Annotated in this window: 54 protein-coding genes and 1 pseudogene (1 of these 55 only partly in view); 38 read left to right on the top strand and 17 right to left on the bottom strand. The window is 65.6% G+C overall.

Features of this window, described 5'->3' with window-relative positions:
- Both CR157_RS17830 and CR157_RS17825 read left to right on the top strand, forming a co-directional pair.
- Positions 1-603, top strand: partial view of a CoA transferase subunit A gene (locus CR157_RS17830; RefSeq protein ID WP_110284894.1) — the 3' portion only. The gene continues 99 nt to the left of window position 1, outside the view; the window shows 603 of its 702 coding nt (coding positions 100-702); its start codon lies beyond the left edge, outside the window; its stop codon occupies positions 601-603.
- A gap of 69 nt (positions 604-672) precedes the next feature.
- On the top strand, positions 673-1,335 hold the full coding sequence (locus CR157_RS17825; RefSeq protein WP_110284893.1) for a CoA transferase subunit B: 663 nt from the start codon (positions 673-675) through the stop codon (positions 1,333-1,335).
- A gap of 194 nt (positions 1,336-1,529) precedes the next feature.
- Here CR157_RS17825 and CR157_RS17820 read toward each other — a convergent pair whose 3' ends face one another.
- The 3 genes from CR157_RS17820 to CR157_RS17810 form a co-directional block, all read right to left on the bottom strand.
- Positions 1,530-2,297, bottom strand: a complete 768-nt coding sequence (locus CR157_RS17820) for a DUF1338 domain-containing protein (protein WP_110284892.1) — start codon at positions 2,295-2,297, stop codon at positions 1,530-1,532.
- A gap of 199 nt (positions 2,298-2,496) precedes the next feature.
- Positions 2,497-2,766, bottom strand: coding sequence for a GrxA family glutaredoxin (locus CR157_RS17815; protein ID WP_110284891.1), 270 nt, complete (start codon positions 2,764-2,766; stop codon positions 2,497-2,499).
- A 160-nt stretch (positions 2,767-2,926) separates the two neighbouring features.
- Positions 2,927-3,748, bottom strand: coding sequence for an inositol monophosphatase family protein (locus tag CR157_RS17810; RefSeq protein ID WP_110284890.1), 822 nt, complete (start codon positions 3,746-3,748; stop codon positions 2,927-2,929).
- 116 nt (positions 3,749-3,864) lie between these two features.
- Here CR157_RS17810 and hybE point away from each other — a divergent pair, with 116 nt between their 5' ends.
- The gene (gene hybE / locus CR157_RS17805) at positions 3,865-4,287 is read left to right on the top strand and encodes a [NiFe]-hydrogenase assembly chaperone HybE (protein ID WP_110284889.1); all 423 of its coding nucleotides are present in this window, start codon (positions 3,865-3,867) and stop codon (positions 4,285-4,287) included.
- 82 nt (positions 4,288-4,369) lie between these two features.
- Positions 4,370-5,143 (top strand): 3-hydroxybutyrate dehydrogenase, encoded by a 774-nt coding sequence (locus CR157_RS17800; protein ID WP_110284888.1) that lies wholly within the window; start codon positions 4,370-4,372, stop codon positions 5,141-5,143.
- Positions 5,144-5,395: 252 nt separating this feature from the next.
- Here CR157_RS17800 and CR157_RS17795 read toward each other — a convergent pair whose 3' ends face one another.
- Complete coding sequence (locus tag CR157_RS17795) at positions 5,396-5,935, bottom strand: response regulator transcription factor (protein ID WP_110284887.1); 540 nt, start codon at positions 5,933-5,935, stop codon at positions 5,396-5,398.
- 39 nt (positions 5,936-5,974) lie between these two features.
- A complete protein-coding gene (locus tag CR157_RS17790) occupies positions 5,975-7,246 on the bottom strand; it encodes an ATP-binding protein (protein ID WP_110284886.1) in 1,272 nt (423 codons plus the stop codon).
- Positions 7,247-7,715: 469 nt separating this feature from the next.
- Between CR157_RS17790 and CR157_RS17785 the strand changes: the two genes are divergently transcribed.
- Both CR157_RS17785 and CR157_RS17780 read left to right on the top strand, forming a co-directional pair.
- A complete protein-coding gene (locus CR157_RS17785) occupies positions 7,716-9,305 on the top strand; it encodes a peptide chain release factor 3 (protein ID WP_110284885.1) in 1,590 nt (529 codons plus the stop codon).
- Positions 9,306-9,523: 218 nt separating this feature from the next.
- Entirely contained in the window at positions 9,524-10,303 is a 780-nt protein-coding gene (locus CR157_RS17780) for a TatD family hydrolase (protein ID WP_258364224.1), read from the top strand.
- Positions 10,304-10,469: 166 nt separating this feature from the next.
- Here CR157_RS17780 and ygfZ read toward each other — a convergent pair whose 3' ends face one another.
- Positions 10,470-11,519: a CAF17-like 4Fe-4S cluster assembly/insertion protein YgfZ gene (gene ygfZ / locus CR157_RS17775; RefSeq protein ID WP_110284883.1), complete on the bottom strand. Its 1,050-nt coding sequence runs from the start codon at positions 11,517-11,519 to the stop codon at positions 10,470-10,472.
- Between the two features lie 332 nt (positions 11,520-11,851).
- On the opposite strand from ygfZ, the gene CR157_RS17770 reads away from it, so the two are divergent.
- From CR157_RS17770 to CR157_RS17745, 6 genes are all read left to right on the top strand, one after another.
- Positions 11,852-12,049 (top strand): hypothetical protein, encoded by a 198-nt coding sequence (locus CR157_RS17770; RefSeq protein WP_110284882.1) that lies wholly within the window; start codon positions 11,852-11,854, stop codon positions 12,047-12,049.
- Positions 12,050-12,067: 18 nt separating this feature from the next.
- A complete protein-coding gene (locus tag CR157_RS17765) occupies positions 12,068-12,490 on the top strand; it encodes an OsmC family protein (RefSeq protein WP_110284881.1) in 423 nt (140 codons plus the stop codon).
- Between the two features lie 73 nt (positions 12,491-12,563).
- Complete coding sequence (uvrB, locus tag CR157_RS17760) at positions 12,564-14,591, top strand: excinuclease ABC subunit UvrB (RefSeq protein WP_110284880.1); 2,028 nt, start codon at positions 12,564-12,566, stop codon at positions 14,589-14,591.
- 197 nt (positions 14,592-14,788) lie between these two features.
- Positions 14,789-16,294, top strand: coding sequence for a fumarate hydratase (locus tag CR157_RS17755; protein ID WP_110284879.1), 1,506 nt, complete (start codon positions 14,789-14,791; stop codon positions 16,292-16,294).
- Positions 16,295-16,432: 138 nt separating this feature from the next.
- Entirely contained in the window at positions 16,433-17,848 is a 1,416-nt protein-coding gene (gene cls / locus CR157_RS17750) for a cardiolipin synthase (RefSeq protein WP_110284878.1), read from the top strand.
- Positions 17,849-17,912: 64 nt separating this feature from the next.
- On the top strand, positions 17,913-18,830 hold the full coding sequence (locus tag CR157_RS17745; protein WP_110284877.1) for a LysR substrate-binding domain-containing protein: 918 nt from the start codon (positions 17,913-17,915) through the stop codon (positions 18,828-18,830).
- Positions 18,831-18,881: 51 nt separating this feature from the next.
- Here the strand turns inward: CR157_RS17745 and CR157_RS17740 are convergent, their stop codons facing one another.
- Together CR157_RS17740 and CR157_RS17735 are read right to left on the bottom strand one after the other, a co-directional pair.
- Positions 18,882-19,976, bottom strand: a complete 1,095-nt coding sequence (locus CR157_RS17740) for a bifunctional nicotinamide-nucleotide adenylyltransferase/Nudix hydroxylase (protein ID WP_110284876.1) — start codon at positions 19,974-19,976, stop codon at positions 18,882-18,884.
- Positions 19,977-20,175: 199 nt separating this feature from the next.
- Positions 20,176-21,219, bottom strand: a complete 1,044-nt coding sequence (locus tag CR157_RS17735; RefSeq protein ID WP_110284875.1) for a Glu/Leu/Phe/Val family dehydrogenase — start codon at positions 21,217-21,219, stop codon at positions 20,176-20,178.
- Between the two features lie 220 nt (positions 21,220-21,439).
- Here CR157_RS17735 and CR157_RS17730 point away from each other — a divergent pair, with 220 nt between their 5' ends.
- Entirely contained in the window at positions 21,440-21,712 is a 273-nt protein-coding gene (locus CR157_RS17730) for an acylphosphatase (RefSeq protein ID WP_110284874.1), read from the top strand.
- 11 nt (positions 21,713-21,723) lie between these two features.
- Here the strand turns inward: CR157_RS17730 and CR157_RS17725 are convergent, their stop codons facing one another.
- From CR157_RS17725 to CR157_RS17715, 3 genes are read right to left on the bottom strand one after another with little or no spacing between them, the layout of a single operon-like run.
- The gene (locus CR157_RS17725) at positions 21,724-22,665 is read right to left on the bottom strand and encodes a nucleoside hydrolase (protein WP_110284873.1); all 942 of its coding nucleotides are present in this window, start codon (positions 22,663-22,665) and stop codon (positions 21,724-21,726) included.
- A 33-nt stretch (positions 22,666-22,698) separates the two neighbouring features.
- Positions 22,699-23,622 (bottom strand): ribokinase, encoded by a 924-nt coding sequence (locus CR157_RS17720; RefSeq protein ID WP_110284872.1) that lies wholly within the window; start codon positions 23,620-23,622, stop codon positions 22,699-22,701.
- A gap of 15 nt (positions 23,623-23,637) precedes the next feature.
- Entirely contained in the window at positions 23,638-24,573 is a 936-nt protein-coding gene (locus tag CR157_RS17715; protein WP_110284871.1) for a D-2-hydroxyacid dehydrogenase, read from the bottom strand.
- A gap of 184 nt (positions 24,574-24,757) precedes the next feature.
- On the opposite strand from CR157_RS17715, the gene CR157_RS17710 reads away from it, so the two are divergent.
- From CR157_RS17710 to CR157_RS17645, 14 genes are all read left to right on the top strand, one after another.
- Entirely contained in the window at positions 24,758-25,021 is a 264-nt protein-coding gene (locus tag CR157_RS17710) for an FmdB family zinc ribbon protein (RefSeq protein WP_110284870.1), read from the top strand.
- A 49-nt stretch (positions 25,022-25,070) separates the two neighbouring features.
- Positions 25,071-26,852 carry an aspartate--tRNA ligase gene (gene aspS, locus CR157_RS17705; RefSeq protein WP_110284869.1) on the top strand — a complete coding sequence of 594 codons (1,782 nt, stop codon included), beginning with the start codon at positions 25,071-25,073 and terminating at the stop codon, positions 26,850-26,852.
- A gap of 217 nt (positions 26,853-27,069) precedes the next feature.
- A complete protein-coding gene (locus tag CR157_RS17700; RefSeq protein WP_110284868.1) occupies positions 27,070-27,819 on the top strand; it encodes a YebC/PmpR family DNA-binding transcriptional regulator in 750 nt (249 codons plus the stop codon).
- Between the two features lie 9 nt (positions 27,820-27,828).
- Positions 27,829-28,368: a crossover junction endodeoxyribonuclease RuvC gene (ruvC, locus tag CR157_RS17695; RefSeq protein WP_110284867.1), complete on the top strand. Its 540-nt coding sequence runs from the start codon at positions 27,829-27,831 to the stop codon at positions 28,366-28,368.
- Positions 28,369-28,477: 109 nt separating this feature from the next.
- Positions 28,478-29,089, top strand: coding sequence for a Holliday junction branch migration protein RuvA (ruvA, locus tag CR157_RS17690; RefSeq protein WP_110284866.1), 612 nt, complete (start codon positions 28,478-28,480; stop codon positions 29,087-29,089).
- A gap of 48 nt (positions 29,090-29,137) precedes the next feature.
- On the top strand, positions 29,138-30,175 hold the full coding sequence (gene ruvB / locus CR157_RS17685; RefSeq protein WP_110284865.1) for a Holliday junction branch migration DNA helicase RuvB: 1,038 nt from the start codon (positions 29,138-29,140) through the stop codon (positions 30,173-30,175).
- Positions 30,172-30,606, top strand: coding sequence for a tol-pal system-associated acyl-CoA thioesterase (gene ybgC, locus CR157_RS17680; RefSeq protein WP_181422109.1), 435 nt, complete (start codon positions 30,172-30,174; stop codon positions 30,604-30,606). The genes ruvB and ybgC overlap by 4 nt, the downstream gene beginning before the upstream one ends.
- A gap of 11 nt (positions 30,607-30,617) precedes the next feature.
- Positions 30,618-31,307, top strand: a complete 690-nt coding sequence (tolQ, locus tag CR157_RS17675; protein WP_110284864.1) for a protein TolQ — start codon at positions 30,618-30,620, stop codon at positions 31,305-31,307.
- Positions 31,308-31,319: 12 nt separating this feature from the next.
- A complete protein-coding gene (tolR, locus tag CR157_RS17670; protein WP_110284863.1) occupies positions 31,320-31,760 on the top strand; it encodes a protein TolR in 441 nt (146 codons plus the stop codon).
- A 9-nt stretch (positions 31,761-31,769) separates the two neighbouring features.
- The gene (gene tolA, locus CR157_RS17665; protein WP_110284862.1) at positions 31,770-32,957 is read left to right on the top strand and encodes a cell envelope integrity protein TolA; all 1,188 of its coding nucleotides are present in this window, start codon (positions 31,770-31,772) and stop codon (positions 32,955-32,957) included.
- The gene (gene tolB, locus CR157_RS17660) at positions 32,957-34,249 is read left to right on the top strand and encodes a Tol-Pal system beta propeller repeat protein TolB (protein ID WP_110284861.1); all 1,293 of its coding nucleotides are present in this window, start codon (positions 32,957-32,959) and stop codon (positions 34,247-34,249) included. Before tolA ends, tolB begins: the two co-directional genes overlap by 1 nt.
- Before the next feature lie 46 nt (positions 34,250-34,295).
- Positions 34,296-34,826, top strand: coding sequence for a peptidoglycan-associated lipoprotein Pal (gene pal, locus CR157_RS17655; protein WP_110284860.1), 531 nt, complete (start codon positions 34,296-34,298; stop codon positions 34,824-34,826).
- A gap of 16 nt (positions 34,827-34,842) precedes the next feature.
- The gene (gene ybgF / locus CR157_RS17650) at positions 34,843-35,619 is read left to right on the top strand and encodes a tol-pal system protein YbgF (RefSeq protein WP_110284859.1); all 777 of its coding nucleotides are present in this window, start codon (positions 34,843-34,845) and stop codon (positions 35,617-35,619) included.
- A 16-nt stretch (positions 35,620-35,635) separates the two neighbouring features.
- Positions 35,636-36,397: a YciK family oxidoreductase gene (locus CR157_RS17645; protein ID WP_110284858.1), complete on the top strand. Its 762-nt coding sequence runs from the start codon at positions 35,636-35,638 to the stop codon at positions 36,395-36,397.
- Positions 36,398-36,460: 63 nt separating this feature from the next.
- Here CR157_RS17645 and CR157_RS17640 read toward each other — a convergent pair whose 3' ends face one another.
- From CR157_RS17640 to ubiG, 3 genes are all read right to left on the bottom strand, one after another.
- On the bottom strand, positions 36,461-37,336 hold the full coding sequence (locus CR157_RS17640; protein ID WP_110284857.1) for a hypothetical protein: 876 nt from the start codon (positions 37,334-37,336) through the stop codon (positions 36,461-36,463).
- A 175-nt stretch (positions 37,337-37,511) separates the two neighbouring features.
- Positions 37,512-38,180: an HAD-IA family hydrolase gene (locus CR157_RS17635; protein ID WP_110284856.1), complete on the bottom strand. Its 669-nt coding sequence runs from the start codon at positions 38,178-38,180 to the stop codon at positions 37,512-37,514.
- Positions 38,177-38,902 carry a bifunctional 2-polyprenyl-6-hydroxyphenol methylase/3-demethylubiquinol 3-O-methyltransferase UbiG gene (ubiG, locus tag CR157_RS17630; RefSeq protein WP_110284855.1) on the bottom strand — a complete coding sequence of 242 codons (726 nt, stop codon included), beginning with the start codon at positions 38,900-38,902 and terminating at the stop codon, positions 38,177-38,179. The genes CR157_RS17635 and ubiG overlap by 4 nt, the downstream gene beginning before the upstream one ends.
- 220 nt (positions 38,903-39,122) lie before the next feature.
- On the opposite strand from ubiG, the gene galU reads away from it, so the two are divergent.
- Together galU and CR157_RS17620 are read left to right on the top strand one after the other, a co-directional pair.
- Complete coding sequence (gene galU, locus CR157_RS17625; RefSeq protein WP_110284854.1) at positions 39,123-40,013, top strand: UTP--glucose-1-phosphate uridylyltransferase GalU; 891 nt, start codon at positions 39,123-39,125, stop codon at positions 40,011-40,013.
- A gap of 5 nt (positions 40,014-40,018) precedes the next feature.
- Positions 40,019-41,326 (top strand): nucleotide sugar dehydrogenase, encoded by a 1,308-nt coding sequence (locus CR157_RS17620; RefSeq protein WP_110284853.1) that lies wholly within the window; start codon positions 40,019-40,021, stop codon positions 41,324-41,326.
- Between the two features lie 83 nt (positions 41,327-41,409).
- Here the strand turns inward: CR157_RS17620 and CR157_RS17615 are convergent, their stop codons facing one another.
- On the bottom strand, positions 41,410-41,988 hold the full coding sequence (locus CR157_RS17615) for a superoxide dismutase (protein WP_110284852.1): 579 nt from the start codon (positions 41,986-41,988) through the stop codon (positions 41,410-41,412).
- 282 nt (positions 41,989-42,270) lie between these two features.
- Between CR157_RS17615 and CR157_RS17610 the strand changes: the two genes are divergently transcribed.
- From CR157_RS17610 to CR157_RS23370, 9 genes and pseudogenes are all read left to right on the top strand, one after another.
- A complete protein-coding gene (locus CR157_RS17610) occupies positions 42,271-43,182 on the top strand; it encodes a hypothetical protein (protein WP_146218732.1) in 912 nt (303 codons plus the stop codon).
- 89 nt (positions 43,183-43,271) lie between these two features.
- On the top strand, positions 43,272-45,089 hold the full coding sequence (tamA, locus tag CR157_RS17605; protein ID WP_258364223.1) for an autotransporter assembly complex protein TamA: 1,818 nt from the start codon (positions 43,272-43,274) through the stop codon (positions 45,087-45,089).
- A gap of 20 nt (positions 45,090-45,109) precedes the next feature.
- Positions 45,110-49,108, top strand: coding sequence for an autotransporter assembly complex protein TamB (gene tamB / locus CR157_RS17600; RefSeq protein ID WP_110284850.1), 3,999 nt, complete (start codon positions 45,110-45,112; stop codon positions 49,106-49,108).
- Positions 49,109-49,143: 35 nt separating this feature from the next.
- A pseudogene (msrA, locus tag CR157_RS17595) lies at positions 49,144-49,497 on the top strand (peptide-methionine (S)-S-oxide reductase MsrA); the annotation flags it as partial.
- A 133-nt stretch (positions 49,498-49,630) separates the two neighbouring features.
- The gene (gene msrA / locus CR157_RS17590) at positions 49,631-50,167 is read left to right on the top strand and encodes a peptide-methionine (S)-S-oxide reductase MsrA (RefSeq protein ID WP_110284849.1); all 537 of its coding nucleotides are present in this window, start codon (positions 49,631-49,633) and stop codon (positions 50,165-50,167) included.
- Between the two features lie 346 nt (positions 50,168-50,513).
- Complete coding sequence (locus CR157_RS17585) at positions 50,514-52,028, top strand: SAVED domain-containing protein (RefSeq protein WP_110284848.1); 1,515 nt, start codon at positions 50,514-50,516, stop codon at positions 52,026-52,028.
- 15 nt (positions 52,029-52,043) lie between these two features.
- A complete protein-coding gene (locus CR157_RS17580) occupies positions 52,044-53,153 on the top strand; it encodes an SMODS domain-containing nucleotidyltransferase (protein ID WP_110284847.1) in 1,110 nt (369 codons plus the stop codon).
- Positions 53,154-53,568: 415 nt separating this feature from the next.
- Complete coding sequence (locus CR157_RS17575; protein ID WP_181422108.1) at positions 53,569-54,981, top strand: ThiF family adenylyltransferase; 1,413 nt, start codon at positions 53,569-53,571, stop codon at positions 54,979-54,981.
- Positions 54,978-55,463: a Mov34/MPN/PAD-1 family protein gene (locus tag CR157_RS23370; protein WP_110284845.1), complete on the top strand. Its 486-nt coding sequence runs from the start codon at positions 54,978-54,980 to the stop codon at positions 55,461-55,463. The genes CR157_RS17575 and CR157_RS23370 overlap by 4 nt, the downstream gene beginning before the upstream one ends.
- Before the next feature lie 54 nt (positions 55,464-55,517).
- Here the strand turns inward: CR157_RS23370 and CR157_RS22405 are convergent, their stop codons facing one another.
- Positions 55,518-55,958 (bottom strand): hypothetical protein, encoded by a 441-nt coding sequence (locus tag CR157_RS22405; protein WP_146218730.1) that lies wholly within the window; start codon positions 55,956-55,958, stop codon positions 55,518-55,520.
- Between the two features lie 10 nt (positions 55,959-55,968).
- A partial coding sequence (locus CR157_RS22850) for a tyrosine-type recombinase/integrase (protein WP_146218729.1) occupies positions 55,969-56,781 on the bottom strand: 813 nt, incomplete at its 5' end.

Below are 56,781 nucleotides of genomic sequence, written 5' to 3'. Positions count from 1 at the left end.
ATTCCCGAGAACCTGATCGCCGAGATCAAGCGTCGCGCCGTCAAGGACCTCACGGTCTACTCCAACAACTGCGGGGTGGATGGCTTCGGCCTCGGCCTGCTGCTGGAGGATCGCCAGATCAGCCGGATCTACGCCTCCTACGTCGGCGAGAACGCCCTGTTCGAACGCCAGATGCTGGAGGGCGAGATCGAGGTGGTGCTCACCCCCCAGGGCACCCTGGCCGAGAAGATGCGTGCCGGCGGCGCCGGGATTCCCGCCTTCTACACCGCGACCGGCTATGGCACGCCGATCGGCGAGGGCAAGGAGGTCCGCGAGTTCGACGGGCGCCACTACATCCTCGAGGAGTCGGTCGTCGGCGACTTTGCCATCGTCAAGGGCTGGAAGGCCGATCGCTACGGCAACGTCATCTATCGCGACACCGCCCAGAACTTCAACCCGATGGCCGCCACCGCCGGCAGGATCACCGTGGTCGAGGTCGAGGAGATCGTCGAGCCCGGGGAACTCAGGCCCGACCAGATCCACACCCCGGGCATCTATGTCGACCGCATCATCCAGGGCACCTTCGAGAAGCGCATCGAGAAGCGCACCGTGCGCGAAGGCTGAGCACGGCCTGCGCCGCCGACGGCCGGCCCCGGGGCCGGCGCTTCTCCACCGAACACAAGAGGCAACAAGATGGCACTCACTCGCGAACAGATGGCACAGCGCGTGGCGCGCGAACTCCAAGACGGCTTCTACGTCAACCTGGGCATCGGCATCCCGACCCTGGTGGCCAACTACATCCCCGAGGGGATCGACGTCATGCTGCAGTCCGAGAACGGCCTGCTCGGCATGGGGCGTTATCCAACTGAAGCCGAAGTCGACCCGGACATGATCAACGCCGGCAAGGAGACCGTCACCGCCCGCCCGGGCGCGGCGATCTTCTCATCGGCCGAGTCCTTCGCGATGATCCGCGGCGGTCATGTGGACCTCACCGTACTGGGCGCCTTCGAGGTCGACCAGAACGGCAACATCGCCTCCTGGATGATCCCCGGCAAGCTGATCAAGGGCATGGGCGGCGCCATGGACCTGGTGGCCGGTGCCGAGAACATCATCTGCACCATGACGCATGCTTCCAAGCATGGCGAGTCCAAGCTGCTCGAGAAGTGCAGCCTGCCGCTGACCGGCGCCGGCTGCATCAACCGGGTGCTGACCGACCTGGCCTACCTGGAGATCAAGGATGGCGCCTTCATCCTCAAGGAGCGCGCTCCCGGCGTCTCGGTCGAGGAGATCGTCGAGAAGACCGCCGGCAAGCTGATCGTCCCCGATCACGTGCCGGAGATGACCTTCGAGGCCTGATCCGCCTGCATGGCATCACCCCACGGCCCGGACGCCCGACGTCCGGGCCGTGTGCGTTCCAGGGCCGGCGTCGACGGCTGTCGAAAAACTGACCATTCCGTGGTCGAGGCGGCCGGCATGGCGCCTGTCGGGGCTTTCTCCGGGCTCTTGCACAGCGTTATCCACAGATTCTGTGGATGAATGTGGCGGCCGGCTCAGGACATCTCGCAGCGGGTATGGTGCGGTAGCAGCAGCTCGGCGGCGCGCTCCTGGTTGGCGCTGACCTGCTTCTGTACCAGCGCCACGCCGCCCAGCTCGATGCGGTGTTCGTCGCCCTCGGCGAAGGCCAGGCGCTGCGACGCGGTGGGATAGAAGCGATAGTCGAGCAGCGGCGAGATGGGAAAGATGCCGTGGTGGCGATCGGGGTTGCCGGTCAGCCCCACCTGGCGCATCTGCAGGTCGAGGTCGATGAGGTCATGGCCCAGACGCTGGCAGTCGAAGCCGGCATGGTGCATGCGTGGCCCCATCACCGCGAGCCAGCCGGCGAGCGGGTGGGCCCGGCGCAGGGCCTGGTAGGTCGGCCAGTCGGGCATCGGCCAGGGGCGACCGCGACAGAGCAGGTTCTGGCCGCGGCGGTCCTCCGGCGGTGCCTGGGCGACCAGCGCCTCGAGACACTGGCGAGGGCCGCGTGACAACGTGCCCAGCTGCAACTCGGCCAGGACCAGCCAGGCGGCGTCGCCGGGCGGGGCGAGCAGCGACACCAGCAGGCCGCGGTCGGCCATGGCATGACGGTGCTGGCGGCGGTAGCCGAAGTGGGCCAGGGTCGGCAGCAGGGCATCGATGCCGTAGGGGCCGTGATTCAGGGTGAGGATCGCGAGGTACTCCGCCGGTGCCTCCATCGGCCAGAGTCGCAGCCCGCCGATGTCCGGGTGCTGATGAACATAGTCCAGCCACAGTTGCTGAACGAATTCTTCCCGCTGCATCTTGCATGTCCCTCTGTCCGTGATGCCCTCCGGCCCCGAACTGGCCGTGTCAGGCGAAAGTATAGGCAGAGGGCCTCGTGGGCCATTCAACGAGGGAAAGACGTTTCCGGACCGGCGCGCGTTACCACGCGGCGGAAAAAGGCAGAACGCCGCCACCCGGCGGGGTGGCGGCGTCGCGAGGCGGGTTCCGGCTGTCGGATCAGCCGACGACGGGCATCAGGCTGTGGTCGCGCACATAGCGGTCGAACTCGGTGAAGCCGCCGACATGGGTCTGGTCGACGAAGATCTGCGGCACGGTGTGGACGGGCTTGCCGATGGTCTTCTCCATGTCGGCCTTGGTGATGCCTTCCTGGTGGATGTCGACGTAACGAAAGCCGTCGATGGCCTTGGCGGCCTCGAGCCTTTCGGCGAGCTGTACGGCGCGCACGCAAAAGGGGCAGCCGGGGCGACCGAAGATGACGACGAACATGAGCGATCTCCTGGTGCTCGTCACGAGCACGGGCTAGGGGTCAAGGGGGAAGAGGGAAAGACAAATCGGGCCGCCATTGTGACCGATGGCGGCTGTCCTGGCCAATAGGGCGGGGCTAGGCCACCGATTGCGGGGGACTATCGGCGGGCGGCCCCTGGCGTCAGGGGATGTCCAGCTCGCCACCGTCGGCGCGACGCAGCAGCTCGCCGAGCTCTCGGTGGATGCCCGGGCTCGTCACCAGCAGGTTCTCGCCGTAGAGGTCCTCGGGGATACCCTCGGGGCACGGGTAGAGGTGTCCGGCGCGGGCGCCGGCCTCGCGGGCGATGAGCCAGCCGGCGGCGAAGTCCCAGGGCGAGACGCTCTCGTAGTAGGCATCGAGCCGGCCGCAGGCCACGTCGCACAGGTCCAGCGCTGCCGAGCCGTTGCGGCGCACGTCCTGGCAGTGGTCGAGCACCGCGGCGAGGCGTCGCATCAGCGGCGGGCGGCTGTCGCGGCGGTAGGGGAAGCCGGTGCCCACCAGGCAGCGTTGCAGGTTGCCGGTCTTGCTGGCCTGGATCGGCGCGTCATTGCACCAGGCGCCCTGGCCGGCGATGGCGGTGAAGGTCTCGTCGAGGAAGGGGGCGTGGACCACCCCGACCCGGATGCGGCCCTCGTGTACCCAGGCGATGGAGACGGCCACATGGCGAAGCCCGTGGGCGAAATTGACGGTACCGTCGATGGGGTCGACCACCCAGAGTGGCTCGGGCCGGTTCAGGTTGCTGCGGTCCGGGGCCAGCTCCTCGCTCAGTCGCGCTTCGCCAGCGAAGTGCTGCTGGAGGCGCTCGCTGATCCGGGTGTCGACCGCCACGTCGACGTCGGTGACCAGTTCGTGGCCCTGCTTGTAGCGGTGGCCGAAGGTCTGGCGGCTGCGGGCGTCGACGATCAATCGGCCCGCCTCCCGGGCGATGTCGACGGCGATCTTCAGGCGCTCGGCGGGCGTCATGGGCACTTCCTCATGGGGATGTCGCGGGTGATTGGGCCTGTTCATGCTAGCAGGTCGATGCGGCACTGCCGAACCTCGCCCCGGTCGGTATACTGGAGGTCGCGAAGGAGGACACGATGCAGGCCCTGAGTCCCGAACAGTATGCCCGGCTGCGTGAGCTGGCCGGCACCTGGACCCGCTGCCATCTCAAGGCGGCCAAGCACGATGCTCGCTTCAACCCCAGGCTGACGGCCGACGCCCTCTGCTTCCGGTGCCAGGGCGAGTACTTGCTGGGGGCTCTGATCACGCCACTGTCGCTGTCGCTGGTGCTGTTGCCGGACGAGGAGTCGCCTCCGCCGCCGCCAGAGCAGGGCACCCGTCGCGTCTCGCTGCCCTCGGGCACCTACGGCTTTCGCGCCGAGTGTCTCGACGAGACCCTCTGGCTATGGCGCTGTGAGCTCCTCGACGACCTCTCCGATGTCGCCTCGAGGCAGGAGGCCAGCCGACTGGCCCAGCAACTGATGGAGCGGGTCATGGCGCCGGCGGCGCCCGGCGGCTGAGCTGGCGCCGGCCGGGCGCGCGCCTTATGCTGATGATCGGTCCCCCTCTCCGAGATGATCCGAACACAGCAAGGAGCCATGCATGACATCGTCTGCGACTTTCACTCCCCGCGTCGCCCTGGTCACCGGGACCAGCAGCGGCATCGGCGAGGCCGTGGTGCGTCACTTCTGCGAGCAGGGCCACCAGGTGCTGGCCGTGGACTTCAACCCGGCCGGCAAGGAGGTCGCTGAGAAGGCCGGAGCGGCCTTCTTCCAGGCCGACCTGACCGACGGCGAGGCCTGCAAGGCTGCCGTCGCCGAGGCGATCAAGCGCTTCGGCCGCGTCGATATCCTGGTCAACAACGCCGGTATCCAGCATGTGTCGCCCATCGAGGAGTTCCCCGAGGCGAAGTGGCGCCAGATCCTCGACCTGATGCTGACGGCGCCCTTCCTGCTCAGCCAGGCGGTATGGCCCTCCATGCGCGAGCACGGCTGGGGGCGCATCATCAACATCGCCTCGGTGCATGCCCAGGTGGCCTCGCCCGGCAAGTCGGCCTACATCAGCGCCAAGCACGGCATGATCGGCCTGACCAAGACCGCGGCGCTGGAGGGGGGCTCCCAGGGCATCACCGCCAACGCCGTCTGCCCGGCCTACGTGAAGACCCCGCTGGTGGACAACCAGATCGCCGACCAGGCGAAACTGCACGGCATGGACGAACAGGAGGTGATCGAGAAGGTCATGCTCAAGAACGCCGCCGTGAAGCGCTTGATCGCCCCGGCCGAGGTGGCCGAACTGGTGGCCTATCTCGCCTCGGACGCCGCCGGCGCCGTCACCGGCTCAAGCTACAACATCGACCTGGGCTGGACGGCGCAATGACCCGGCTTCGCCGGGAGCTGTAAGCTGGAAGCTGGAAGAAAAACCGTTGCCCCCGGCTCCTTCGGGAGTACTGCCCTGGCTTACGGCTTACGCGAGCGGCGCCGGGGACAGGTCGAAGTGGAGGTCTTTTTCCAGGGAAGGAAAAAGTAGTGCCCAGGGAGGGGTTCACAGCGCCTCCACGTAGACCTGTCGCCGGGATAGCCGCGACTTCAACCTCCAACCTACCAGCCGAAACCTCGCCATGCTCGAAGGTCAGCGCCTGACCGGCCGCTTCTGCAGCTTGCGCTGCAGGGTGCGGCGGTGCATGCCCAGGGCGCGGGCGGTGGCGGAGATGTTGCCGTCGTGCTCCTGGAGCACCTTCTGAATGTGCTCCCAGGTGATGCGGTTGATCGACGGCGGATGCTCCGCCACCTCGGCATCCGGGTCGCCCTCCTGCTTGAACAGGGCGGCGATCACCTCGTCGGCGTCGGCCGGCTTGCACAGGTAGTTCACCGCGCCGAGCTTGATCGCCTCCACCGCGGTGGCGATGCTCGAGTAGCCGGTCAGCACCACCACGCGGCAGCCCGGTACCACCTCGAGCAGCTCGGGCAGCAGCTTGAGCCCCGACTCGTGCTCGAGCTTCAGGTCCAGGGTGGCCAGTTCCGGCGCGAGTCGCCGAGCCAGCGACAGGGCCTGCTCGGCGTCGTGGGCCACCGCGACCTCGTAGCCGCGGCGGGTCATGGCACGGTCCAGCACATGGCAGAACATCTCGTCGTCATCGATGATCAGCAGGCGTTGTGCGGTCTCTTGCATGGGGGCCTCGCAGGGGAGTCGTCGAGCGCGGGTGGCGGTTCACTCCGTGGGTGCTCTTTGCGGCAGGGTCACCTCGGTGAGGGTCCCGCCTTCGGGATGATTGTACAGGCTGACGCCGCCGCCGAAGCGGTTGATGGTGGCGTGGGTCAGGAACAGGCCGATGCCCATGCCCTTGCTCTTGGTGGAGACGAAGGTCTCGCCGAGCTGGTCGGCGATCGACAAGGCTACCCCGGGCCCGTGGTCGCGGATGTCGATGACCACGTCGTCGGCGCTCCAGTCCAGGCGGATGGCGATATCGTCGGGATTGGCATCGGCGGCGTTGTTGAGCAGGTTGGTCAGCGCCTGGTCCAGGGTGGGGTCCACGGCAAGCCAGGGGCGGCCGCGGTGCTCGGCGACCTCGAGCCGATAGCCGACGTCGGGGCGCAGCACCAGCCAGCGCTGTATCACCTCGGCGAGCCACCGTTCGGCGTCGAGAATCTGCGGTTCGGCCAGGCGTCGCCGGTCGGCGCTGGCCACCAGGTGACGCAGCCGCGACTTGCAGATGTCGACCTGCTGGCGCAGCAGCTCCAGGTCCTTCTCCAGCGGCGGGTTGCCGCGTGCCTCCTCACGCATCTCGCTGAGCAGTACCGCCATGGTGGAGAGCGGCGTGCCGAGCTCGTGGGCGGTGCCCGCGGCCTGGGTCGCCACGGCCAGCACCTGCTCGTTGCGCAGCGCCGACTCCCGGGTATGCGACAGTGCCTGGTCCCGGCTGCGCAGGGCATGGGCCATCTTGTAGATGAAGAAGGTCACCAGGCCCGCCGAGAGGCCGAAGTTGAGCCACATGCCCAGCACGTGGAGGTTCAAGGGGCCGGTGGCATGCCCCTGGCCGAGCTGGGGCACCGGCTGGTAGAAGGCCATCAGGAACGTATAGGCCCCCATGGCCGTTCCGGCGATCGCCCAGGCATGACGCCAGGGCAGGGTGGCCGCGGCGATGGTCACCGGCACCAGGTAATAGGTGATGAAGGGGTTGGTGGAGCCGCCGGTAAAGTAGAACAGCAGGGTCAGGCCGGCCACGTCGGCCAGCAGGTGGACCAGGTATTCGTTGTGGGTGACGGCCCGGGGACGGCCCAGGCGCCACCAGGTCGCCACGTTGATCAGCGCCATGCAGGTGATCACCGCGATCACCGCCGGCACCTCGAGCTTGAAGCCGAGCAGCTCGATGCCGATGAGGATGGCAGCGAGGAAGCCGGTCCAGGTGATCCCTCGCACGAAGGTCAGGCGTACCAGGTTGCGGCTGGGGGTGGACAGCGGCAGGGGCAGGGCGGCGGGCATGGTCTCTCCACGGTTCATTGCCCGACGATGATAACCGATCACGCCCGGGGGCCGACACGCTCCCGAGGTCGGCCGCCAGAGTATGCCCGCCCGGCCGGTCGCGTACACAGGGCTATGTAGCGAGTGGCGCCGGGGGCAGGCCGAAGAGGAGGTCCTACGCCAGGGGTGAGGAGCACTGCTCCGAACGGGCTGGCCATGGATGGCCAGCACCGGTCCTGCAAGCGAAGCGGGACGCGAGAGCGAAGCAGGGCGTCGGTAGCGCCCATGGAGGGGTTTACAGCGCCTCCTCGCAGGCCTGCCGGCGGATCAGCCCCGAGCAATGCTGCTACTGCGATAGCCCTGGACGCGTACCGCGGCAGGGTGCAGGCCGCGGGCCCGACGCGTTATCATGGGCACTTCGGCTCCCGACACTGGGGCCCTTCCCTTCGAATCCTCAAGATCACATTCGAGTTCTGATCAGGCGGCATTGATGTCAAACCCCACCCTGGCCCGTGAAGTCGGGCTTCGACGCACCTTCGCGATCATCTCGCACCCCGACGCGGGCAAGACCACCATCACCGAGAAGATGCTGCTGTTCGGAAACGCCATCCAGCTGGCCGGCTCGGTGAAGAGCAAGCGCGCCGAGCGCCACGCGACCTCCGACTGGATGAAGATGGAGCAGGAGCGTGGCATCTCGGTGACCACCTCGGTGATGCAGTTCCCCTATGGCGGGCGCGTCGTCAACCTGCTCGACACCCCCGGCCACGAGGACTTCTCCGAGGATACCTACCGCACCCTGACCGCAGTGGACTCGGCGCTGATGGTAATCGACGGGGCCAAGGGCGTCGAGGCGCGGACCATCAAGCTGATGGAGGTGTGTCGCCTGCGCACCACGCCGATCCTCACCTTCGTCAACAAGATGGACCGCGACATCCGCGACCCCATCGAGGTGATGGACGAGGTCGAGACGGTGCTCGACATCCAGTGCGCGCCGATGACCTGGCCGATCGGCATGGGGCGCGGCTTCAAGGGCGTTTACCACCTCTACAACGACGTCATCCACCTCTACACCCAGGGGCAGGGGAGCCGCATTCCCGAGGACAGGCGGATCGAGGGGCTCGACAACCCCGAGGTGGACGCAGTGCTCGGCGAGGACCTGGCCGAGGAGCTGCGCATGGAGGTGGAACTGGTGCGCGGGGCCTCCCACTCCTTCGACCACGCGGCCTACCTGCGCGGCGAGCTGACCCCGGTCTACTTCGGCACGGCCATGGGCAACTTCGGCGTGCGCGAGATGCTCGATGGCTTCGTCGAGTATGCCCCGCCGCCCCAGCCCCGCGAGACCGATACCCGCACCGTCGAGGCCGAGGATGGTCGCTTCACCGGCTTCGTGTTCAAGATCCAGGCCAACATGGACCCGAACCACCGCGACCGTATCGCCTTCCTGCGCGTCTGCTCGGGGAAGTACGAGAAGAACATGAAGATGCGCCATGTGCGCATCGGCAAGGACGTCAAGATTGCGGATGCGTTGACCTTCATGGCCTCGGACCGCTCCCAGGTGGAGGAGGCCTGGCCCGGCGACATCATCGGCCTGCACAACCATGGCACCATCCAGATCGGCGACACCTTCACCCAGGGCGAGGACATGCGCTTCACCGGCATCCCGCACTTCGCGCCGGAGCTGTTCAAGCGCGTGCGGCTCAAGGATCCGCTGAAGATGAAGGCGCTGCAGAAGGGCCTGCAGCAGCTCTCCGAGGAGGGGGCGACCCAGGTGTTCATGCCGCTGGACAACAACGATCTGATCCTCGGCGCCGTGGGGACCCTGCAGTTCGACGTGGTGGCCCATCGCCTCAAGGAAGAATACAAGGTCGACTGTGTCTACGAGGGGGTGAACGTCAATACCGCCCGCTGGATCTACAGCGACGACGCCAAGAAACTCGACGAGTTCAAGCGCAAGGCGAGTACCCATTTGGCGATGGATGGCGGTGGCTACCTGACCTATATCGCCCCAACCCGGGTCAACCTGCAGATGACCCAGGAGCGCTGGCCGGAGATCCGTTTCCAGCCGACCAGGGAGCATTAAAGCCTTCTGCAGCGCCGAGTGACATTCATGTGCTTGGCCCTGTTTCGGGTCGACTGCAGCATATGCTGGCCGGCGCTTGGCACGTGCACAAGCGAACCTCATTCTTCAGGGATGAAGAATGGAGCGCCCAGGGAGGGGTTCACAGCGTGTGAGCGTTGCACGTGGCAAGGTCAGCCGGCCTTACTCGAAGGCTGTCTGGCCTGATGCCGAGGTATACCGTGAGCGATCTCGACCTGATCGACGCCCACTGCCACCTGGACTTCCCCGATTTCGACGCCGACCGCGAGGCGGTGTTGGAGCGGGCCAGGGCGGGGGGCGTGCGTCGTTTCGTGGTGCCGGCCACCACCCGGGCGCGCTGGGCGGAGGTGCTGGCGCTGGGCAGCCGCGATGACGTCGATATCTGCCTGGGGCTGCATCCCTGTTTCATGAATGAGCACGCCGAGGGGGCTATCGAGGCGTTGGCGCAGGCTCTCGACCAATATCCCGAAGTGGTCGCCGTGGGCGAGTGCGGCATCGATGCCCGCTTCGCGGAGACCCTCGACGCCCAGTGGCGGCTCTTCGATGCCCAACTGCGCCTGGCCAAGGCGCGCCGGTTGCCCGTGGTGATCCACTGCGTGCGGGCCAACGACCAGGTCGCCAAGCGGCTGCGCCAGCTCGACCTGCCCGCGGGCGGGCTGATCCACGCCTTCGCCGGCTCACCGCAACAGGCGCGCAAGTTCCTCGACCTCGGCTTCAAGGTGGGGCTGGGCGGCGCGGTCACTCATGAGCGTGCCCAGCGGCTGCGCCGCGCCGTGGCCTCGCTGCCGAATGATGGCTATGTGCTGGAGACCGACAGCCCCGACATGCTGCTCGCCGGCCACCGGGGGGAGCGCAACGAGCCGTCGCGGGTGGCCGAGGTGTGCCGGCTGGTGGCGGAATTGCGCGGGCAGAGCGAAGAGGGGGTGGCGGCGGACAGCACCGCCACGGCCAGAGCGCTGTTCGGGTTGGATAGCGGCTGAGACCATGGGCGCACCCGCCATGTAGGAGCTCAGCTCCGCTGGGCGATTGCGGCGCGAAGCGTCGCCAGGCGGTCATCCGAACCGTCAGCGAAACCCGCCCGGGCGCCTGCGGCGCCAATCGCTCGGCAGAGCCGGGCTCCTACAGAGCCCAGTCCACCATGGTGCCTTACTTCGTCGCCAGGCTCTCCGGGTCCAGCCGCTCCAGCGGGTAGGGCAGCTTCAGCAGCTTGAGCTTCTGGCCGGCAACGCGCAGCGGCGGGGTCGGCTCCTTGATGCTCATCACCGCCAGCACCTCGGCCTCGCCGTAGGCGTCCAGCTCGGCGGCCAGCACCTCGCCGAACGACTTGTCCTCGGCGTCGTGAATGGTGCTGCCGAGTTCGGGCAGCAGGCTACCGTCGAGCTGGGCGCGCACCAGACGCTTCTTCACCTGGCCGCGGAAATGGGCCCGGGCCACCACCTCCTGCCCCGTGTAGCAGCCCTTCTTGAAGCTGATGCCGCCGAGTGCCTCCCAGTTGATCATCTGGGGCAGGTAGGCGTCGCGCTGGCTGGCGTCGAGCCAGGCCAGGCCGGCCTGGATGTCGTGCAGCCGCCATACCGCATTGCCCACCGGCGTGGCATGCTCGGCCAGGCGCTGCCAGGCCTCAGTGGCCTTCTCGGCGGGCAGGCAGACCAGCAGCCGGGGCCGCGGCCCCGGGTGGGCCAGCACCTGGATCTCGCCGTTGCCGGCCTGGTGCCAGGGTTTCGGCGGGATGACATCGAAGCGCACCTCGGCGAGGGCCGATGCCTCGCGGCCGATCAGCCCGAGCAGCACCAGGTCGTCACGCGCCTCGAGCTCCACCTTGTAGAAGGCGGCGAACTTCTTCAGGTGATCGGTCAACGGGCCCACCAGGCTGCGATGCATCACCAGCCGGTAGCGTTCCGGCGCTACCCGCCACAGCTGGGCATTGGCCAGCATGCGCCCCTTGGGGGTACAGAAGCAGGTGAGGGGCGCGAACTCGCTGTCGGCCAGGGTCACCTGGGCGCTGGTCTGGCCCTGCAGGAATTTCTCGGCATCGTGACCCGTCACGTCCAGTACGCCGAGATGGGCCAGGGGCGTCATCACCGTGGCTTCCAGCGCCTGCCGAGCCGGCGCCGGCGACTCCTGCGATGCCGGATCGAACTCGACCCGGTCCTCGGCCTCCTGCCGGCCACCCAGGGTGGCGATCCACTCGTTCATTCCGGAGCTCCTGTCGTCGGTCTCGCTCGGTCGATGTCTAAGAGCCTGTCGGACTTAACGCTGATCTACTGCGACACCCGGGCTTTCGGCCAATTTCATTCGATCTGCTTCGTTAAATAGCCCGCTATTCGCTTCATCAGATCGATAAACTTGTCTCGAAATCCGTGTCTCTCGCGACGATCGGTCAAATCCGACAGGCTCCTGGGAGTGTAATGCGGGCGCTGTGGCGTCATTGCAACCGCTGCCGGAACGCCGTGGCCATGCTAGACTCGGGGTCTGTTCTCATGCATTCACGACAGCTTATGCATGTCGGGCCACGTGGAGAGGCCGCCATGGCGCACCAGTCGCTGAGCTTCAAGGGCGTCGACAACGCCGATCAGATCAACCGCATCACCACGGCATTGATGATGCTCGACGGCGTCGACAGTGTCGAGGTCGGTCGCCACGGCGCCGAGGTCGACGGGCGTGTGAGGCGCGAGGCGCTGATCCAGGCAGTGGAAGCCCTCAAGCTGCCCATCGAAGTCAAGTGACCAATACGAGGTCGATCCATGAAGAAGACCATCGAGGTCATCAGCGAACGCAACAGCATCCATCGCCAGCGGGTCGAGCTCGACGGCTTCGAGGATCTCTTCGTGGATGTGCCCCGGGGCTTGGGCGGCGAGGGAAGCGCGCCGGATCCCCATGACTACTTCGACCTGTCGCTGGCCGCCTGCAAGGCGATCACCGCCCAGATGTACGCCCGGCGCAAGCAGTGGCCGCTCGAGGGGGTGAGCGTCAGGATCAACCGCGACGACAGCGAGGAACGCAAGGGCACCTATCGACTCGAAGTGGTGATGAGCTTCCACGGCATCGTCGCCCCTGAGCGGTTGGCCCGGCTGGAGGAGATCAGCAACCGCTGCCCGATCCATCGGCTGATGACCAGTGCCACCGTGGAAGTCACCACCCGAACGGCCAGTACCGCCGAGGCCTGAGTCTGCCCGTCGGGATTCACCCTTGTGTCATCCCGGGCGTCGCAGCGGCGCCCGTCGCCTTCCCGGAGTCACCATGAGCAAGTCCTTTCGTCTGCAGTCCAGGTTCCAGCCCGCCGGCGACCAGCCCACGGCCATCGACGACCTGGTCAAGGGGCTGGAGGCGGGACTTGCCCACCAGACGCTGCTCGGCGTCACCGGTTCCGGCAAGACCTTCACCATGGCCAACGTGGTGCAACGGTTGCAGCGCCCGACCATCGTCATGGCGCCCAACAAGACGCTGGCCGCCCAGCTCTACGGCGAGTTCAAGGGGTTCTTCCCCGACAACGCCGTGGAGTACTTCGTCTCCTACTACGACTACTACCAGCCCGAGGCCTACGTGCCCTCGTCGGACACCTTCATCGAGAAGGACGCCTCGATCAACGACCATATCGAGCAGATGCGCCTCTCGGCGACCAAGGCGCTGCTCGAGCGCCGTGATGCGCTGATCGTGGTCTCGGTCTCGGCGATCTACGGCCTCGGTGACCCGGACCAGTACCTGAAGATGCGGCTGCACTTCACCCGGGGCGAGCTGATCGATCAGCGCTCCTTCCTGCGCCGCCTCGCCGAGCTGCAGTACACCCGCAACGACATGGACTTCAAGCGCGGTACCTATCGGGTGCGCGGCGACGTCATCGATATCTATCCCGCCGACTCCGACGAGGAGGCGGTGCGTGTCGAGCTGTTCGACGACGAGATCGATAGCATCAGCCTGTTCGATCCGCTGACCGGCGAGGTGCGCGGCAAGGTGCCGCGCATGACGATCTACCCCAAGAGCCACTATGTGACGCCCCGGGAGACGATCCTGGGAGCGGCGGAGCTGATCAAGGGCGAACTGGCCGAGCGCCTGGAGTGGCTGCGCCGGCACGACAAGCTGGTGGAGGCCCAGCGCCTCGAGCAGCGCACCCTCTACGACATCGAGATGATGCACGAGCTGGGCTACTGCAACGGCATCGAGAACTACTCGCGCTATCTCTCCGGCCGCAATCCGGGCGAGCCGCCCCCCACCTTCTTCGATTACCTGCCGCCGGATGCGCTGCTGTTCATCGACGAGTCCCATGTCAGCGTTCCCCAGGTAGGCGGCATGTACAAGGGCGACCGCTCGCGCAAGGAGACCCTGGTGGAGTACGGCTTTCGCCTGCCCTCGGCGCTGGACAACCGCCCCATGACCTTCCAGGAGTGGGAGTCGATCAGCCCGCAGACCATCTTCGTCTCGGCCACCCCCGGCCCCTACGAGGCCGAGCACGCCGGGCAGGTGGTGGAGCAGGTGGTGCGGCCCACCGGCCTGGTCGACCCGGAGATCGAGGTGCGTCCGGCGTCCACCCAGGTCGACGACCTGCTCTCGGAGATTCGCCTGCGTGCCGGTGTGGGCGAGCGGGTGCTGGTCACCACCCTGACCAAGCGCATGGCCGAGGACCTCACCGAGTACCTCGACGAACACGACGTGCGGGTGCGCTACCTGCACTCGGACATCGACACCGTGGAGCGGGTGGAGATCATCCGCGACCTGCGCCTCGGCAAGTTCGACGTGCTGGTGGGCATCAACCTGCTGCGCGAGGGCCTCGACATTCCCGAGGTGTCGCTGGTGGCGATCCTCGACGCCGACAAGGAGGGCTTCCTGCGCAACGAGCGCTCGCTGATCCAGACCATCGGCCGGGCCGCCCGCAACGCCCATGGCAAGGCGATCCTCTACGGTGACCGGACCACCGACTCGATGCGCCGGGCCATGGACGAGACCGAGCGGCGGCGCCACAAGCAGATCGCCCACAACGAGGCCCATGGCATCACGCCGCAGACCGTGACCCGCTCGGTGGCCGATATCCTCGAGGCCGCCCAGGCCCCCGGCAGGAAGGGCAAGGGTCGGAAAGCCGAGCGCAAGGTGGCCGAAGGGGCCGCGGTCTACGATCCCGCCGACCTGTCGCCCAGCGAGCTGCTCAGGGAAGTGTCCCGGGTCGAGGATGCCATGTTCGAAGCCGCCCAGAACCTGGAGTTCGAGGAGGCGGCGCGCTTGCGCGATCGCCTGCACGAGCTCAAGGAGCGTCAGCTGTTGCTCGGCACGGCCTGATCACCATGCCACCGTGGTTGGGGATTTATACCGTTATCTTCATTCACGCCACTACCAGGACCAGCGCTCCTTTGGGAGTAGAGCACTGCGGCAGGATGGCGGGTGCGGTATAATCTGCCCCCGTTCGAGCCCGCCAACGCGACAGTGACCGGCTGTAGAGAGCGGGCATGCCGACAACGCCAAGGAGTCCCTTGCCCATGACCGTGATCCGCCAGGACGATCTGATCCAGAGCGTCGCCGATGCCCTCCAGTACATCTCCTATTACCACCCGAAGGATTTCATCGACGCCATGGCGGCGGCCTACGAGCGCGAGGAGAATCCCGCGGCCAAGGACGCCATCGCCCAGATCCTGATCAACTCGCGGATGTGTGCCACTGGCCATCGCCCGATCTGTCAGGACACCGGCATCGTCACCGTCTTCGTCCAGGTGGGCATGAACGTGCGCTTCGAGGCCGACATGAGCCTCGACGACATGATCAACGAGGGGGTCCGTCGTGCCTACCGGCTCCCCGACAACGTGCTGCGTGCCTCGGTGCTCGCCGACCCCGATGGCGCCCGCAAGAACACCGGCGACAACACCCCGGCGGTGATCCACCACAAGCTGGTACCGGGCGACACCGTCGAGGTGCACGTGGCGGCCAAGGGCGGTGGCAGCGAGGCCAAGTCCAAGTTCGCCATGCTCAACCCCTCCGACAGCGTGGTCGACTGGGTGATGGAGCAGCTGCCGAAGATGGGGGCCGGCTGGTGTCCGCCGGGCATGCTCGGCATCGGCATCGGTGGTACCGCCGAGAAGGCCATGGAGATCGCCAAGGAAGCGCTGCTCGACCCCATCGACATCCAGGAGCTGCAGGCCCGTGGTGCCGCCAATCGCGCCGAGGAACTGCGCCTGGAGCTCTTCGACAAGGTCAACCGGAGCGGCATCGGCGCCCAGGGCCTGGGGGGGTTGACCACGGTGCTCGACATCAAGGTCAAGGACTATCCGACCCACGCCGCCAACAAGCCGGTGGCGATCATCCCCAACTGTGCCGCCACCCGCCACGCCCACTTCACCCTGGATGGGTCCGGTCCCACGGCGCTGCCCGCGCCGAAGCTCGAGGACTGGCCGGAAATCACCCGCGAGGCGGGCGACAACGTCAAGCGGGTCGATCTCGATAGCGTGACCCCGGAAGAGGTGCAGACCTGGCAGCCCGGCGATACCCTGCTGCTCAACGGCAAGCTGCTCACCGGCCGTGACGCCGCCCACAAGCGGATGGTCGACATGATCGCCAAGGGCGAGCCGTTGCCGGTGGACCTCAAGGGCCGCTTTATCTACTACGTGGGGCCGGTCGACCCGGTGCGCGACGAGGTGGTCGGCCCGGCGGGCCCCACCACCGCCACCCGCATGGACAAGTTCACCCGCACCATGCTCGAGGAGACCGGCCTGCTGGGGATGGTCGGCAAGGCCGAGCGCGGCCCGGCCGCCATCGAGGCGATCCGCGACAACCAGGCGGTCTACCTGATGGCCGTGGGCGGCTCCGCCTACCTGGTCGCCCAGGCGATCAAGAAGGCTCGTGTGGTGGGCTTCGAGGACCTGGGCATGGAAGCCATCTACGAGTTCGAGGTGGAGGACATGCCGGTGACCGTGGCGGTGGACAGCCAGGGTACCTCGGTGCACCAGACCGGTCCCGCCAAGTGGAAGGAGATCATCGCCGAACGCGCCTGATCACCGCATGTGATGCGCCGATGCCCGTCGCGCCTCAAGCAGGACCACCCACGGCCACAAACGACAGCGGCCCCGCCATCTGGCGGGGCCGCTGTCGTTTCGTTATGATGTAGAACACTGTTTTTTCAGGGAGAGCACATGACCTCCTGGTTGATCGGCTGGGCAATCTTCCTGGTGCATCTGCTGGGCGTGCTCTCGGCGGTGCTGGCACTGATGTCGAGTCGAACCTCCCAGGGGGCCATCGCCTGGATCATCTCCCTGGTCACGTTTCCCTACCTGGCGGTGCCGGCCTACTGGCTCTTGGGCCGGCCGCGCTTTTATGGGTATGTCTCGGCGCGCGGCGAGCGGGATACGGTGCTGCGTCGGGTGCTGGCGCGTTATCGCGAACGGGTCGAGCCCTTCGTCGCCGAGGCACGGGATTCCGATATCCGGGCAGTGGAACAGCTGGCCATGATGCCGCTGACGACCGGCAACCGCGCGGAGTTGCTGATCGATGGCGAGGCAACGTTCGATAGCCTGTTCGATGGCATCGAGCGGGCCGAGGAGTACATCCTCATCCAGTTCTTCATCGTGCGCCACGATGCCCTGGGCCTCGAGCTCAAGCAGCGCCTGCAGCAGGCCGCCGATCGTGGGGTGCGGGTCTATTTCCTCTACGACGAGATCGGTAGTCACAAGCTCAACGAGGGGTACCTGCGCGACCTCGCGCTCTACGGCATCGAGGTGAGCGCCTTCCGCTCCTCCCGCGGCTTCCGCCACCGCTTCCAGCTCAACTTCCGCAACCATCGCAAGGTGCTGGTGGTCGATGGCCGGGAAGGCTGGCTGGGCGGCTTCAACGTGGGTGTGGAGTATCTGGGCCAGGGGCGCCACGGGCCCTGGCGCGATACCCACCTCAAGTTGACCGGCCCCAGCGTACTGGGGCTGCAGGAGGCCTTCTGGGAGGACTGGCACTGGGCCACCGGTGAGGTGATCAACCTGTCCTGGACCCCTCAGGTGACCTGCGTGGAGTGCCAGGACGTGGTGATCGTGCCCTCGGGCCCGGCGGACCGCCAGGAGACCGCCAGCCTGCTGGTGCAGCACGCCATCCACAGCGCCCACGAACGTTTCTGGGTGACCAGCCCCTACTTCGTTCCCGACCAGGGCGTCCAGGATGCCCTGCGCCTGGCCGCCATGCGCGGGGTCGACGTGCGCATCATGATGCCCGAGCGTCCCGACCATCTGCTGGTGTTCCTCTCGGCGTTCTCCTTCCTGCCCGACATGCTGCATGCGGGGGTCAAGGTCTATCGCTACCAGCCGGGCTTCCTGCACCAGAAGGTGATGCTGATCGACGATGCTGCCGCCAGCGTGGGCACCGTCAACCTCGACAACCGCTCCTTTCGGCTGAATTTCGAGATCACCGCGGTCATCCCCGATCGTCGCTTCGCCGCCCAGGTGCGCCTGATGCTGGAGCAGGATTTCGCCAACTGCCGGCGCGTCAGCCGCGACGAGCTGACCGCGCGGCCGCTGTGGCGCAAGATCGTTTCGCGGGCCGCCTACCTCCTGTCGCCGATCCAGTGATACATTACCGCCTTCGAAGGCCCGCAGGATGCGGCCGGCAATTCACCCGCGATCGGGAGCCCCGGTGAACCTCGAGACCAAGTGGCTGGAGGACTTCGTCGCTCTGGCCAACACCCGCAGTTTCTCCGCTTCGGCGCGTCAGCGCCACGTCACCCAGCCGGCTTTCAGTCGTCGCATCCGAGCCCTGGAGCAGGCCGTGGGCGTCACCCTGGTGGACCGCTCCACCACGCCGGTGGATCTCACCTCCGAGGGGCAGCTGTTCCTGGTCACCGCCCGCAACCTGGTCGAGCAACTCAACGAGAGCCTGGGTCACCTGCGCGGTCTCTCCATCGCCAACGAGGCCCTGGACATCGTCGCTGCCCACTCCCTGGCGCTGAGCTTCTACCCGCAGTGGATCTCGCGGCTCCAGCAGGGCCTGGGGGAGCTGCCCACCCGGCTGGTGGCCATGAACGTGGGGGAGGCGATCCACGTGCTGCGCGAGGGCAACTGCGACCTGATGCTGGCCTACTACGATCCCTATGCCAGCATGCAGCTCGACGCCGAGGTCTTTCCCTCCTTCTCCATCGGTCAGGTCAAGATGATACCGGTGTGCCTGCCCAACGAGCTGGGGCGGCCGCGCTGGCCACTGGAGGGCCGCGACCCCATTCCCTACCTCTCCTACACCCAGGGCGCCTTCCTCGGGCGCAGCGTGCGCATGCTGCTGAAGAACGACCCGCTGCGCATGCGCCTGCGCACCGTCTACGAGACGGCCATGGCCGAGGGGCTCAAGGGCATGGTGCTGCAGGGGGTGGGCCTGGCCTGGATTCCCGACTTCTGCATCCGCGAGGAGCTGACCAGCGGCCGACTGGTGCGTGCCGGCGGCGAGAAGTGGGACGTACCGCTCGAGATTCGCCTCTATCGCTGCTCGCTGGTGCACAAGCCGGGCGTCGAGAAGCTGTGGCGGCAGATGATGAAGTTACCCCGCGACTTCCTGCAGGCCTAGGAACCTGTCGGATTTGACGCGGAGCGACGATCGGTCAAATCCGACAGGCTGCTAGACCCCGCCCAGATCCGCCGGCAGGCCGAGAAAGTCCTGGATGATGAAGAAGTGGTCCTCGAACAGGCTTTCCGGCTCGAGATCGGCCAAGGCGACCCAGCGGGCATGGTCGCCACCCTGGACCGGCTTGAGCCGGGGCAACTGCTGCTCGGGGCGCAGGGCGAAGTAGAAGGCCTCGGCGAGGGTGCGGCCGCGCCAGCTGCGGTGGGGCTCGTCGAACAGTCGCTGGCCGCGCAGGGAGCCCTTGAGCACCGGCTCGGGCACCTTCAGGCGCACCCGCTCGCGCAGCTCGCGCAGGCAGGCCTCCAGCAGCCGCTCGTGGGGGTTGATGAAGCCGCCCGGCAGGGCGAAGAGCCCCTTGCCGGGGGCGGCGGTACGCCGCACCAACAGCACGTGGCCGGACTGTACCACCACGGCGTTGACGGTGACGAAGATGGGCGGGTAGGGCGCCTGGGCCCAGGCGGCCCGGTACTGATCGAGCAGCCGCTGCTCCTCGATCAGTTGGCGATAGCTGTCACCCGTGCAGAAGCCGCGGACCTCCTCGAGCACGCCCGGAGGAAGGTCGTGGGCGGCACCGGTGCTCAGGTAGTCCTCGGCGGAGGAGGCCGAGCGGAACAGGCGCTCGCGGATCTGGCTCGCCGAGATGCCCTCGATGAGCGGCACGCTCACCGACTCCCACTGCGGGAACAGCGAGAGATAGTAGCTGGACTGGCCGCGACTGGCGCCGATCAAGCCGATGCGCGGCAGGCGGGCATGGTCGTGACTGGCGATGTCGCGCACCTTGCGCTGCACGTCGCGCACCCAGACGTCGTTGTTGTAGAGCGCGTCCAGCAGCGGAACGATCTCCAGCCGGGCATTCTCCTCCTCGTCGAAGGCACTGCGCAGCATGCGCTGGCGTTCATCGAAACGCCAGGGATTGCGCAGCGAGCGGGCCTGCCAGGCGGAGCCCGCCAGCACGATGACCTGCCGCGCGCGCTTGAGCGCCTCGTGGATCACCGCCAGGTGGCCCAGGTGGGGGGGCTGGAAGCGGCCGATGAACACCAGACAGTCGAAGTCGCAGCTGGGCAATTCGGTGTCCGATCGGGCGGTCATGGGCGTTCCTGGCAGGCTGGGAGTGCGCCGCCCATTATGGCAGTCCTGCCGTACGGCGCAACGCCGCTCTTCTCCAAGCGCCGGCCTGCGTCGTCGGGGAACGATGGCAGGGCTATCGCAGATGGCGGTAACGTCCCCGGTGCCTCTCGCTTTGGGTAACGGCGATTGCCCTGGGGGCAATGACAGGCGAGTTGCCGGATCAGCCGCGCCCGAAACGCTCCCGGGCCAGGTCGTCGGCGACCCGGGCGGGACTGCGCCGCTCTCGGGTGGCCCGGGCGAAGATCTCGTCCAGGGTGGTGCCGATGCCCTCGATACGGGACATCGCCGCCTCGCGCCGGTAGTCGTCGCGGCGCTGCCAGGCGATCTCGATCACCCCGCCGGCATTGGCCACATAGTCCGGGGTGTAGAGGATGCCGCGCGCCATCAGCCGTTCGGCGATCTCGGGGCTGGCCAGCTGGTTGTTGGCCGCGCCGCACACTACCTTCGCGCGCAGTCGCTCGACGACGTCCGACGACAGGGCCGCGCCCAGGGCGCAGGGGGCGAAGACGTCGACCTCGGCGTCGAAGATCGTCTCGGGGGTCGTGGTCTCGGCACCGAGTTCCTCGGCGAGGTGGGTCAGCGCCCCGCGATTGACGTCGGTGAGCACCAGGCGGGCACCGGCGGCATGCAGGTGGCGAGCCAGGTGTTCGCCCACATGCCCGACCCCCTGGATGGCGACGCGCAGCCCCTCGAGGTCGCGCCGCCCGAGGCCGTGCCGCACGGCGCTGCGCAGGGCGCAGAACACGCCCCAGGCGGTGAAGGGGGAGGGATCGCCGGACTCGATGCCGTCGCGCCGCAGGCCACAGACATGGGCGGTGGTCTCGGCGATGATCTGCATGTCCGCCTCGCTGGAGCCGGAGTCCTCGGCGGTGATGTAGGCGCCGCCCAGGGAGTCGACGAAACGGCCCATGGCGCGCAGGAGGCCGGGGGTCTTGTCGGTGCGCGGGTCGGCGATGATCACCGCCTTGCCGCCGCCCAGCGGCAGGTCCGCGAGGGCCGACTTGTAGGTCATGCCGCGGGAGAGGCGCAGCACGTCGGTGAGGGCCTCGGCCTCGCTGGCGTAGGGATAGATGCGCAGACCGCCCAGGGCAGGGCCGCGATGGGTGTCGTGGATGGCGATGATGGCGCGAAGGCCGCTCGCCTCGTCGCTGCCGAAGACGACCTGCCGGTGGTGGTCGAAGTCGGGATGCTCGAAGACCGACATGATGAAGAACTCCCTTGTGAGGATGATCGTTGTGGTTGTGGCTGCCCGGGTAGGGCAAGGACCTGGCGCGGACGGCTTGTGGCCGCAGACCGCCCGGGTCTTGTCTTCAAGACTAATGCATCGCCGCGTTGGCGGGAAGCCCGCGACGAGCGCTGGCCCGGCCCCGGCCGGGGCTGGTAGAAAGGGAGGCGAGGGTGAACCGCAACAGGAGGGGATGGCCATGGACAAGTGCTGCGTCAAGGCCCTGGTGGTGGGCAAGGTGCAGGGGGTCTGGTATCGCCGGGCGACCCAGGAGCAGGCCCTGCGGCATGGCGTGACCGGCCATGCCCGGAACCTGCCCGACGGGCGTGTGGAGGTGCTGATGTGCGGTGACCGCGAGGCAGTCAAGGCGCTCAGCGAGTGGCTGTGGAAGGGACCGCCCAATGCCCGGGTCACCCATGTGGAGCTCGAGGTGGTCGAGGCCCATGACCCCGACACCTTCAGCACCCTCTGAAAGAGGGCCGCTCAGGCCAGGGTATCGGCGATCCAGTCGCTGACGGCCTTGCCGTCCACCCCCAGGCAGACGTCCACCAGTGGCGTGCGTGACCAGCGCGCTTCGATGAAGGCGCGGCCCTCGGGGGCGAAGATCGTCTGGCCCTCGGCATCGCCGGACATCGCCACGGTGAGGTGGCCGCGGGAGGTGATGAACAGCTCCGGGCGCAGCAGCCAGGCCAGGGCGCAGCTGTCGTGGGGGCAGCAGCCGTCGATGCCGAGAAACTCATAGTAGAAGTCGCGATAGAAGGCGTAGCTGCCCGCCAGCACCTCACCGAGTGCCCCCTGGCCGGCCTCGATGCGCGCCATGTGCGCCGGGGTGAGCACGCAGCGGTGGGTGACGTCGAGGCCCACCAGGGTCAGCGGCCAGCCGGCGGTGAGCACGCGGGCGGCGGCGTCGGGGTCGTTGAACATGTTGGCCTCGGCCACCGGGGTGACGTTGCCCCCCTCGCGGACCGAGCCGCCCATGATCACCACCTGCTTGACCTTGTCGATGATGGCCGGGTCGAGCTGCAGCGCCGCGGCCAGGTTGCCCACCGGCCCCACCGCCATCAGCGTGACCTCGCCGGGCCGGGCGTTCACCGTGTCGACGATGAACTGGGCGGCGCTGCGCGGATCGGGTCGGCCCCGCACCGCGGGCAGTTCGATGTTGCCCAGGCCATTGGCGCCGTGGATATGCGCCGGTGCCGGGTGGCGTGGCTTGACCATCGGAGCGGCGGCGCCCTGGGCGACGGGGATCTCGCGTCCGGCCAGCTCGGCGAGCAGCAGGGCGTTGTGGGTGGCGGTCTCCACGTCCACGTTGCCATAGGTGGTGGTCATGCCCAGCAGTTCGATGTCGGGATGGCGCAGGGCGATGGCGATGGCCTGGGCGTCGTCGACCCCCGGGTCGGTGTCGAAGATGATCGGATGCGGCACGGCGGCGTCTCCTCGGGCGATGGAAAGGGCGGATCAGGAGCCGGTGGCGGGGCCGTGGCGCAGGGCGCGCTCGACCTCGTCACGTTCGGGAATGCTCTCGGCGGCGCCCGGGCGCTGTACCCCCAGCGCCGCGGCGGTGGCGGCACGCCACAGGCAGTCGACGACCGGGCGCTCCTCCTGCAGGGCCGCCAGGTAGTAGCCGATGAAGGTATCGCCGGCGGCGGTGGTGTCCACCGGCGTGACCGGCAGGGCCGGCTGGTGCAGGCGCTCGCCGCCGCGCTGGTACCAGGCGCCTTCGCCGCCCAGGGTCAGCACCGTCTCGCAACCCGGCAGCTTCGCCGCCAGGGCATCGAGCAGCCCGGCGGCGGCAGTGGCCTCTTCGACCCCGGCCAGCCCCGCCGCCTCGACACGGTTGACGAACAGCAATCGACACGACGCCAGTGGCAGCGACAAGACCTCCTCGGTCATCGGCGCCGGGTTGAAGGCGACGTTCAGGCCGCGGTCGGCGGCACGGGCCATGACCTCGGCCAGGGCGTTGCACTCGTTCTGGAGCAATAGCCAGTCGCCGGGCCGGGCCGCCTCGATCAGGGCGGCGACCTCCGAGGCGCGAAAGCCGCGGTTGGCCCCGGGGAACAGGATGATGGCGTTTTCGCCCCGATCATCGACCTGGATGATGGCGTGGCCGCTGGGTTCGTCCACCAGCGCGACACGGGAGACATCGACGCCGGCCCGGGCCAGGGTGTCGCAGGCCCAGGCATCCTGGCGTCCCAGGCGCCCCCAGTGGCTGATCCGGCCGCCGGCGCGGGCCGTGGCCAGCGACTGGTTGGCCCCCTTGCCGCCGAGGCCGACCCGGTAGTCGTGGCTGGCCAGGGTCTCGCCGGGCTTGACCAGATGGGGCACCCGGTAGAAGTGGTCGAGGTTGATCGATCCAAAGTTGTGGATAGCACTGTGGGGCATGGCCGCTTTCCTCGATCAGCTCGTCTGCCAGGTGCGCAGGTTCTCGGCGGTCAGGGTCACCACCCGCTGGCGGGCCTCGGGGGTGATCCAGGCGTTGTGGGGCGTGACGATCAGGTTGAGTGGCTCGGCGAGGGCGTCGAGCAGCGGGTGGCCGTCGCGGGGCGGCTCCACCGGCAGCACGTCGACGCCGAGCCCACCCAGGCGCCCCGCGCGGAGGGCTTCCAGTGCCGCCGCCTCGTCGATGATGCCGCCGCGGGCACAGTTCACCAGCAGGGCGCCGGGTCGGAGGGTAGTCAGCAGGTCGGTGTCGACCAGGTGCCGGGTGGCATCGGTGAGCGGGCAGTGCAGGCTGACGACGTCGGCCTCGGGTGCCAGCTCGGCCAGGCCGGGGCGGCTATCGTTCGCCTCGTTGCCGGGGCGCGCGGCGAAGCTCACGCCCATGCCGAAGGCCTCGGCGAGCTGCCCCACCTTCGAGCCCAGTGCGCCCTGGCCGACCACCACCAGGTGCTTGCCCTCGAGCTGCAGGGTGCCGTGATCCATCAGGCAGAAGAAGTCGCTCTCGCCCCAGCGGCCGGTAGCCACGTCGCGCTGGTAGAGCGGCAGGCGATTGGCCAGGGCGAGCATCAGCATCAGGGTGTGCTGGGCGACGCTGGCGGTACCGTAGGCGGTGACGTTGCGTACCGCGATGCCGAGCCGCTCGGCGGCGTCCATGTCGATGTTGTTGGTGCCGGTGGCCAGCACGCAGATCAGCTTCAGGTCGGGCAGCGCCTCGAGGGTGGGCGCATCGAGCACCACCTTGTTGACGATGGCCACCCGGGCCCCGGCCAGGCGCTCGGCGCTCTGGGCGGTGGTGCTCTGGGGGTGGACCTCCAGCGCCTCGACACGCTCGCGGATCGGGGCGAGGTCGATATCGGGGCCGAGGCTGGCGGCATCGAGAATCACGGCTTTCATGGGGTGTCCTTCCAGATGGGCGGGGCGCGGATGCCTTGCCCGCACGGGTGGTGACCACGCTATAATGTCGGGCTTTCGGGCAGGCTTGGATATCGCGCGGGCCGGCCACATATTCGTTTCTCGTCGGGCCCGGGGCCCGACCTCGTCTTGACCCGGGTAATGTCGTCTGCGGAGTGATCAAACCATGCCCATCTACGAATACGAGTGCAAGGCCTGCGGCCACCGTCTGGAGAAGCTCCAGAAGATCAGCGCTCCCCCCCTGACCGACTGCCCCGCCTGCGAGGCCGACGGACTCTCCCGCCTGGTCTCGGCGGCGGGCTTCCGCCTGGCCGGCGGCGGCTGGTACGAGACCGATTTCAAGTCCGGCGGCAAGAAGAACCTGGCCGGCGACGCGGCCGGCAGCGGTGACGGCAAGGCGCCGGCGAAGAAGGATGGTGCGGCGGCCTGAGGGCCGCCCATCGCCCCGTTTTCAACAACGCAACAGAACAGGATATGACATGCGCAGCCATTATTGCGGCCAGCTGAACGAAACCCTGGTGGACCAGACGGTCACCCTGTGCGGCTGGGTGCATCGCCGCCGTGACCACGGGGGCGTGATCTTCCTCGACATGCGCGATCGCGACGGCATCGCCCAGGTCGTGGTCGACCCCGACACCGCCGAGGCCTTCGCGAACGCCGACCGCGCCCGCAGCGAATTCGTGCTGCGCATCCAGGGTCGCGTACGGCTGCGCCCGGAAGGCACCCAGAACCCCAACATGCCCACCGGCATGATCGAGGTGCTGGCCAGGGACGTGGACGTGCTCAATACCGCCGCCACGCCGCCCTTCCAGCTCGACGAGCACGGCAAGGTGGGCGAGGAGGTGCGACTCAAGCACCGCTACATCGACCTGCGCCGCCCGGAGATGATCGAGAAGCTGCGCCTGCGCTCGCGGATCACCCACAGCGTGCGGGCCTTCCTCGAGGGGCAGGGCTTCCTCGACATCGAGACGCCGATCCTGACCCGCGCCACCCCGGAAGGCGCGCGTGACTACCTGGTGCCGAGCCGCACCCACGCCGGCAACTTCTTCGCCCTGCCGCAGTCACCCCAACTGTTCAAGCAGCTGCTGATGGTGTCGGGCCTCGACCGCTACTACCAGATCGCCCGCTGCTTCCGCGACGAGGACCTGCGAGCCGATCGCCAGCCGGAGTTCACCCAGATCGATATCGAGGCCTCGTTCGTCGACGAGGACGACATCATGGCCGTCACCGAGTCGATGATCCGCCAGCTATTCCGTGACGTGCTGGCCGTCGAATTGCCGGAATTCCCGCGCATGCCCTACGACGAGGCGATGAACCGCTTCGGTTCCGACAAGCCGGACCTGCGCATCCCGCTCGAGCTCACCGACGTCGACGACCTGATGCAGCGGGTCGACTTCAAGGTCTTCTCCGGCCCGGCCAAGGCCGACGACGGCCGCGTGGCGGCCCTCAAGGTGCCGGGCGGGGCGACGCTGTCGCGCAAGGAGATCGACGAGTACACGAAGTTCGTCGGCATCTATGGCGCCAAGGGACTGGCCTGGATCAAGGTCAACGAGCGCGCCCGCGGCCTCGAGGGCCTGCAGTCGCCCATCGTCAAGTTCATGGAGGACGTGGTCGAGGAACTGCTCGATCGCCTCGGCGCCGAGGACGGCGACATCATCTTCTTCGGCGCCGACAAGGCGCGCATCGTCAACGAGGCGATCGGGGCACTGCGGGTCAGGCTGGGCGAGGACCTCGACCTCTACACCCGCCGGTGGGCGCCGCTGTGGGTGGTCGACTTCCCGATGTTCGAGGACGATGGCAGCGCGCGGATGCAGGCCCTGCACCATCCCTTCACCGCCCCCTCCTGTGACGTCGAGGCGCTCAAAGCCAACCCGATCGCGGCGCTGTCCCGGGCCTACGACATGGTGCTCAACGGCACCGAGCTGGGCGGCGGCTCGATCCGTATCCACGATCCGGCCATGCAGCGGGCGGTGCTCGAGGTGCTGGGCATCGACGAGCACGAGGCCCGCGAGAAGTTCGGCTTCCTGCTCGACGCCCTGCAGTACGGCGCGCCGCCCCACGGCGGGCTAGCCTTCGGCCTGGATCGCCTGGTGATGCTGATGTCCGGCGCCCGCACCATCCGCGAGGTGATCGCCTTCCCGAAGACCCAGAGCGCGGCCTGCCTGATGACCGATGCCCCTGGCGAGGTGAGCGGCGAGCAGCTGCGCGAGCTCAACATCCGTCTGCGACAGAAGGCCAAGGCGGAAGTCGCCGGCGAATAGGCGGCTCTTGACCCAGGTAGCATGGCACCGGCGCCCCAGGGCGCCGGCGTCGTCTCCAGTCCACTCGACAGGGCAAAGCGCAGTTACTCAGAGCGAGAGGCGCCGAGGACAGGTCGTAGAGGGGGTCACAGCGCCCCCTCGTAGGCCTGTCGTCGGAACAGCCTCGAGCGATACTGCTATCTGCGTTAGCCTTGGTCCGCCCAACCAGGAGGATGCCATGGCCGGCCATAGCAAATGGGCCAACATCAAGCACCGCAAGGCGGCCCAGGATGCCAAGCGGGGCAAGATATTCACCAAGCTGATCCGCGAGTTGACCGTGGCGGCCCGCCAGGGCGGCGGCGAGCCGGCCGACAATCCGCGCCTGCGTGCCGCCATCGACAAGGCGCTGGCCAACAACATGACCAAGGACACCATCCAGCGGGCGGTGGACCGCGGGGCGGGCAACAGCGACGGCGACGAGATGGAGGAGTGCGTCTACGAGGGGTATGGCCCCGAAGGCGTCGCGGTACTGGTCGAGTGCCTGACCGACAACCGCAATCGCACCGTCTCGGACGTGCGCCACGCCTTCAACAAGTGTGGCGGCAACCTGGGCACCAGCGGGTCGGTGGCCTTCATGTTCCACCAGCAGGGCCGCCTGGACCTGCCCGCCGGAGTCTCCGAGGAGTCGGTGATCGAGGCCACGCTGGAGGCCGAGCCGGAGGACGTCGTCGCCCTCGACGACGACACCCTGGAGGTCATCACCTCGCCGGGGGCCTACAGCGAGGTCAAGGACGCCCTGGCAGCGGCCGGGCTCGAGCCGGAACGCAGCGAGGTGGGGCTCTTCCCCGAGACCACCACGCCGATCACCGACGTCGAGCTGGCCCGCAGGGTGATCCGGCTGATCGACCTGCTGGAGGACCTGGACGATGTCCAGAACGTCTACACCAATGCGGAGTTCGATGACGATGTCCTCGACCAGCTCGATTGAGCCTTCCGAATGCTGATCCTCGGCATCGACCCCGGCTCGCGACTCACCGGCTACGGGGTGCTCGACGTCGCCAGCGCGACGCCCGCCTATGTGGCCAGCGGCTGCATCCGCACCCGGGCCGACGACCTGGCCCAGCGGCTGGCCCAGGTCTATGCGGGCATCGCGGAACTGATCGCCGTGCATCGTCCCGGCGAGTTCGCCATCGAGCAGGTGTTCATGTCGAAGAACGCCGATTCGGCGCTCAAGCTCGGCCAGGCGCGGGGCACGGCCATCGTCTGCGCCGCCAACCATGGCCTGCCGGTCAGCGAGTACGGCCCGCGCCAGATCAAGCAGGCGGTGACCGGCAGCGGCCGCGCCGACAAGGCCCAGGTGCAGCACATGGTGGCGGCGATTCTGGGGCTCGACGGCACGCCCCAGGCCGACGCCGCCGATGCCCTGGCCATCGCCCTGACCCACGCCCACGCCCGGCTGGGGCTGCTGACCCAAGGCAGCTTCGGCGGCCATCGGGTGCGCCGCCGCGGCAACGGGTGGCGTGACTTCCAGCCGTGACGGAAAATTCTCGAACGCTGTTTGAGAGCGGGCTGGCCAGTTGGCAGGATGACCAGTATAGTGATCGCCATCTCTCGATGGACCCATTGCCGACGGATATGACAGCCCCATGATCGGACGCCTGCGTGGCACACTGCTGGAGAAGCAGCCGCCCTGGCTGGTGGTCGACGTAGCCGGCGTCGGCTATGAGCTGGAAGCCTCCATGAACACCCTGGTGGCGCTGCCCGGCCCCGGCGAGCCCGTCTCCCTGTACACCCATCTCAGCGTGCGCGACGACGCCCACCTGCTCTACGGTTTCGTCCGGGAGCAGGAGCGTTCGCTGTTTCGTGCCCTGATCAAGGTCAACGGCATCGGGCCCAAGCTGGCCCTGGCGATCCTCTCCGGCATGGACGAGGCGGCCTTCATGCGCTGCGTGATGGACGACGACGCCAAGGCGTTGACTCGCCTGCCCGGGGTCGGCAAGAAGACCGCCGAGCGCCTGATCATCGAGATGCGCGACCGCTTCCCTCACTGGGAGCCGGCCGAGGCGGGGCTCGGGGTGGCGATCGGCGGCAGCGCAGCGCCGGACACCCGGCAGGACCCGCTGGTGGATGCCGAGGCGGCGCTGGTCAGCCTGGGCTACAAGCCCGCCGAGGCGGCGAGGATGCTCGCCGGGCTCGAGGACGAGGCCTCCACCGAAGCCATGATCAAGGCGGCACTGAGCCGTCGCCTGGCCGGGTGACCCTGATGTTGCCGACGCCTTCCTCCCTGTCGATCCCGGGGGCCGCCCATGCTGGAGAATGACCGCCTGATCGCCGCCGACCCGCGCGAGGGGGAGGGGCGCATCGATCACGCCATTCGCCCGAAGCGGCTTGCCGACTACATCGGTCAGCCACGGGTGCGCGAGCAGCTCGACATCTTCATCAGCGCGGCCCGTGGCCGGGACGAAAGCCTCGATCATACCCTGGTGTTCGGCCCCCCCGGCCTGGGCAAGACCACCCTGGCCAACATCATCGCCGCGGAGATGGAGGTGGGGCTCAAGTCCACCTCCGGGCCGGTGCTGGAGCGGGCGGGCGACCTCGCCGCCATGCTCACCAACCTGCAGCCCGGGGACGTGCTGTTCATCGACGAGATCCACCGACTCTCGCCGGTGGTGGAGGAGATCCTATATCCCGCCATGGAGGATTTCCAGCTCGATATCGTGATCGGGGAGGGGCCGGCGGCGCGCTCGATCAAGCTCGACCTGCCGCGCTTCACCCTGGTCGGAGCGACCACCCGGGCGGGCCTGCTGACCTCGCCGCTGCGTGACCGCTTCGGTATCGTCCAGCGCCTCGAGTTCTACGACATCGACGAGCTCACCGAGATCGTCACCCGCTCGGCACGGCTGCTCGGGGTCGAAACCGACCGGGGCGGGGCCCTGGAAGTCGCGCGTCGCTCGCGGGGCACGCCACGCATCGCCAACCGCCTGCTGCGCCGGGTGCGCGACTACGCCGAGGTGCGCGGCAACGGCCGGGTCGATGCGGCCATCGCCGACCAGGCGCTCAACATGCTCCATGTGGACCATCATGGCCTCGACCACATGGACCGTCGCCTGCTGCTGGCGATGATCGAGAAGTTCGACGGTGGCCCGGTGGGGGTGGACTCGCTCGCCGCGGCGATCGGCGAGGAGCGCGACACCATCGAGGACGTCATCGAGCCCTACCTGATCCAGCAGGGGCTGATGATGCGCACCGCCCGCGGGCGCGTCGTGACCCGACAGGCCTGGCAGCACTTCGACCTGGCGCCTGCCGAACAGGCCGTGGATGCTCAGGGGGAGGTGCGGCCGTGAGTGATTTCCGGCTGCCGGTACGGGTCTACATCGAGGATACCGACGCCGGCGGCATCGTCTATTACGTCAACTACCTCAAATACATGGAGCGGGCACGCAGCGAATGGCTCCGCGCGCAGGGGTTCACCCAGCGCGAGCTGTTCGAGGCCGGCATCCAGTTGGTGGTCCACCGCCTGGAGTGCCGTTTTGCCAAGCCCGCCCGTCTGGATGACGGCCTCGAGGTCGGGGTCGACGTCCTGTCGCACGGTCGCTGCCGGCTGCAGTTCGGCCAGGTGGTGACGCGTCGCGGGGAACCCTTGTGCGAGGCGAGAGTCGACATCGCCTGTATCGATGCCGAGCGCCTCAAGCCCGTGTCCTGGCCGCCGGCCCTGGCCGCGGCACTCGCTCGACAACCTTCAGCCCAATCGCAAGACGTTCAACCGCCAGTCTGACGAGGATTCCCGTGAACGACTCCATGTCCATTCCCCACCTGATCATGAACGCCAGCACCGTGGTGCAGCTGGTGATGCTGCTGCTCACGGTGGGATCGATCCTTTCCTGGGTGGTGATCTTCCAGCGCACCTTCGTGATGCGCCGTGCCCGCCGGTCCCACCAGATCTTCGAGGAGCGCTTCTGGTCCGGCGTCGACCTCAACGAGCTCTACCGCGAGACCCCCGCAGAGCAGGAGACCCAGGGCGCCGAGCACGTCTTTCGTGCCGGCTTTCGCGAGTTCAACCGCCTGCTGCCCAAGACCCGCAGCCCCCAGTCGATCCTCGACGGCGTCCAGCGCAGCATGCGCGTGGCCTGGTCCCGCGAGGAGGAGCGTCTCACCCTGCACCTGGTGTTCCTGGCCACGGTGGCCTCGGCCAGCCCCTACATCGGGCTGTTCGGCACCGTCTGGGGCATCATGGGCTCCTTCCAGTCGCTCTCCATGGCCCAGCAGGCCACGCTCGCCACCGTGGCGCCGTGGATCGCCGAGGCGCTGATCGCCACCGCCATGGGCCTGTTCGCGGCCATCCCCGCGGTGATCTTCTACAACCGGCTCTCCGCCGAATCCGGGCGGCTGCTGGGCAAGTACGAGGACTTCGCCGAGGAGTTCCACTCCATCCTGCATCGCAACCTGCAGGGCCGGACCGAAACCGCCACCGCCTGAGGGAGTCGCACCATGCACGGACCTTTCAATCGCGGCGGCGGGCGCAAGCCCATGGGTGAGATCAACGTCGTGCCCTTCATCGACGTCATGCTGGTGCTGCTGGTGATCTTCATGATCACCGCGCCGATGCTCACCCAGGGCGTGCAGGTCGAGCTGCCCCAGGTCTCCTCGGAGCCCATCGAGGACGTCGAGGACAACGAGCCGATCATCGTCTCGGTGGACCGCGAGGGGCAGTACTTCATCTCGCTGGGCGACGACCAGACGCCGGTCAGCCTGAATGACATCGCCGACCGGGTGATCATCATCCTCGAGCGACGCCCGGGCACGCCGGTGATGGTACGTGGCGATCGCAACGTCTCCTATGGCCAGGTGGTCAACCTGATGAGCACCCTGCAGATCGCCGGCGTCGGCAATGTCGGGCTGATCTCGGAACCGCCACCCGGGGAGGGTTGAGGAATCGACATGGCCAGACACGACCAGCGCGTGGGCTATGGCCTGCCGGTGATCCTCGCCGTCGCCCTGCACGTCGCCGTGGTGGTGTTCAGCGTGATCAGCCTGCCCGACCGGGATCCGGAACCGACCTCGTCCTCCATCGTCCAGGCCACGCTCGTCAGCACCGAGACCACCACCGACCAGGCACAACGCGCCGAGGAGGCGCGGGCCCGCGCCCAGGCGCGGGAAGCCGAGGAGCAGCGCCAGGCCGAGGAAGCGGCACGCCAGGCAGAAGAGGCTGCCGCCGCCGAGGAAGCCGCCCGCCAGGCCGAGCAGCAGGAGCAGCGCGAGGCCGAGGTCCGGGCCCGCGAGGAGGCGCGTCAGGCCGCCGAGGCGGAGGCCGCGCGGCGCGCCGAGGAAGCCGAGCAACAGGCACGCCTGCGTGAACAGCAGGAGGAAGCGCGCCGCCAGCGGGAAGCCGAGGAGGCCGAGCGCCAGCGCCAGGCGGAGGAGGAAGCCGAGCGCCGGCGCCAGGCCGAGGAGGAAGCCGAGCGCCAGCGCCAGGCCGAGGAGGAGGCTGAACGCCAGCGCCAGGCCGAGGAGGAGGCCGAACGCCAGCGCCAGGCCGAGGAGGAAGCCGAGCGCCAGCGCCAGGCCGAGGAGGAGGCCGAACGCCAGCGCCAGGCCGAGGAGGAGGCCGAACGCCAGCGCCAGGCTGAGGAGGAAGCCGAACGCCAGCGCCAGGCCGAAGAGGAAGCCGAACGCCAGCGCCAGGCCGAAGAGGAAGCCGAACGCCAGCGCCAGGCGGAGGAGCAGCGTCGCCGCGAGGAGGCCGCCCAACGCGCCGCCGAAGAGGCCGAGGCCGCCCTGCAGCGGGCCATCGAGGGCGAAAGCGAGGCCGTGGCCAATGCCCAGCAGGGCCAGGAGGCGGCCAACAGCTTCATCAACCTGGTGCGCCGCGCGGTGGAACAGGCCTGGGTGATTCCGCTCAACGTGCCCCAGGGGGCTTCCGCCGACGTGTCGGTGCGTCTCGGGCCGTCCGGTGAACTGTTCACGGCCACGATCTCGCAAAGCAGCGGTGACAGCGCCTTCGACCGCTCGGTGATCCAGGCCGTCGAGGCCGCCGCTCCCTTCAGCGAGCTGCGCCAGTTGCCAGCCACGGTGCAACGGGATTACCGTCAATTCATTCTGCGATTCAGACCGGGGGATGTACGCTAATGAAAGCCCTGATGACCACCTGGCTGGCCGCCATGCTGCTGATGGTCGGCAGCCTGGCCCACGCCCAGGCCAACCTGACCATCGAGATCACCCGCGGCAGCGATCGGGCCACTCCGGTGGCCGTGGTGCCCTTTGCCGGCGGCGAGAACCTGCCCGAGGATGTCGCCCAGGTGATCCACGACAACCTCGAGCGCAGCGGCTACTTCGCCCCGCTACCGCGCGACGCCATGATCGAGCAGCCCTCCGAGAGCGGAGAGGTGCGCTACCGCGACTGGCGGGCCCTGGACGTACGCTACCTGGTGGTGGGACGCGTCAGCCAGGAGGGCAGTGGTTACAGCATCCAGTTCGAGCTGATGGACGTCAGCGGCGAGCGCCGCATGCTCGGCGAGGTGCTGACCACTCCCCAGGGCCAGCTGCGCAAGGCCAGCCACCACATCAGCGACCAGATCTTCGAGGCGATCACCGGCATTCGCGGGGCCTTCTCGACGCGTATCGCCTACGTCACCGCCCAGGGAGTCGGCGACGACATGCAGTTCGGCCTCTATGTGGCCGATGCCGACGGCCGCAACAGCCAGCAGGTGCTCTCCTCGGTCGAGCCGATCCTGTCGCCGGCCTGGTCGCCGGACGGTGGCAAGCTGGCCTATGTCTCCTTCGAGACCGAGCGCCCGGCGATCTACATCCAGAACCTGGCCTCGGGCCAGCGGGTTCGCGCGACCTCCTTCGAGGGGATCAACGGTGCCCCGGCCTGGTCGCCGGATGGCCGCAAGCTGGCGATGTCGCTGTCGAAGGACGGCCAGCCGGAGATCTACGTGATGGACGTGGGCTCGCAGGACTTCCAGCGGATCACCAACAGTTCCAGCATCGACACCGAGCCGTCCTGGGCGCCGGACGGCCGCAGCCTGCTGTTCACCTCCGATCGTAGTGGAGGGCCCCAGATCTACCGCCACGATCTGGCCAGCGGAGAGCAGGAGCGCCTGACCTTCACCGGCAACTACAATGCCCGTGGACGCTTCGCGCCGGACGGCGAGTCGATCTTCCTGATCCACCGCAGCAACAACGGCTATCAAGTCGCCAGGCAGGATCTCGACAGCGGTCGCCTGGTGGTGATCAGCGAGTCGCGCCTGGATGAATCCCCCAGTGTTGCCCCCAACGGGACCATGGTAATCTTCGCCACCCAGCAGGGAAACAGCGGGGTGTTGGGGGCAGTATCGGCCGACGGGCGCGCGTCGTTCCGGCTGCCTTCGGCACAGGGCGACGTGCGTGAACCCGCATGGTCCCCCTTTCTGAACTGACCTGATCACATGATGGTGTCTTTCGAAACCAGCAAGGAGTAACACGATGCAACTCAAGTCCTACGCCAGGACCCTGGCGGTCGCCCTGTCCCTGGCCTTCGTGGCTGGTTGTTCCAGCAGTGGCGGCACCCAGGACGGGGTCATGGATGGCTCGCGTGACGGCGCCGCCGGCACCGGTACGGCCGGAAGTGGTCAGATCAGCGGCAGCCGCATGGGTGACGGCGCCGGCCAGCAGGCCGATGGCCGGATCCCCCAGCAGCGCACCATCTACTTCGAATTCGACAGCGATCGCATTCGCAGCGAGTTCGAGCCGGTGCTTGCGTCCCACGCTCGCTACCTGCGCTCCAACGGCAATGCCCGTGTGGTGCTGCAGGGGCATACCGACGAGCGTGGCACCCGCGAGTACAACATGGCCCTGGGCGAGCGCCGAGCCCGCTCCGTCGAACGCTTCCTCGGCGTGCAGGGCGTGTCCCCCTCCCAGGTCGAGGTGGTGAGCTATGGCGAGGAACGTCCGGCGGCGCGTGGCCCGAATGAAGAGGCCTACGCCCAGAACCGTCGGGTCGTCTTCGCCTACTGAGTCGATGGAGACACGCATGAAACACGGTCTGAAAGGACTGTGCGGCGCGGGAGCCCTGGTGCTCCCGCTGTCCGTATGGCTCCCAGCGATGGCGCAGCAGCCGGTGGTGGAGGACCTCACCAGCCAGCCGCGCTCCTTCTACGAGCAGACGGAAACCCGCGAGGAGGCGGGCGGCAGCCTGGTGATCTTCAACCAGGTCCAGCAGCACGACGAGGAGCTCCGCCAGCTGCGCGGCCAGGTCGAGGAGTTGCGCCACCAGCTCGACCAGTTGCGGCGCCAGACCCGCGAACAGTACCTGGACCTCGAGGAGCGCCTGGCCTCCGGCGGGGCGGGCGTGGGCGTGGACGCCTCCGCCCAGGTGGACGAGGAAGCCGCTCGCGAGGTCGCCCGGACGCCGTCACCGAGCGGCGCCAGTGCCGATGCCCAGGCGGCCTACCAGGCGGCCTTCGCCAGGGTCCAGTCACGCGAGTTCGGCGAGGCGATCAACGCCTTCAACCGTTTCGTCGCCGAGCACCCGGACAATACCCTGACGGCCAACGCCTACTACTGGCTCGGCGAGCTGCACTCCGCGGAAGGCTCCCTGGACGAGGCCGAAGGGGCCTTCCAGACCGTGCTCGACCGGTTCCCGCAGAGTGGCAAGGTCCCCGATGCGCTCTACAAGCTGGGCCTGCTCAAGGCGCGGCAGGGCCAGCCCGGCGAGAGTCGTGAACTGCTCGAGCGGGTTCGTGACACCTACCCCGACAGCAGCGCCGCCGGTCTCGCCAACGACTTCCTGCGCCAGTCGGGCAATTGATTCCCAAGGAGCATCGATGACCAGCAAGATCGACTACCAGGCGCCGGACGGGCTGCTCGAGAACCGCATCATCCTGGTCACCGGGGCCGGTGATGGCATCGGCCGGGCGGCCGCGCTCGCCTTCGCCCGCCACGGGGCCACGGTGATCCTGCTCGGTCGCACCATCGCCAAGCTGGAAAAGGTGTATGACGAGATCGAGGCCGCCGGCGGGCCACAGCCGGCGATCTTCCCGCTGAACTTCGAGGGCGCCACCCTCAAGGACTACCACGACATGGCCGAGACCCTGGACAAGGAGTTCGGCCGCCTGGATGGCCTGCTGCACAACGCCGGCCTGCTCGGGCGCATCACCCCCTTCGAGCAGTACAACCCCGAGCTCTGGGAACAGGTGATGCAGGTCAACCTCAATGGCCCGATCTGGATGACCCAGGCGCTGCTGCCGTTACTCAAGCATTCCGCGGACTCCTCGGTAATCTTCACCTCCTCCAGCGTCGGGCGCCGCGGCCGGGCCTACTGGGGCGCCTATGCGGTCTCCAAGTTCGCCACCGAAGGCTTCGTCGAGGTGCTGGCCGACGAGCTGGAGCACCTGGGCAACATCCGCGTCAACAGCCTCAACCCGGGGGCGACCCGCACCCAGATGCGCAAGACCGCCTATCCCGGCGAGGATCCGAGTTCCCTGCGGACTCCCGAGGAGATCATGCCCACCTACCTGTGGCTGATGGGGCCGGACAGCCGCGGTCACAACGGCGAGAAGTTCGACGCCCAGCCGCCCCGATCCTGAGCGCCCGCCGGGAGGCGTGCCGCACGCGCCGGCGGCACGCCATTGCCGGTCGAGTTTCCAGGATCACAGCGGGCCGCTCCCTCCCGGGGAGCGCGGGATCCGCCCCCAGGAGCCATCCTCCCGCCAGCCCGCGTCCTGTGTTTGGCGACGACTTGCCGTGACCTCGTGGCTGGGCGGCAGGGGGTCTCCCCGGGCCGCGCCGGCCAGGAAGACGACGGGATCCCCTGGCGTGACGCCAGGAGTGACGCTGTCCCGAATGGTGGAGACGTCTTCGCTGCTGACCAGGCCGGCCCGGTCGTTGACCGTGCCGAGGTGGGCGACCAGGCGGCCATCATGTAGCCAGCAACGCTGTGGCACGTGCGAGATCCGCCAGCTGCGCCCCTCCCAGCACGCGCACGCTGCCGCCGATTCGAGCTGCAGCGCATCGAGTGGAATCAAGGCCTCGAAGAGCCGACTGTTGAGAACCGCCCCCGTCCGTCCGATACACACGCCGCCACGATAGCTCCCCTGGCGCAATGCCTCGATCACGACCCCGCGCCGCTGCTCGGTACACGGGGTGCCGATGCCGCACAGGTGCAGGATGTCGTCATCGATCTGCTTGACGACCCAGACCTCGATCGGGGGCCTTCGCAGCCACTGCCACAGCCATGCCAGCCTCTTCGCGATGCGAGTCGGCGACAGGTGGCGGGCGAGGGCCGTGCCCGCCCGCCGCGCTGCGATGCGAACGCGAGGTGCCGGCGGGGGACAGGGGGGGCTGTCGCCATCGCGGTCGGGCTGCAGGACGGCTCGGTCCGGCGACGGGTCGAGGGCCTGGAGGGGGAAGGTGGCCCCGCAGTCGATGCAGCTGTAAGTGTGGGGGCGCCTGGCCAGGCGCCGCCAGAGACGCCGTCGGTGCTTGACGACGCCATAACTGCGGCAGTGCGGGCAACACTTCCTCATGACCTGTACCCTGGCGCGCCAGATGCGAAGGGGCCGCGACAGCGACAATACGCCACTGCGATGGTTGCCGGCGCAGGGATGACGAAGTCGTGGGCCGCCTCCCACAGTGTCGCCCCCGGGCCGCCTCCTTGCCAGACTGAAAATGGTCATGCCCGACCAGGCACCTGGTCGGGGTTCAGTGCCCGAGCAGTGCCTCCACCAGCGCTTCGCCCGTCTCGAACCAGAAATCGGCGGGCCAGGCGCGGTAGTCGTCTTCCTCCTCGAGATAGCCGTAGCCCACCGCCACGGCCGCCATGCCGGCGGCCCGTGCCGCCTGGACATCGCGTAGATGGTCGCCGATATACCAGCAATCGGATGCCGTCGTGCGGAGCCGGCGGGCGGCCTCCCACAGCGGCTCCGGAGACGGCTTTTTCACCGGCAGGTCATCGGCGCAGATCAGCACGCCGGGCGTCAGGCGAAGCGCCTCGATCAGCGGCTCGGCATAGGCGCGGGGCTTGTTGGTGACGATGCCCCAGGGGCGTGCACGGGCTTCCCAGTCGGCCAGCAGCCGGTCGAGCGGGGGAAACACCCGGCTCTCCGCGGCGATGGTCCGTCCATAGGCCTCCAGCAGGAAGGCGCGGGCCTCGTCATGTCCCTCGGCTTCCCTGGCCAGGCCCAGCGCCAGGGTCACCAGGGCGCTGCCGCCGTTGGAGACCTGGGCCCGGATCACCGGGTAGTCGAGCGGCGCGAGCCCATGATGGGTGCGCAGGGCATTGGTGGCCCGGGCCAGGTCCGGCGCGGTATCCACCAGGGTACCGTCCAGGTCGAAGAGCAGCGCGCCCGGCCGCGAGACGGGAGCCTTCACGTGAGCTCCCGGCGACAGTGCATGAGGTAGTTGACCGAGACATCGCGGTCGGAGAGGCGGTAGCGGTGGGTCAGGGGGTTGTAGACCAGACCGCTCTGCTCGCGCACCTCGAGTCCCGCCTCGCGACACCAGCCGGCCAGCTCCGAGGGGCGAATGAACTTCGCGTAGTCGTGGGTACCGCGAGGCAGCATCCGCAACAGGTACTCGGCGCCGAGAATCGCCAGGGCGTAGGCCTTGGGGTTGCGGTTCAGGGTCGAGAAGAACACCTGGCCACCGGGCTTGACCAGCCGGGCGCAGGCGCGCACCACCGAGGCCGGGTCGGGCACGTGCTCGAGCATCTCCAGGCAGGTCACCACGTCGAAGGTGCCGGGCCGCTCCTCGGCCAGGGCCTCGACGCTGACGTTGCGGTACTCCAGCTCGACGCCACTCTCGGCGGCATGCAGGCGCGCCACGGCCAGGGGGGCCTCGCCCAGGTCGATGCCGGTGACGATGGCGCCCCGGTGGGCCATGGCCTCGGCGAGGATGCCGCCGCCACAGCCCACGTCGACCACCCGCCGCCCGGCCAGGCCGGCACGGGCATCGATGAAGTCGAGGCGCAGGGGGTTGATATCGTGCAACGGCTTGAACTCGCTCTCCGGATCCCACCAGCGTTCGGCCAGGGCCTCGAACTTGGCGATCTCGCCGGGATCGACATTGCCCGCTTCCGTGTGACTTGCGCCCATCTGAGCTCTCCGTTCTGGAACCAACTTGAGTTGTCGCCGAGCCGACACGGTGGCAGGTCGGTGCTCGTTCGGTATCATGACGTATTCTACCCGCTCCGGGGACCGCATTCCCATGACCTGCCGCGGGGCGAGAGGGTTGTTTCACCGGTGCGTCTCATCCGGTGGCAAGCGTCACACATCGACATGCACCGACGATTACTCACAGGACAAGGATTGCACCATGATCAACAAGGCCGTGCTTCCCGTCGCCGGCTTCGGCACCCGCTGCCTGCCGGCCTCCAAGGCGATTCCCAAGGAGATGATCACCATCGTCGACCGACCGGTGATCCAGTACGTGGTGGAAGAGGCGGTGGCCGCCGGCATCCGTGACATCGTGCTGGTGACTCACGGCAGCAAGGGCGCCATCGAGAACCACTTCGACAAGCACTTCGAGCTCGAGGCGAGCCTCGAGGCCAAGGGCAAGCAGGAGCTCCTGGAGGAACTGCGCTCCATCGTGCCCGGGGACGTCAACATCATCAGCGTGCGCCAGTCGGAGCCGCTGGGGCTGGGCCACGCCGTGCTCTGCGCCCGACCGGTGGTGGGCGACCACGAACCCTTCGCGGTGCTGCTGCCCGACGTGCTGGTCGATTGCGAGGGGCTCGAGCGCAACGACCTGGCCGGCATGCTCGACGCCTTCGAGCGTACCCAGCGCTCCCAGCTGATGGTCGAGGAGGTCCCCTTTGACCTGGTCTACAAGTACGGCATCGTGGATACCGGCGGCGAGATTCCCGGCCCCGGCGAGTCGCGCCCGCTTCAGGGCGTCGTCGAGAAGCCGGCCGTCGAGGCGGCGCCCTCCGACCTGGCGGTGATCGGCCGCTACGTGCTGCCGGGCAGGATCTTTCCGCTCCTCGCCGAGACGCCCCCGGGCGCCGGTAACGAGATACAGCTCACCGACGCCATCGAGACCCTGCGCCGGGCCGAGGGCGTGGATGCCTGGCGAATGCGCGGCAAGACCTATGACTGCGGCCATCAGCTCGGCTACCTGGAGGCGATCCTCGCCTACGGCCGCCGGCATCCGCGTTACGGTCAGGGCTTCCGCGAGCTGCTCGCTCGCTACGCCACCGAGGAGTGAGTCCCATGCGGGTACTGATCCATGGCAGTGAACTCTCTGCCGCCACCGCCGCGGCGGCGCTCTCCTGGGTGGGACACCGGGTGACCTGGGTGCCCCATGCCAGCGCCCCCTGGGCTCGGCTCGCGCGTGCGGAGTGGCTCAACCGTGAACCCCGGCTGGTCCAGCAGCTCGAGGAGGGCATCGCCCGGGGAAGCCTGCGCCTGGTCGAGGCCGAGGCCCTGGCGCCGGATGACGGCGAGGGCACCGAGGTGCTCTGGCTGGCTCTCTCGCCCGAGCAACGCGGCGATCTCGCCACGCCGGTCGGTACGGTCGCCGAACGGGCCGCCGACGGCCTGGTGCTGGTCAACAACTCCACCTTTCCGGTGGGCGAGACCGAGCGGCTGGAGGCGCTGCTGAACGGCCGCGGCGTGGCCGTGGCTCTCCCCGACCTGCTGGAAGAGGGGCGCGGCTGGGAGACCTTCACCCGCCCCGGTCGCTGCCTGCTGGGCTGCGACGACGACGCGGCCGAGCACCGGGTCCGCGAGTTGCTGCGGGCCTTCAACCGCCGCAGCGAAGTGTTCCAGCGCATGCCGCGGCGCGCCGCCGAGCTGGCCAAGCTGGCGATCAACGGCATGCTGGCGACCCGCATCAGCTACATGAACGAGATCGCCGGTCTGGCCGACAGCCTGGGGGTCGATGTCGAGTACGTGCGTCGCGGCATGGGGGCCGACTCGCGGATCGGCTACGAGTACCTCTATCCCGGTTGTGGCTTCGGTGGTCCCAATTTCTCCCGCGACCTGATGCGGCTGGCCGATGTGCAGTCGGCCAGCGGACGCCACTCGGCGTTGCTCGAGCAGGTGCTCGACATCAACGAGCACAAGAAGGAAACGCTGTTCCGCAAGCTCTGGACCCACTTCCACGGCCGCCTGCAGGGGCGCACCGTGGCGATCTGGGGGGCGGCCTTCAAGCCCGGCACCGCGCGCATCGATCACGCCCCGGTCCTGACGCTGCTGCGCTCCCTCTGGGCCCAGGGGGTCAGGGTGCGGCTGCACGACCCCTCGGCCGTCCACGCCCTGCTGGCCGAGGTCGGTGAGCATCCACTGCTCGAGGTGTTCGAGGGGGATCCCTATGAGGCCTGCAAGGGGGCCGATGCCCTGATGCTGGTCACCGAGTGGAAGGAGTACTGGAATCCCGACTGGCCGCGGCTCACGGGGTTGCTCGGCGAGAGGCTGCTGCTCGACGGCCGCAATATCTATGATCCGGCCTGGGCCGCATCCCAGGGGCTGTATTACCGGGGAATCGGGAGAAGAGCGGATCCCGTTGCTGCCCCATGACACCCGGCCCTGAAACGTAAACGGTCCCGCCAAATGGCGGGACCGTTTACGTTCGGTGGTGGTGACGCCAGGGCGTCAGGACATCAGCCGAAGTTCTGGGCGACGAAGTCCCAGTTGATCAGGGCCCACACGCTCTCCATGTACTTGGGACGGGCGTTGCGGTAGTCGATGTAGTAGGCGTGCTCCCACACGTCGATGGTCAGCAGCGGGGTCTGGCCATGGGCGATGGGGGTGTCGGCATTGCTGGTGTTGACGATGTCGACGCCGCCGTCATCGGTCTTGATCAGCCAGGTCCAGCCGGAACCGAAGTTGCCGATGGCATTGGCGTTGAAGGTCTCCTTGAACTTCTCGAAGGAGCCAAACTTGGCGTTGATGGCGTCCGCCAGGGCGCCGGTGGGCTCGCCGCCACCGTTGGGCGACAGGCAGTGCCAGTAGAAGGTGTGGTTCCAGACCTGAGCCGCCTGGTTGAACAGGCCGCCGGAGGAGGACTTGATGATCTCTTCCAGGGACTTGTCGGCGTTCTCGGTACCCGCGACCAGCTCGTTGAGCTTGGTGACGTAGGCCTGGTGGTGCTTGCCGTAATGGTAGTCGAGGGTCTCGGCGGAGATGTGCGGTTCCAGCGCGTTCTTCTCGTACGGCAGGGCGGGAAGTTCAAATGCCATTCAGGGACTCTCCTTTGTCGTCACGGTGATGAAACAGCACCTCATGGTGAAGGATTCATCGCCGCCACTGCAAGGGCCGGCCTCGAGGGCGTTGGCGCTGGCCCGTGCGTTCGGGGCGAAAAAAACCTTACACTAAGCAAACGCTGTGCAACTATTGTCGCGGCATCATAGCACCCGGGTCGGAAGGCGCCAATCCGATCGTCAGGCTCGGGGTTCCGTCACAAGGCTGCCACGCCTGCCGTCCGAGGCAGGTTTCATCGCTCGAGAGTTAAGGAGTTCGCCATGGCAGAGCGCCCGGATGACCGCCGGCATGCGCGACCGATCGTCCCGGACCCGGATTCCAGCCTGGCACCCCATCGTCTGCGTCCCCCGCCGCCGCCGCGTGTCTGGCCGCTGTGGCTGCTGGTCCTGGCGCTGCTCGCCGCTTTTGGCGCCCTGGCCTGGGCCGGCTGGGAGGAGCGGGCCCGCTTCGAGCGTGAGCTCGCGCGGATCTCCGGCGAGGTGTCCAATGTCCATGCCCGCTTCGACGCGGAGGAGGGGCGCGGCGAGGCCCTCGAGCGTCTCGAGTCGCGCCTCGATGGCCTGGCAAGCCGGGACGCGGAGCTCGAGGAACGCCTGGCAGGCCAGGAGGAGAGCATCCCGGCTCGACTCGCGGCCATCGACGAGCGCATCGCCGAACTGCAGCAACGGCAGGCGAGCCTCGCAGAGGAGGCCGCGACCCGCGATGCCGTGCTGGCCGCGACCCGACGTTCCCTCGATGCCCTGGAACGCGCCGGCGACGAGGGACGGGCCGCGTTGGACGAGCGCATCGAGGCGCTGCGTGATGCCCGCGAACGTGACGGGGAGGGCCTCGCCGGCCTGGATGAGCGGCTGGAGTCGCTGGAAGCCGAGGCGGGGCAGGGCGAGACCCTGGCCAGGCTCGAGTCCGCCCAGGCGGAACTGGCGATGGCCCACGGCGAGCTCGAGGAGCGCCTGACCCGCGAGGAACGCCAGCTGCAGGAGCGCCTCGACGAGTTGGCCGCGCGGGTGGCGGGGCTCGTCGACGAGGTTGAAGCCGCGGCGGCATCACGGGATGATGAAGCGGAGCGCACCGATGCCGTGGCGGGCAGACTGGGCGCGCTGGAAGCCGAGCTTGGCGAGTTACGCCGCTCGCAAGTCGCCCTGAGTGCCCGGATCGAGGCCCTGCGGCGCTGAGGTAAGGGTGCCAACGCCAAGCTAGGGAAGCCGTTGAGATGGGTAATCGCGTGTTCACACGCCTTGGGGCAGCGGCCTTGTGTCTTGGCATGATTCACTCGGCATTGGGCCTCGAGGCGCGCATCGACGGCGTAGGCGGCGATGTTGCGGAGAATGTCCGTTACTACCTGGATGGCCTCGATGCCGCGCGGTACAGCCGCTCGCGGGTCGAGGGCGAGGTGCAGCGACGCACCCGCGAGGCGATGCGGGTCTACGGCTACTACTCGCCTCAGGTGACCCACCGGTTGGCCGAGGGCGACCCGCCCGGGTACGTGGAGCTGATGATCGAGCCGGGCCCGCGGGTGAGAATCGAGACCCTCGACATTCGCGTCGAAGGCGATGCCGCCGAGGATCCGAGGTTCCGCGAGGCCGTTGCGGCCTTTCCGCTGGCCGAGGGTGACCCTCTGGTGCACGCCCCCTACGATCGGCTTCGCAGCCGGCTGGCCAACCTCTCGCTGGAACGCGGCTACTTCGACTGGCGTTTCGTCGAGCGCCGCATGGAGGTGCGCCCCCACGCCGAGAGTGCCCGCCTCTTCCTGGCCCTGGATAGCGGTCCTCGCCACCGCTTCGGCGAGGTCAGCATCGACGGCAGTCATATCGTGGAGGAGCGGTTGCGGCGCATGCTGCCGTTCACTCCCGGCGAGCCTTACCTGGCGAGTGAACTGGCCCGTTACAACCAGCGCCTGGGACAGACCGGCTGGTTTGGCTCCATCGCCGTACGCCCACGGTTCGGCGAGGCGGCGAGCCTGGCCCTGCCGGAGCGCCGGCTCGGCTTCTGGAACGAGGTGGAAGTCGCCGGTGGCGAGCTGGCCAGTCGGGCAGCGGGCGCCGACGGCCCGAGGCTGAGCGGCCCGGCGCTCGAGGGTGCCACGGCCCTGCATCGCCCCGAGCGGCCCGAGGTCCCCATCGACATCAGCGTGACCCCGGCCGATCGCCACAGGTTCGAGATCGGGGTGGGTTACGCCACCGACGTGGGGCCACGCACCCGCTTCGCCTGGAAACAGCCCTGGATCAACCGCTACGGGCACGGACTCGACCACAGCCTGTCCCTCGCCGCACCCGATCAACGCTTCACCGGCACCTACAACATGCCGCTGGCCAACCCGCTACGTGACAGCTATCGCTTCCAGTACGGCGTTCGTCAGCGCGACAACGAGGATACCCGCTCCCTGGAGGCGACCCTGGAAGCCGCCCGACGCTGGGAGTTCGAGAACCTCTGGGTGCAGACGCTCTTTGTGCGTACCACCTTCGAGGACTTCACCCAGGGGGACGAGGAAGCGCAGGTGGTGATTCTCTACCCCGGCATCAGTTGGTCGCGCACCCGGACCCGCAATCCCACTTTCCCCAACTGGGGGGATAGCCAGCGCATCGCCTTCGAGGTGTCCGACGGCCTGTGGGGTTCCGACGCCGACTTCCTGCGCATGACCGGCGAGACCCAGTGGATCCGCATGTTCGGCGAGGACACCCGCTTCGTCACCCGGCTCGGTCTCGGCGCCATCGAGACCGACGACTTCGACAAGATCCCCCCCTCGCTGCGCTTCTTTACCGGGGGCGATCGCAGCGTGCGCGGTTACGCCTACGAGGGCCTGGCCCCGCGCAACGAGGAGGGCGAGCTGCGCGGTGGCCAGCAGCTGCTCACCGCCAGCGTCGAGCTGCAGCGCCGGGTCACCGGGGCCTGGTGGGGCGCGGCCTTCGTCGACACCGGCGATGCCTTCGATGAGTGGTTGCCGGATGCCCTCAATACCGGTGCCGGCCTCGGCGTGCGCTGGATCTCGCCGGTCGGACCGATCCGCTTCGACGTGGCACACCCCTTCGATGACGAGGACAACGACTTTCGGATTCACTTCGCCATTGGTCCCGAGTTCTGATGGCCCCCTTGAGTAGAGGCATGAGAGCACGAGTATTGACCTGGGCGCTGGTTCGCCTGCTGATCCTGCTTCCCCTGTGGTTGCTGGGCCTGGCGGTGCTGGGCCTCGGCCTGGCGCTGTCGCCCTGGGGTACCGGGCTGTTGCTCGAGGAGGGCGCCAAGCGCGGCTTCTTCGAGCTGGAGGCCGTCGAGGGCGCGCCGCTCGATACCCTGGTACTGCACGGGCTGCGCCTCGAGGCGGGGCCGGCCAGGGTCGCCGCCGAGCGCCTCGAACTGGCCTGGGCCGACGACTGCCTGCTCGGCGGACGGCTGTGCCTCGAGGCGCTCGTCGTCGAGGGCGCGCGGATCCGCCTGGCAGAGGCGGACGACCGCGAACCGCGGGAGCCGCCCGAGACCCTCTCGCTGCCCTTCCCGGTGGAGATCCGCTCCCTCGCCCTGCTCGACGTGGAGGTGCAACTGGCCGATGGCAGCCGGCTCACCTGGGAGCGCTTCAGCACCGGCGCGGTGGCCGAGGCGGACACCCTGACCCTGCTGCCGACGCGACTGGCCGGCGCGCGGTTCCTGTTGCCACTCTCGCCGGGGGCCCGCCTTGCCCTCAGCGAGGCCGAGCATGAGGGACCACGGCTCAGTGCCGAGGCGATCGATGCCGCCATTGCGGCACGCTCGCCGCTGCCCGCGGCGGTCGCGGCCGAGCTCGAGGGACTGGCCGGCCTGCCGTTGGAGGAGCAGCCGCGGCGCACACTGCCCGAGGTACGCCTGCCGCTGCGCATCGAGGTGCCGGAGCTGCGGGTGGAGGACTTCGCCGTCGCCGGCCCGGTGGATTACGGGCTGCGGCGCCTGGACCTGACGCTGACCGCCGAGGGGCATCGGGTCGAGGTTGCCCCGCTCGAGGTGACGACGGTGGATGCCGACGCCCGGCTGACGGCCAGCATCGAGCTGCGTGACGACTATCCCCTCGAGGCGCGGCTCGACGCCGCCCTCTGGCTGCCCGAGGTGATGCCCGAACTGGCCGGGGAGCGCGTCGACCTGGCGCTCGACGGCGACCTCGGCGACCTCGGCGTCCGCCTGGGGCTAGCCGGCCCGGTCACCGCCACCCTCGAGGCCCGCCTGGACGCCCTGGACCCGACCCTGCCGTTCACGGCCTCCCTGGGGAGCGACCTGCTCCAGTGGCCCCTCCCCGGGACGCTGTCCACTCGGGACGAGGCGGCAGAGGAGGCCGCCGCCGCGCCGGCGAAGCCATACCTGGTGGAGGACCTCACCTTGCGCCTGGAGGGCAGCCTGCTGGCCTATCGGGTCGCCGCCTCGCTGATGGCGGAGGGGCCCGAGATCCCCTATACCCGGGTCGCCCTCACCGGCACCGGCGATTTCGAACACTTTGCCTGGACACCGCTGTCGGTGAGCCTCGGCCGCGCCTCGGTGGTCACCCGCGGCCGGGTCGACTGGGCCGAGGAGCTCGGTGTCGAGGCGGTGGTACGCCTGGACAATCTCGACCCCGGCGATTTCGTCGACGGCATCACGGGGCGGCTGGATGGCGACGCCGAACTGGGCTTCGTCCAGTCGCCGGCGGGCTGGCAACTGCGGGTTCCCCGGCTTGCCATCGACGGCGAGCTGCAGGAGCTGCCGATGTCGCTGCGGGCGAGTCTCGTCGGCGACAACGAGATGCGCTGGCGGATCGACTCCCTGGACTTCCGGCAGGGCGACAATCGCCTGACGGCCGCCGGCCGGGTCAGCGAACGGGCCATCGACCTCGCCGGTGAGATGGACCTGCCGGCCCTGGCCAGCCTGCACGAGGAGCTCTCGGGCAGCCTGGCCGGCGAGTTCACCGGCTCCGGCACCCTGGCCTCGCCACGGCTTGACCTGGACCTGACCGGCCAGGCCCTGCGCTTCGCCGAGCACCGCCTCGAGCGGCTGCGCCTGGCCGGCCGGGTCAGCGGCGTGGACGATCCCGAGCTGGACCTGCGGCTCGATATCGAGCGGCTCGATGCCGGCGGCCAGCGCTTCAGCGAGGTCGGCCTGCGCCTCGATGGCCGACTCTCCGCCCATCGCCTGAGCCTGGACGCCACCGCCGGCCGGGGCATGCCGCTCACCCGGGCCGCCCTGGTCCTGGAGGGCGCCATGGGCGCCGATCGCCAACGCTATACCGGCCGTCTGATGCCGCTGGAGGTCGATACCGACTACGGCGATATTCGCCTGGCCGAGGCCCTGGCCTTCGAGGCCGACCTGCCGGGCGGCAGCGTACGGATCCAGCCCTTCTGCCTGGGGCGTGCGCAGGGTGGCGTCCTCTGCCTCGAGGAGTCCCTGCAGGCCTCGGCCGAGCGGGGGCGGGCGTTGCTGGCGATCCGCGAGTTGCCGATGTCGCTGATCGAGGCGGCGGTGCCCGAGGACTGGGAACTGGCCGGTGCCACCGAGGCCACGCTGATCGCCGAGTGGCGCCAGGGCGGTGCACGCTGGCAGGCCGAGCTGGAGCTGGCCAGCGAGTTGGCCGTGCGTGGCCTGGACGCCTACGGCCAGCCCTGGGAGCTGCCCGCCTCGCGGCTCTCGCTGAGCCTGGCCGCCGACCAGGCGAGTGCCGATTTCGATCTGGCGCTGAGCCTCGCCGAGGCCGGCGACCTGCGCCTGGTGCTGCGGATCGATGACCCCGTTGGCAGCGGAGACCTGGACGGCCGGCTCTCCCTCGACGGCTTCCGGCTCTCCCGCTATCGCGCCCTGGTGGCCGGCATGGACACCCTCGAAGGGGTGCTGGAGGGAGACGTGCGCATCGGTGGCAACCGTGAGACGCCGGTCCTCGATGGCACCATCGGGCTCAGCGGCCTGCAGGTGGTCGGGAGCGAGGTGCCGCTGGAGGTGCGTGACGGCGAGCTCGAGGTGCGCCTCGCCGGCGACCGGGGGCGTATCAGCGGATTCGTCGCCGCCGAGGAAGGGCGGCTGGAGATCGATGGCGATGTCGGCTGGCCGAGTCCCGACGACTGGCGCATCGCCGTGAACCTGGATGCCCGTGAGCGACCATTGCTGGCGGTATTGCCGGAATTCGGCCGCCTGAGGGTCGCCCCGGATGTGCGGGTGCGGGTCAGGCCGGATCGCCTGCAGATACGCGGCCAGGTCCAGGTCCCCTGGGCACGGCTCGAGGTGGGTGAGATGCCGGAGTCGGCGGTGACGCCGAGCCCGGATGAGGTGATCATCACCCGCCGCGACGAGCGGCGGGCCGCGCGCCGGGCCGAACGCGCCGCCGAGGCGGGCGAGGAGGCCGCCGACGCGTCGGCGGCCCGGGCGCTGGCCGAGGCGGGCATGGCCGTGGACGTGCAGATCAGCCTTCGGCTCGGTCCCGACATGCAGCTCCAGGCCTATGGCCTGGAGTCGGGCCTGGCCGGTACCCTGGAGGTCCGCCAGCAGAACGGGCCGGTGCAGTTGTTCGGCGACGTCAACCTGGTCGGCGGGCGCTTCCGCGCCTATGGCCAGGACCTGCTGATCCGCCGGGGCAAGCTGCTGTTCAGCGGCCCCCCCGACCAGCCGCTGCTCGATTTCGAGGCGATCCGCAACCCCGCGGCGACCCAGGACGAGGTGATCGCCGGCCTGAGGGTTACCGGTACCGCCGCCGAGCCCCGGTTGCGGGTGTTCTCCGAGCCGGCCATGGACGAGGCGCGGGCGCTCTCCTATCTGCTGCGCGGTCGCCCGCCCGGGGACAGCGATACCGAGGGGGCGCTGGCGTCGGCGCTGCTGGGCCTGACCCTGGGCCGCACCGGCGGGGCCGTGGGTGTCATCGGCGAGGCCTTCGGCATCGATGACCTGACGCTGGAGACCGCCGGCGTCGGCGACGAGAGCCAGGTGCGTGTGAGCGGCCAGCTCACCGAGGATCTGCGGGTCAGCTACGGGGTGGGGGTCTTCTCGCCGATCGCCGAACTGACGGTGCGCTATACCCTGTGGCGGAACCTCTACCTCGAGGCGGTGTCCGGTGCCGCACAGGCGGTGGATCTCGTCTACACCTTCAGCCGGCCGGGGAGGCCACCCACGCCGAATGATTGATCGAACCCGAGCATCCAGTCCAGGAGGAGTCCGTGATGAGTATCGACCCTGCCCGCGCCCTGCCGGGGCGCGATACGCCGATGGAGATCAGCGGCATCCATGGCGTCAATGGCCGCTCCCTGGTGCCGCCGTTTGCGGAGAACCTTCGCGAGATCGTGCTGGGGCTGGGCTGCTTCTGGGGGGCCGAGCGCCTCTTCTGGCAGCTGCCCGGGGTCCATGTCACGGCGGTGGGCTATGCCGGTGGCGTCACCCCGAACCCGACCTATGACGAGACCTGCACCGGCCTGACTGGCCATGCCGAGGTGGTACGGGTGATCTTCGATCCCGCCGAGATCGACCTGGAACGGCTGCTGCGGGTGTTCTGGGAGGCCCACGACCCGACACATGGCTTAGGAGGACTGTCAATAGGTGATGTAAGTCACATACACTGATTTTGCTGATGTGTTTACATGAATAACATTTTTCGCCATATTCATGTAGATCGCATCGTAAGCTACGAGCTGTAAATAAGAGGATAAGAGAATGGTTAAAGAAGAATGCATCTTAGGCGGAGGTTGCTTTTGGTGTTTAGAATCAATTTTCTCTATGGTGAAAGGTGTAGAACATGTTGAGTGCGGCTATGCTGGAGGAGGGACTAATAATCCGACATATGAAGATGTATGCAAAGGAAGGACTGGCCATGCGGAAGTAGTAAAGATCGTATACAATGAAGAAAAAATTAGCTTTGAAGACATACTGAGTGTTTTTTTTGCCATACATGACCCAACCACTTTGAATAGACAGGGAAACGATGTTGGTACTCAGTATCGATCCGCAATATTTTACACAAACACTTATCAGAAGGAAGTGGCTAACACCTTCATCAAAAGACTCGAAAATGACAAAGAATTTCTCTCGCCAATTGTCACAGAGGTAGTGCCTCAGTCAAGTTATTTTCCTGCTGAAGAATATCATAATAGATTTTTTGAGAAAAATCCTAGCAACGCCTTTTGTCGATACTCAATTCCGCCAAAAATATCCAAGCTGAAAAAAAGGTTTAAAGAGCTTCTTTCTGATTGAAGATTTTTTAGATTGAGTTGAGTTGATTGAGCATCCAGCTTTTCTCTTCAACCACCATTTTCCTGTTGGTTTTTCGGAGTGAAGAGCGGATGAAATATGAAATATCATGCTGAAGGTGCCTCTACTGCAAACTGACACCCAGGCCTAGGGTTCGATATTCAGTTTATTCTTCCCATGAAGACTTTGGGAGAACCGTAGCCCCTTGCCTCTTACGCATTGAGTTGTGAGGAGAGGAGTGGCATTCCATAACGAGTGTGAAATCATCGTGGATCCAGCGGCTTGCCATCAAATAGGCACATCAGTAAAGTAGAGAAGCAAATTACTCACCAGCAACTGGGGGCCCCCAATGGCGCATGGTGCTGTTGCTGCACAAGCAGCTGGGCAAGACTTTCAGGGACGCATCTTCTGGCACTACGCTGCAGACCTTAGAAGAGTCCCCCCAGCCGTTCAAAAAGTTTGCTATGAGTATGATGCTGCTGCCGGCGTGGATGACGTGGTAGTGTTTTACACTGATCCTTTCCTGGATGGAAATCAGCATTATGAAGTGGATGCGATTCAAGCAAAATTCCACGTTGACCATAAGCATGCTTATTCTCTTACCTCTTTAACTGAAGCAAAGGATAACGGTAGCTCGCTCTTGCAGAAGATGTATTCTGGCTACCAAGAGATTAGAAAAAAAGGGCTACGTTGTCGCGCCATTCTGGAGACTAACTGGGGATGGAGTAACGAAGACCCTGTTGCGAAAGAAGTCCGTGCAAACAGACGGCTTCCGGATCGTTTTTTGACAGTTAATCCGCCGTCTCCACTTGCTAAAATCCGCAAGCAATGGCAGGACCATCTGGACATCAATGATAACGATCTGAGTGATTTTGTCAGAGATCTACGTCTCGATCTGTCACTTCCAGCCCTTGATCGTCAATTGAATGACTTAGGAGCTCGACTGGAGGCAGCAAGACTCAAACCCCTTTCCCCGAGTCAGCGCACGAACCCTTATGACAGCATTATCCGCCATCTTTTGCAGGCTCAGGAGCCCATAGAGATGGATCGTAACCGACTTGAGGAAATATGTCGGGAAGAAGGTCTTTTGGAAGATGCTGAGCCTCCTTCGATTGAAGGTCAAGTCGGTATCAGAAGCTTTATCCGTTGGAGTGAGCGGATGGAAGTGGACTGTCTCGCCCATGTCGATGTCACTGAATATTTCACCGGTGACCGCTATATTCGCAGCCCAGAACAATGGGAAGCCGTGCGAAAGAAGGTGACGACTTTCCTCGAAAAAGTTCTTCAAGCTGACAATGCGGACCGGATCGTGTTGGAATCTCATCTGACAATTGCATATTTGGCTGGACGCTGTCTTCCCCCTATTTCAGGGACGTCGATTATCCCAGTCCAAAAGCGTCCCCACGGTGGCCCTGAGCCATGGCGCCCAGCCCATCCGGTGCCGAAAGGGCTTCCAGGTTGGAATGTCGATGAGACAACGGGCATAGATGGGTCGCGAGATGTTGTTGTCGCGTTATCTGTCACCCACGATATATTGAACGACGCATTGCATTACTGCGAAGAGGCTGAACTTGTACCTCGTTCAATATTGCACTTTCGGCCTGAAGCTGGGCCTGGACCGGTCAGTGTTCTTGACGCATCTCACGCGCACCTGCTTGCCGCTGAGGGTGTGAAGCTTATCCGGCGAGCCAAACAGCACGGGGAGCGGGTCCATATCTTCATGGCTGCCCCAAACGCCTTGGCTTTTTTCTTAGGACAGATAATGACGGAATTAGTTGATCCTATTCAACTATATGAGCATGACCGACAAGGTGTTCACGGGGTACCATATTCCCCAAGCCTCAGTTTTCCTCCGCCACAATGAAAAGGAGCTTGAGCCATGGAGATACCAACTTATTTCAGTGACTTTTTATCGGAAATTCGGCTAACTGCCAATCAGCGTCAGGAGGCTAAGAAAGGTCACGAGACCCTACGGAAACGGTTAAATAATGATGATGACGTAAGGGATTGCATCATCTCCACTTTCATTCAGGGTAGCTACCGCCGTGCAACGGCAGTAAGGCCCAAGGGTGGAAAACGGTCTGATGTTGACGTCATTGTCGTAACAAATCTTGACGCAAAAACCCATACGCCAGATCAGGTGCTGAAACGCTTTAAAAAGGCTCTCGAGAAGTACTATCCAGGGAAATGTGAAATGCAGGGACGATCGATCGGAATCGAATTGTCTTCTGTTGATTTAGATGTGGTGGTCACCAGTGCCCCGTCGGAAGCTGCTAAACAGGTAACAGAATCTGCAGTGGTGACCAATAGTCTGTTTCTTGACGAACAAACGGATTGGAACAATCTGGTCGCAATCTTTGAAACTGCTGCTGGAGATGCAAGGGAGTGGAAGTCTAGTCCGCTACAGATTCCTGACCGCGAAACAAAAGAATGGCAACGAACTGATCCACTTGCTCAGATCGCCGTCGCCGCACAGAAAAATCAGGAGAGCGGCGGTCATTTTGTGAACGTAGTCAAAGCACTAAAGTGGTGGCGGGTTTCTCATGGAGAACTTCCTAAGTATCCAAAAGGCTATCCGTTTGAACGACTGATCACCGAATGCTGCCCGGATAACTGCAATTCGGTTGCCGATGGTATTACCCAAACGCTGGAGACATTTGTCCAAAAGTTTGCTATTGACGTGGCACTCGAGCGAGTTCCTCAGATGCCCGATTACGGAGTGCCGGAGCACGACGTTCTAAAACGTGTGGAGTTCAAAGATTTTGAGAAGCTGTACAATGTCATTAAAGATTTTTCACCTAAGGCTCGAGCAGCACTCAATGAACAAGACATGAGCAAGAGCGCCTGTATGTGGCGTGAGCTCTTGGGCAACAAGTTCCCGCAACCACCGGGTGGATGCAATCAGGCAGGTAACGGGAGCAATGGAGCAACATCAGGTTTCATAGCACCAGGGAAAAGCAGTGACCCAGGTCGTAAACGTTTTGCTTGAACCGTCAGACGCGTTGCGTGCAGCACGCCGGTCCCTTGATGGACTGTCATGCATCCAAGAAATTTCCTCTTGGGGGCGTTTATCGTCTGGTTCAAAACGTTGGGTCCTGCGGTTTGTTGTGGATACAGGTTACCAGGCCACTGAATTCGTGCCGAATCCGTCGGCCTGGTATGTCACTGTTGATGACAACTATCCTCTCGGAGCAATTCACATCTACCCTGCTGTAGAAGGCAGTATCACCGCTACTTTTCCTCATATGGCAAGGAATGAGCCTCCACAGACAAAATCCCCGTTCCGAACCGGGAATCTCTGTTTGACCACTCCAGATGGAATCTTTTCGCGGTTTGGGAGCCCGATAGAACCGTACGAGGTACATACTAGGTTAGAATGGCATGTAGGTCGGACTGTTGAATGGGTGAAAGCAGCGGCTAATGATGAGCTCCTCATAACTGGAGATCCATTTGAACTTCCGGTATTCCCGAACACTGATCTCATTAAGAAGGGAAAAAAATGGGTGCGCGTGGCATTTCAGGAGAATTCACGGCGGCTTTTGAAATGGAACGCACGGGACGAAGTCTGGGGGATGGTGCCTCTACATCCAGTTGCGGGACGTCAAGATGTTAAGGCAGCTGGTGATTTTGAAGATGGCCAAGGAAATTCCATTATATCGGCTTCCTGGGGGGAAGCTGTTGATCAGCGAAGTGGCGTGCAGTGGGCGGCTTGGCTTCGCCTGCCGGCACCGCCAGTGATGTCTCCCTGGGCAGCTCCACAGACATGGAGTGAATTAGCTGTTATTTGCCAAAAACTGGGTATCGATTTAAATCTCTTTATCAGCCAGCTGTCACGTTGGGGATGGCGAGAGACCTTACACTATGTGCTTGTTGGATTTCCCATCCCGGACCATGTTGGTGGTGAAGATGTCCAGATAGAGTGGAAAGCTATACGCCTTGAGCGACCTATTTCCCGGAAGATGCAGGTCGCGTCAGGGTTTCGCATCGGTCCCCGGCAACTTCAAATGCAAGTACAGTTGATGCTGGGTGGCAACAATTTTCTCAACTGGCAGCCAACAGAAAACTGGGAGACACAAGTCCTAAATGCTCGCGGGGCTTTTAAGCAGCCTCTGCGAAAGGCATGTATTCTAGCAGTTGGCGGCGGGGCTGTAGGCTCTAAGATTACAGAGACCTTGGCCCGGGGTGGATGCGAAGACATGACGATTGCTGATCCAGATACACTAGAAGCCGGAAACTTACGCCGTCACACCTTACTTTTGTCGAGTGTTGACCAAGATAAAGCCCGTGCTTTATCCATCCGGTTAAACCAGATATCGCCATACATGAATGCAGTGGCGTTTCCGGCCGCATTACCGACAGGAGGTGAAGGGCTAGACCGCTTAATGCGGAATACGGATCTTGTGTTAGATATGACCGCCGAGGACTCTGTGCTTTCAGTGCTGTCTATTTATTCTGACTTTACTCCTAGGACATTTATCTCGATCTCTTCTGGGCATGATGCCCGGCGACTTTTCTTTTACGCATATAAAGGGAATAACTTTCCTCTTGACGATTTCAACTCGGCTATAGATCCTTGGTTAGAACGAGAAATGATCGAACGGGAAGCGGAAGGAACCACTATGGGGGTGCCCAGTGCCCCTGGTTGTTGGCATCCGTTGTTCCCTGCGCGAGATGACAGCCTGCAGATATTGGCTGGTGCAGCTACTCGAATGATTGAGCGCTTCTACGCTGGTGAAATATCTTCTGGGCTGCATGTTCTTGAGCTACAAGATGATGCTATTACCGGGCTTCCAACACTCATGGCAGCGACTTTATGAGTACTGGCATACAGAAATATGGTAACCAGCGATACATAATTCTAGTTTCTGGCTCTGCCGCAGAAACTATGCAAAAACTAGCATCCCAAGCTGGGCAGCAGGAGACTGGTGGAATCTTGATTGGCTATTATCAGGATGGTCAGGCACGGATCACGGAAGCTACGCCTCCTCCCTCTGACTCCAGACGAAGCTACGCGCGTTTTGAGCGTGGGGTGAATGGGTTGAAGGCATACTTAGCGGATAAGTGGCTTTCCGAACCGCGTGAGTATTATCTAGGGGAATGGCATTCTCATCCGGCCACTTGGGCGCGTCCCAGCCCTACCGATCATTTGCAAATGCGGAAAATTTTGGACGATCCAAATATCGATTGTGCTTGCCCTATCTTGATTGTGGTTGCTGGTCACTCCAAGCCGTCACCAAAATTTAGCATCCATGTATACGATGGTATGACCAAATCACCGGCACCACTTTACCGTTGTTAAATGTAAATATGTTGATCTATAGATAACCTGGGCACCTTAATCTCATAAAGGACCTCAACGCTCCGTCAGCCTTTTAATAACTTCCTGCAGATGCTCGCACTTTTCTTTGTAAAATAATGCGTCTGCTTGATAGATAGAAATCTTTTCTAAAGCAGAATCCCTTTCTTTTGTGACCGATGCAATTTTTTCCTCAAGGATGAGCATCCTGTCTTTCTCAACCTCTTTCTTTGGGTTGCACTCCATGTTCTTTTCACTGAGGTCTGCTATATTATTGTTGTGAGCGTCAATTAATGATTTTATATCTTCATTCCATTTGCTGTTTAGAGCCATTGCGCTCTTCAGCCCAGCTTTTATCCACACTTCTTTATACTTCCATTTTGCATAAGGTTTTGCTGACTCAAGAAACTTGATAGCATTTATAAGATTCTCTCTATTGCGATTCTTCAACTCTTTCTTATGCTTTACTATACCTTTGACGCTACCCCTGGGCTTCATTAAACTCTCCTTAATCTTGGTTTATTTCATCAAGTTGAGCCAAAAGCTTGTTAATTTCTTCATTCCTTCTTCTCAAGTACTCTGTTTTCTGTTCATTATTTTTAAAAAAGCTAAGCATCCTAGCGTTTTCAGATTTTCTCCACTCTAACGTTTTGTATAAAGAAATGGCTGGCAGAATAGCATTATTACAATCAGCAGGCCGGCAATTGGAAAGATCGCCTCCGCATAAAGCCTTTTTTGGACGGTACATACAAAGTCCATCATCCGTTTGCTCTATTAATGCCTTAATCGGTAAAGTGGATAGAAACGATGCTTTTTCTTTTTTTGTCATACCAATAAATTTCTTTCGGATCGAGAGAACCTCCTTAGCACCTCCGCCTATTATTGGGATTTGTGATCCAAATAGCTCATTATACTTCTCTTGAGATAACTTAAACTTTTCGGCCTGCAGTTCAGAATAAATATTTATATCCCCGTAAACTTTAGTCATCTCTATATCGTAGTGCTTAAACTGGTCTTTTAACTCAACATACCCCATGCCACTGCGAACCGCTAGCCGAGCAAACTTCTTCCTAAATTGGTGAGTAGCTATAGGCCACAATTTACCATTGAATCTTATGTTGTGATACGAAATAAAGTTTTGTAGATTAGTACTGATTGCAGTTTTAGAAACTGGCCTAGCATGCACATGACTGCTTGCAAAAAGGAAAGGATTCCTGCGCTGATTACGGTAGATGTCAAGAAAGTTGTCGTGTCTGATCATTGTCACGCCGACTGTTTTTCTGGTTCGACCAGCGTGACTGCGGGTTCCCGCTCCGGATTG

This window comes from Halomonas sp. LBP4 (assembly GCF_003202205.1).
In the GTDB taxonomy this organism is placed as follows: domain Bacteria; phylum Pseudomonadota; class Gammaproteobacteria; order Pseudomonadales; family Halomonadaceae; genus Halomonas; species Halomonas flagellata.
This window is presented reverse-complemented; position numbering and strand designations above follow the sequence as displayed.

Coding starts and splice junctions, on each gene's coding strand:
- CR157_RS17825 (WP_110284893.1), top strand. CDS start 673: ATGGCACTCACTCGCGAACAGATGGCACAGCGCGTGGCGCGCGAACTC.
- CR157_RS17820 (WP_110284892.1), bottom strand. CDS start 2,297: ATGCAGCGGGAAGAATTCGTTCAGCAACTGTGGCTGGACTATGTTCAT.
- CR157_RS17815 (WP_110284891.1), bottom strand. CDS start 2,766: ATGTTCGTCGTCATCTTCGGTCGCCCCGGCTGCCCCTTTTGCGTGCGC.
- CR157_RS17810 (WP_110284890.1), bottom strand. CDS start 3,748: ATGACGCCCGCCGAGCGCCTGAAGATCGCCGTCGACATCGCCCGGGAG.
- hybE (WP_110284889.1), top strand. CDS start 3,865: ATGCAGGCCCTGAGTCCCGAACAGTATGCCCGGCTGCGTGAGCTGGCC.
- CR157_RS17800 (WP_110284888.1), top strand. CDS start 4,370: ATGACATCGTCTGCGACTTTCACTCCCCGCGTCGCCCTGGTCACCGGG.
- CR157_RS17795 (WP_110284887.1), bottom strand. CDS start 5,935: ATGCAAGAGACCGCACAACGCCTGCTGATCATCGATGACGACGAGATG.
- CR157_RS17790 (WP_110284886.1), bottom strand. CDS start 7,246: ATGCCCGCCGCCCTGCCCCTGCCGCTGTCCACCCCCAGCCGCAACCTG.
- CR157_RS17785 (WP_110284885.1), top strand. CDS start 7,716: ATGTCAAACCCCACCCTGGCCCGTGAAGTCGGGCTTCGACGCACCTTC.
- ygfZ (WP_110284883.1), bottom strand. CDS start 11,519: ATGAACGAGTGGATCGCCACCCTGGGTGGCCGGCAGGAGGCCGAGGAC.
- CR157_RS17770 (WP_110284882.1), top strand. CDS start 11,852: ATGGCGCACCAGTCGCTGAGCTTCAAGGGCGTCGACAACGCCGATCAG.
- CR157_RS17765 (WP_110284881.1), top strand. CDS start 12,068: ATGAAGAAGACCATCGAGGTCATCAGCGAACGCAACAGCATCCATCGC.
- uvrB (WP_110284880.1), top strand. CDS start 12,564: ATGAGCAAGTCCTTTCGTCTGCAGTCCAGGTTCCAGCCCGCCGGCGAC.
- CR157_RS17755 (WP_110284879.1), top strand. CDS start 14,789: ATGACCGTGATCCGCCAGGACGATCTGATCCAGAGCGTCGCCGATGCC.
- cls (WP_110284878.1), top strand. CDS start 16,433: ATGACCTCCTGGTTGATCGGCTGGGCAATCTTCCTGGTGCATCTGCTG.
- CR157_RS17740 (WP_110284876.1), bottom strand. CDS start 19,976: ATGACCGCCCGATCGGACACCGAATTGCCCAGCTGCGACTTCGACTGT.
- CR157_RS17735 (WP_110284875.1), bottom strand. CDS start 21,219: ATGTCGGTCTTCGAGCATCCCGACTTCGACCACCACCGGCAGGTCGTC.
- CR157_RS17730 (WP_110284874.1), top strand. CDS start 21,440: ATGGACAAGTGCTGCGTCAAGGCCCTGGTGGTGGGCAAGGTGCAGGGG.
- CR157_RS17720 (WP_110284872.1), bottom strand. CDS start 23,622: ATGCCCCACAGTGCTATCCACAACTTTGGATCGATCAACCTCGACCAC.
- CR157_RS17715 (WP_110284871.1), bottom strand. CDS start 24,573: ATGAAAGCCGTGATTCTCGATGCCGCCAGCCTCGGCCCCGATATCGAC.
- CR157_RS17710 (WP_110284870.1), top strand. CDS start 24,758: ATGCCCATCTACGAATACGAGTGCAAGGCCTGCGGCCACCGTCTGGAG.
- aspS (WP_110284869.1), top strand. CDS start 25,071: ATGCGCAGCCATTATTGCGGCCAGCTGAACGAAACCCTGGTGGACCAG.
- CR157_RS17700 (WP_110284868.1), top strand. CDS start 27,070: ATGGCCGGCCATAGCAAATGGGCCAACATCAAGCACCGCAAGGCGGCC.
- ruvC (WP_110284867.1), top strand. CDS start 27,829: ATGCTGATCCTCGGCATCGACCCCGGCTCGCGACTCACCGGCTACGGG.
- ruvA (WP_110284866.1), top strand. CDS start 28,478: ATGATCGGACGCCTGCGTGGCACACTGCTGGAGAAGCAGCCGCCCTGG.
- ruvB (WP_110284865.1), top strand. CDS start 29,138: ATGCTGGAGAATGACCGCCTGATCGCCGCCGACCCGCGCGAGGGGGAG.
- tolR (WP_110284863.1), top strand. CDS start 31,320: ATGCACGGACCTTTCAATCGCGGCGGCGGGCGCAAGCCCATGGGTGAG.
- tolA (WP_110284862.1), top strand. CDS start 31,770: ATGGCCAGACACGACCAGCGCGTGGGCTATGGCCTGCCGGTGATCCTC.
- tolB (WP_110284861.1), top strand. CDS start 32,957: ATGAAAGCCCTGATGACCACCTGGCTGGCCGCCATGCTGCTGATGGTC.
- pal (WP_110284860.1), top strand. CDS start 34,296: ATGCAACTCAAGTCCTACGCCAGGACCCTGGCGGTCGCCCTGTCCCTG.
- ybgF (WP_110284859.1), top strand. CDS start 34,843: ATGAAACACGGTCTGAAAGGACTGTGCGGCGCGGGAGCCCTGGTGCTC.
- CR157_RS17645 (WP_110284858.1), top strand. CDS start 35,636: ATGACCAGCAAGATCGACTACCAGGCGCCGGACGGGCTGCTCGAGAAC.
- CR157_RS17640 (WP_110284857.1), bottom strand. CDS start 37,336: ATGAGGAAGTGTTGCCCGCACTGCCGCAGTTATGGCGTCGTCAAGCAC.
- ubiG (WP_110284855.1), bottom strand. CDS start 38,902: ATGGGCGCAAGTCACACGGAAGCGGGCAATGTCGATCCCGGCGAGATC.
- galU (WP_110284854.1), top strand. CDS start 39,123: ATGATCAACAAGGCCGTGCTTCCCGTCGCCGGCTTCGGCACCCGCTGC.
- CR157_RS17620 (WP_110284853.1), top strand. CDS start 40,019: ATGCGGGTACTGATCCATGGCAGTGAACTCTCTGCCGCCACCGCCGCG.
- CR157_RS17615 (WP_110284852.1), bottom strand. CDS start 41,988: ATGGCATTTGAACTTCCCGCCCTGCCGTACGAGAAGAACGCGCTGGAA.
- CR157_RS17610 (WP_146218732.1), top strand. CDS start 42,271: ATGGCAGAGCGCCCGGATGACCGCCGGCATGCGCGACCGATCGTCCCG.
- tamA (WP_258364223.1), top strand. CDS start 43,272: ATGATTCACTCGGCATTGGGCCTCGAGGCGCGCATCGACGGCGTAGGC.
- tamB (WP_110284850.1), top strand. CDS start 45,110: ATGAGAGCACGAGTATTGACCTGGGCGCTGGTTCGCCTGCTGATCCTG.
- msrA (WP_110284849.1), top strand. CDS start 49,631: ATGGTTAAAGAAGAATGCATCTTAGGCGGAGGTTGCTTTTGGTGTTTA.
- CR157_RS17585 (WP_110284848.1), top strand. CDS start 50,514: ATGGCGCATGGTGCTGTTGCTGCACAAGCAGCTGGGCAAGACTTTCAG.
- CR157_RS17580 (WP_110284847.1), top strand. CDS start 52,044: ATGGAGATACCAACTTATTTCAGTGACTTTTTATCGGAAATTCGGCTA.
- CR157_RS23370 (WP_110284845.1), top strand. CDS start 54,978: ATGAGTACTGGCATACAGAAATATGGTAACCAGCGATACATAATTCTA.
- CR157_RS22405 (WP_146218730.1), bottom strand. CDS start 55,958: ATGAAGCCCAGGGGTAGCGTCAAAGGTATAGTAAAGCATAAGAAAGAG.